General features: G+C 62.0%; 50 protein-coding genes and 2 pseudogenes (1 of these 52 only partly in view). 25 read left to right on the forward strand and 27 right to left on the reverse strand.

Going from position 1 to position 57,249, the window contains the following annotated elements; translation table 11 throughout:
• Positions 1-107: 107 nt before the first annotated feature.
• A complete protein-coding gene (locus BEN47_RS05955) occupies positions 108-428 on the reverse strand; it encodes a hypothetical protein (RefSeq protein WP_070726129.1) in 321 nt (106 codons plus the stop codon).
• Between the two features lie 5 nt (positions 429-433).
• The gene (locus BEN47_RS05960) at positions 434-709 is read right to left on the reverse strand and encodes a VF530 family protein (RefSeq protein WP_070726131.1); all 276 of its coding nucleotides are present in this window, start codon (positions 707-709) and stop codon (positions 434-436) included.
• A 100-nt stretch (positions 710-809) separates the two neighbouring features.
• Between BEN47_RS05960 and BEN47_RS05965 the strand changes: the two genes are divergently transcribed.
• The 3 genes from BEN47_RS05965 (at position 810) to BEN47_RS05975 (ending at position 2,459) form a co-directional block, all read left to right on the forward strand.
• Positions 810-1,667, forward strand: a complete 858-nt coding sequence (locus tag BEN47_RS05965; RefSeq protein WP_070726132.1) for a glycoside hydrolase family 25 protein — start codon at positions 810-812, stop codon at positions 1,665-1,667.
• Positions 1,668-1,783: 116 nt separating this feature from the next.
• A complete protein-coding gene (locus BEN47_RS05970) occupies positions 1,784-2,233 on the forward strand; it encodes a septal ring lytic transglycosylase RlpA family protein (RefSeq protein ID WP_070726134.1) in 450 nt (149 codons plus the stop codon).
• Positions 2,234-2,264: 31 nt separating this feature from the next.
• Entirely contained in the window at positions 2,265-2,459 is a 195-nt protein-coding gene (locus BEN47_RS05975) for a hypothetical protein (RefSeq protein WP_070726136.1), read from the forward strand.
• Between the two features lie 113 nt (positions 2,460-2,572).
• Here the strand turns inward: BEN47_RS05975 and BEN47_RS05980 are convergent, their stop codons facing one another.
• The 5 genes from BEN47_RS05980 to BEN47_RS06000 all read right to left on the reverse strand — a co-directional run bounded on the left by BEN47_RS05980 (position 2,573) and on the right by BEN47_RS06000 (position 9,377).
• A complete protein-coding gene (locus BEN47_RS05980; RefSeq protein WP_070726138.1) occupies positions 2,573-2,947 on the reverse strand; it encodes a hypothetical protein in 375 nt (124 codons plus the stop codon).
• A 27-nt stretch (positions 2,948-2,974) separates the two neighbouring features.
• The gene (locus tag BEN47_RS05985; RefSeq protein ID WP_070726141.1) at positions 2,975-3,637 is read right to left on the reverse strand and encodes an SOS response-associated peptidase; all 663 of its coding nucleotides are present in this window, start codon (positions 3,635-3,637) and stop codon (positions 2,975-2,977) included.
• Between the two features lie 123 nt (positions 3,638-3,760).
• On the reverse strand, positions 3,761-5,407 hold the full coding sequence (gene glgP / locus BEN47_RS05990; protein WP_070726145.1) for an alpha-glucan family phosphorylase: 1,647 nt from the start codon (positions 5,405-5,407) through the stop codon (positions 3,761-3,763).
• 247 nt (positions 5,408-5,654) lie between these two features.
• Positions 5,655-6,107, reverse strand: a complete 453-nt coding sequence (locus BEN47_RS05995; RefSeq protein WP_070726149.1) for a PA2169 family four-helix-bundle protein — start codon at positions 6,105-6,107, stop codon at positions 5,655-5,657.
• A 183-nt stretch (positions 6,108-6,290) separates the two neighbouring features.
• Positions 6,291-9,377 (reverse strand): PAS domain S-box protein, encoded by a 3,087-nt coding sequence (locus BEN47_RS06000; RefSeq protein ID WP_070726152.1) that lies wholly within the window; start codon positions 9,375-9,377, stop codon positions 6,291-6,293.
• A gap of 464 nt (positions 9,378-9,841) precedes the next feature.
• Between BEN47_RS06000 and BEN47_RS06005 the strand changes: the two genes are divergently transcribed.
• The 5 genes from BEN47_RS06005 (at position 9,842) to BEN47_RS06025 (ending at position 16,601) form a co-directional block, all read left to right on the forward strand.
• A complete protein-coding gene (locus tag BEN47_RS06005; protein ID WP_083322164.1) occupies positions 9,842-11,737 on the forward strand; it encodes a glycoside hydrolase family 13 protein in 1,896 nt (631 codons plus the stop codon).
• 62 nt (positions 11,738-11,799) lie between these two features.
• On the forward strand, positions 11,800-12,180 hold the full coding sequence (locus BEN47_RS06010) for a GxxExxY protein (RefSeq protein ID WP_070726156.1): 381 nt from the start codon (positions 11,800-11,802) through the stop codon (positions 12,178-12,180).
• 61 nt (positions 12,181-12,241) lie between these two features.
• Positions 12,242-12,949, forward strand: a complete 708-nt coding sequence (locus tag BEN47_RS06015) for an SDR family oxidoreductase (RefSeq protein ID WP_070726158.1) — start codon at positions 12,242-12,244, stop codon at positions 12,947-12,949.
• Between the two features lie 175 nt (positions 12,950-13,124).
• The gene (locus BEN47_RS06020) at positions 13,125-14,873 is read left to right on the forward strand and encodes an alpha-amylase family glycosyl hydrolase (RefSeq protein WP_438830499.1); all 1,749 of its coding nucleotides are present in this window, start codon (positions 13,125-13,127) and stop codon (positions 14,871-14,873) included.
• Positions 14,874-14,969: 96 nt separating this feature from the next.
• Positions 14,970-16,601, forward strand: coding sequence for an MFS transporter (locus BEN47_RS06025; RefSeq protein ID WP_070726167.1), 1,632 nt, complete (start codon positions 14,970-14,972; stop codon positions 16,599-16,601).
• A gap of 91 nt (positions 16,602-16,692) precedes the next feature.
• Here BEN47_RS06025 and BEN47_RS06030 read toward each other — a convergent pair whose 3' ends face one another.
• From BEN47_RS06030 to BEN47_RS21980, 7 genes are all read right to left on the reverse strand, one after another.
• A complete protein-coding gene (locus BEN47_RS06030; RefSeq protein WP_070726170.1) occupies positions 16,693-17,988 on the reverse strand; it encodes a protoporphyrinogen/coproporphyrinogen oxidase in 1,296 nt (431 codons plus the stop codon).
• A gap of 137 nt (positions 17,989-18,125) precedes the next feature.
• Positions 18,126-18,821: a c-type heme family protein gene (locus BEN47_RS06035; protein ID WP_083322165.1), complete on the reverse strand. Its 696-nt coding sequence runs from the start codon at positions 18,819-18,821 to the stop codon at positions 18,126-18,128.
• A 125-nt stretch (positions 18,822-18,946) separates the two neighbouring features.
• Positions 18,947-20,260, reverse strand: a complete 1,314-nt coding sequence (thrC, locus tag BEN47_RS06040) for a threonine synthase (RefSeq protein ID WP_070726174.1) — start codon at positions 20,258-20,260, stop codon at positions 18,947-18,949.
• 154 nt (positions 20,261-20,414) lie between these two features.
• Positions 20,415-21,347 carry a homoserine kinase gene (locus BEN47_RS06045; protein ID WP_070726176.1) on the reverse strand — a complete coding sequence of 311 codons (933 nt, stop codon included), beginning with the start codon at positions 21,345-21,347 and terminating at the stop codon, positions 20,415-20,417.
• 172 nt (positions 21,348-21,519) lie between these two features.
• Positions 21,520-22,740 (reverse strand): sensor histidine kinase, encoded by a 1,221-nt coding sequence (locus BEN47_RS06050; RefSeq protein ID WP_070726179.1) that lies wholly within the window; start codon positions 22,738-22,740, stop codon positions 21,520-21,522.
• A 77-nt stretch (positions 22,741-22,817) separates the two neighbouring features.
• On the reverse strand, positions 22,818-23,900 hold the full coding sequence (locus BEN47_RS06055) for a hypothetical protein (protein ID WP_070726182.1): 1,083 nt from the start codon (positions 23,898-23,900) through the stop codon (positions 22,818-22,820).
• Positions 23,901-23,902: 2 nt separating this feature from the next.
• On the reverse strand, positions 23,903-26,095 hold the full coding sequence (locus BEN47_RS21980; protein ID WP_239691514.1) for an ATP-binding protein: 2,193 nt from the start codon (positions 26,093-26,095) through the stop codon (positions 23,903-23,905).
• Between the two features lie 295 nt (positions 26,096-26,390).
• On the opposite strand from BEN47_RS21980, the gene prfA reads away from it, so the two are divergent.
• Both prfA and BEN47_RS06070 read left to right on the forward strand, forming a co-directional pair.
• Positions 26,391-27,464, forward strand: coding sequence for a peptide chain release factor 1 (gene prfA, locus BEN47_RS06065; protein WP_070726187.1), 1,074 nt, complete (start codon positions 26,391-26,393; stop codon positions 27,462-27,464).
• A gap of 261 nt (positions 27,465-27,725) precedes the next feature.
• On the forward strand, positions 27,726-29,228 hold the full coding sequence (locus tag BEN47_RS06070; RefSeq protein ID WP_139147350.1) for a hypothetical protein: 1,503 nt from the start codon (positions 27,726-27,728) through the stop codon (positions 29,226-29,228).
• Positions 29,229-29,249: 21 nt separating this feature from the next.
• On the opposite strand, the gene BEN47_RS06075 is transcribed toward BEN47_RS06070, so the two are convergent.
• Entirely contained in the window at positions 29,250-29,837 is a 588-nt protein-coding gene (locus BEN47_RS06075; protein WP_070726191.1) for a hypothetical protein, read from the reverse strand.
• On the reverse strand, positions 29,830-31,380 hold the full coding sequence (gpmI, locus tag BEN47_RS06080; RefSeq protein WP_070726194.1) for a 2,3-bisphosphoglycerate-independent phosphoglycerate mutase: 1,551 nt from the start codon (positions 31,378-31,380) through the stop codon (positions 29,830-29,832). Before gpmI ends, BEN47_RS06075 begins: the two co-directional genes overlap by 8 nt.
• A gap of 210 nt (positions 31,381-31,590) precedes the next feature.
• On the opposite strand from gpmI, the gene BEN47_RS06085 reads away from it, so the two are divergent.
• The 5 genes from BEN47_RS06085 (at position 31,591) to BEN47_RS06105 (ending at position 35,169) form a co-directional block, all read left to right on the forward strand.
• On the forward strand, positions 31,591-31,953 hold the full coding sequence (locus BEN47_RS06085; RefSeq protein ID WP_158010880.1) for a DUF4783 domain-containing protein: 363 nt from the start codon (positions 31,591-31,593) through the stop codon (positions 31,951-31,953).
• A 230-nt stretch (positions 31,954-32,183) separates the two neighbouring features.
• On the forward strand, positions 32,184-33,050 hold the full coding sequence (gene nadC / locus BEN47_RS06090) for a carboxylating nicotinate-nucleotide diphosphorylase (RefSeq protein WP_070726199.1): 867 nt from the start codon (positions 32,184-32,186) through the stop codon (positions 33,048-33,050).
• Positions 33,051-33,183: 133 nt separating this feature from the next.
• Positions 33,184-33,807, forward strand: coding sequence for a hypothetical protein (locus BEN47_RS06095; protein WP_070726206.1), 624 nt, complete (start codon positions 33,184-33,186; stop codon positions 33,805-33,807).
• Between the two features lie 84 nt (positions 33,808-33,891).
• Positions 33,892-34,248 carry a hypothetical protein gene (locus BEN47_RS06100; RefSeq protein WP_070726209.1) on the forward strand — a complete coding sequence of 119 codons (357 nt, stop codon included), beginning with the start codon at positions 33,892-33,894 and terminating at the stop codon, positions 34,246-34,248.
• Between the two features lie 171 nt (positions 34,249-34,419).
• Positions 34,420-35,169, forward strand: a complete 750-nt coding sequence (locus tag BEN47_RS06105; protein ID WP_070726319.1) for a ZIP family metal transporter — start codon at positions 34,420-34,422, stop codon at positions 35,167-35,169.
• A 112-nt stretch (positions 35,170-35,281) separates the two neighbouring features.
• Here BEN47_RS06105 and BEN47_RS06110 read toward each other — a convergent pair whose 3' ends face one another.
• The 3 genes from BEN47_RS06110 to BEN47_RS06120 all read right to left on the reverse strand — a co-directional run bounded on the left by BEN47_RS06110 (position 35,282) and on the right by BEN47_RS06120 (position 37,930).
• Positions 35,282-36,400, reverse strand: a complete 1,119-nt coding sequence (locus BEN47_RS06110) for a DUF5694 domain-containing protein (protein WP_125921536.1) — start codon at positions 36,398-36,400, stop codon at positions 35,282-35,284.
• 255 nt (positions 36,401-36,655) lie between these two features.
• The gene (locus BEN47_RS06115) at positions 36,656-36,979 is read right to left on the reverse strand and encodes a chaperone modulator CbpM (protein WP_070726215.1); all 324 of its coding nucleotides are present in this window, start codon (positions 36,977-36,979) and stop codon (positions 36,656-36,658) included.
• 18 nt (positions 36,980-36,997) lie between these two features.
• The gene (locus tag BEN47_RS06120; protein WP_070726218.1) at positions 36,998-37,930 is read right to left on the reverse strand and encodes a DnaJ C-terminal domain-containing protein; all 933 of its coding nucleotides are present in this window, start codon (positions 37,928-37,930) and stop codon (positions 36,998-37,000) included.
• Between the two features lie 444 nt (positions 37,931-38,374).
• Here BEN47_RS06120 and BEN47_RS06125 point away from each other — a divergent pair, with 444 nt between their 5' ends.
• Both BEN47_RS06125 and BEN47_RS06130 read left to right on the forward strand, forming a co-directional pair.
• Positions 38,375-38,896 carry a DUF6799 domain-containing protein gene (locus BEN47_RS06125; protein ID WP_070726221.1) on the forward strand — a complete coding sequence of 174 codons (522 nt, stop codon included), beginning with the start codon at positions 38,375-38,377 and terminating at the stop codon, positions 38,894-38,896.
• Between the two features lie 137 nt (positions 38,897-39,033).
• Positions 39,034-40,425 (forward strand): lysophospholipid acyltransferase family protein, encoded by a 1,392-nt coding sequence (locus tag BEN47_RS06130; RefSeq protein WP_070726224.1) that lies wholly within the window; start codon positions 39,034-39,036, stop codon positions 40,423-40,425.
• Positions 40,426-40,442: 17 nt separating this feature from the next.
• Here BEN47_RS06130 and BEN47_RS06135 read toward each other — a convergent pair whose 3' ends face one another.
• A complete protein-coding gene (locus BEN47_RS06135) occupies positions 40,443-41,183 on the reverse strand; it encodes a methyltransferase family protein (protein WP_070726227.1) in 741 nt (246 codons plus the stop codon).
• Positions 41,184-41,374: 191 nt separating this feature from the next.
• Between BEN47_RS06135 and BEN47_RS06140 the strand changes: the two genes are divergently transcribed.
• Positions 41,375-41,860 carry a peptide deformylase gene (locus tag BEN47_RS06140; protein WP_070726232.1) on the forward strand — a complete coding sequence of 162 codons (486 nt, stop codon included), beginning with the start codon at positions 41,375-41,377 and terminating at the stop codon, positions 41,858-41,860.
• A gap of 27 nt (positions 41,861-41,887) precedes the next feature.
• Here BEN47_RS06140 and chrA read toward each other — a convergent pair whose 3' ends face one another.
• Positions 41,888-43,177 carry a chromate efflux transporter gene (gene chrA, locus BEN47_RS06145; protein WP_239691515.1) on the reverse strand — a complete coding sequence of 430 codons (1,290 nt, stop codon included), beginning with the start codon at positions 43,175-43,177 and terminating at the stop codon, positions 41,888-41,890.
• A 186-nt stretch (positions 43,178-43,363) separates the two neighbouring features.
• Positions 43,364-44,338, reverse strand: a complete 975-nt coding sequence (locus tag BEN47_RS06150; RefSeq protein WP_070726234.1) for an isopenicillin N synthase family dioxygenase — start codon at positions 44,336-44,338, stop codon at positions 43,364-43,366.
• A 170-nt stretch (positions 44,339-44,508) separates the two neighbouring features.
• Between BEN47_RS06150 and BEN47_RS06155 the strand changes: the two genes are divergently transcribed.
• The 4 genes and pseudogenes from BEN47_RS06155 (at position 44,509) to BEN47_RS06170 (ending at position 47,903) form a co-directional block, all read left to right on the forward strand.
• Positions 44,509-45,354 carry a hypothetical protein gene (locus BEN47_RS06155; RefSeq protein WP_070726237.1) on the forward strand — a complete coding sequence of 282 codons (846 nt, stop codon included), beginning with the start codon at positions 44,509-44,511 and terminating at the stop codon, positions 45,352-45,354.
• A gap of 147 nt (positions 45,355-45,501) precedes the next feature.
• A pseudogene (locus tag BEN47_RS23075) lies at positions 45,502-45,750 on the forward strand (ScoMcrA-related endonuclease); the annotation flags it as partial.
• A 356-nt stretch (positions 45,751-46,106) separates the two neighbouring features.
• On the forward strand, positions 46,107-46,787 hold the full coding sequence (locus BEN47_RS06165; RefSeq protein ID WP_158010882.1) for an AAA family ATPase: 681 nt from the start codon (positions 46,107-46,109) through the stop codon (positions 46,785-46,787).
• A gap of 72 nt (positions 46,788-46,859) precedes the next feature.
• Positions 46,860-47,903: a 5-methylcytosine restriction system specificity protein McrC gene (locus BEN47_RS06170; RefSeq protein WP_070726247.1), complete on the forward strand. Its 1,044-nt coding sequence runs from the start codon at positions 46,860-46,862 to the stop codon at positions 47,901-47,903.
• A 165-nt stretch (positions 47,904-48,068) separates the two neighbouring features.
• Here BEN47_RS06170 and BEN47_RS06175 read toward each other — a convergent pair whose 3' ends face one another.
• Positions 48,069-48,311 (reverse strand): hypothetical protein, encoded by a 243-nt coding sequence (locus tag BEN47_RS06175; protein WP_070726250.1) that lies wholly within the window; start codon positions 48,309-48,311, stop codon positions 48,069-48,071.
• Positions 48,312-48,446: 135 nt separating this feature from the next.
• On the opposite strand from BEN47_RS06175, the gene BEN47_RS06180 reads away from it, so the two are divergent.
• The 3 genes and pseudogenes from BEN47_RS06180 to BEN47_RS22440 form a co-directional block, all read left to right on the forward strand.
• Positions 48,447-49,055 carry an RNA polymerase sigma factor gene (locus BEN47_RS06180; RefSeq protein WP_070726252.1) on the forward strand — a complete coding sequence of 203 codons (609 nt, stop codon included), beginning with the start codon at positions 48,447-48,449 and terminating at the stop codon, positions 49,053-49,055.
• Positions 49,056-49,137: 82 nt separating this feature from the next.
• Positions 49,138-50,313: a S1 family peptidase gene (locus tag BEN47_RS06185; protein ID WP_083322170.1), complete on the forward strand. Its 1,176-nt coding sequence runs from the start codon at positions 49,138-49,140 to the stop codon at positions 50,311-50,313.
• Positions 50,314-50,826: 513 nt separating this feature from the next.
• Positions 50,827-50,928, forward strand: a pseudogene (locus BEN47_RS22440) (YkvA family protein); the annotation flags it as partial.
• A 507-nt stretch (positions 50,929-51,435) separates the two neighbouring features.
• Here the strand turns inward: BEN47_RS22440 and BEN47_RS06195 are convergent.
• The 4 genes from BEN47_RS06195 to BEN47_RS06210 all read right to left on the reverse strand — a co-directional run.
• On the reverse strand, positions 51,436-51,705 hold the full coding sequence (locus tag BEN47_RS06195; RefSeq protein ID WP_070726259.1) for an acyl carrier protein: 270 nt from the start codon (positions 51,703-51,705) through the stop codon (positions 51,436-51,438).
• A gap of 119 nt (positions 51,706-51,824) precedes the next feature.
• Entirely contained in the window at positions 51,825-55,313 is a 3,489-nt protein-coding gene (locus tag BEN47_RS06200) for an efflux RND transporter permease subunit (RefSeq protein WP_070726262.1), read from the reverse strand.
• Between the two features lie 62 nt (positions 55,314-55,375).
• Positions 55,376-56,524 (reverse strand): efflux RND transporter periplasmic adaptor subunit, encoded by a 1,149-nt coding sequence (locus tag BEN47_RS06205; protein WP_070726266.1) that lies wholly within the window; start codon positions 56,522-56,524, stop codon positions 55,376-55,378.
• Positions 56,525-56,596: 72 nt separating this feature from the next.
• Positions 56,597-57,249, reverse strand: partial view of a TolC family protein gene (locus BEN47_RS06210; protein ID WP_125921537.1) — the final stretch only. The gene runs 1,012 nt beyond the window's last position; only the last 653 of its 1,665 coding nucleotides appear in the window; its start codon lies beyond the right edge, outside the window; its stop codon occupies positions 56,597-56,599.

Here is a 57,249-nt window from a genome sequence, read left to right on the forward strand (position 1 = left end):
CCCGGTAAGAGCGGTGAAAGGCGTTGCCAGTGCGCGTCAGTGAGTAATGTGCGGTCTTTTTGCATCTTCAAAGCTACTTTAATTGTTCACGCGTCCTAGTACGGATTCTAGAAGAGCGGGATAATCAGCACGAACGTCATGACCAGCGACAGGTAAAACCACCCCATGAGCTGGCCCCGGTAGCGGCGCGGCATCCGGTTGCTGAGCACCAGCATGGCCGCGATAACCAGCAGCAAGTGCGCCACCACAAACACCATAGTTTTCACCCAGTTGCTGACAATGGTGTTCTCCTCCTGGTACTGGTTGGCCTCGCCCAGCCCCGAGGTGAGGAATTGTAGGCTGAAAAAAGCCACGGTTTCGAAGGCCACAAAAAACAGCAGCCCGGCCACCAAGGCCGATTTCGAAGATTTTTCGCTGATATCTGCCATTTGAGTTAGTGCCGGGGGCGGCCCTGCACCTCCGCCGTGCGCGCCTTGATGTAGAGTTCCTCCACTTTGGTGCGGGCCCAGGGCGTGCGCCGCAAAAAGCTCAGGCTCGACTTGATGCTGGGGTTTTCGGCAAAGCAGTTCATGCGCAGCCGGGCATCGAGCTCGGGCCAGCCGTAAGCGGCCACCAGGTACTCTAGGATTTGGGCGAGCGTCACGCCGTGCAGCTCGCGGATGAGGTGGCCGGATTCGTCGCGGGCGTCGGCAGCACGGAGGAAAGACATAGGAACAGAAGCAGCTAAAAGAAAGGCAAAGTTCGCAAAAACCCGGGCTCGCACGCACGATGCGCCCCGGTCCGGCGTTATTTTTGGGCCACGCCGTCTTATGCCGCCTCCTCCCCGCGCCTCCCGCAAAGCCAAACCCGCCCCCCGCACGCCCCGCCGCCAGTGGCAGCGCGTGCTGCTGGCCGGGCTACTGCTGGGGCTGGTGCTGGGCGCAGCGTACTACCTGCGCCACCGCGTGCAAATAAACCGCTACGCCCGCCGTACCTGGGCTACCTTCACGCAGGGAGGCCTCACGGGCCGCGAAAAAACGCCCTTGCTGACCGGCTACACCGTGCACGGCATCGACGTGTCGGCGTATCAGGGCCGCATCGACTGGCCCGAAGTGGCCCGCCACAACGTGCGCTTTGCCTTCATCAAAGCCAGCGAAGGCGCTACGCTGCGCGATGCCCGCTTTGCCCGCAACTGGCGCGAGGCCCGCAAGGCCGGCGTGCTCTGCGGGGCCTACCACTACTTCCATCCCAAGCGAAGCGGCAAGGCGCAAGCCGACTTGTTTGCCCGCACCGTGCCCCTCAAACCCGGCGATTTGCCGCCCGTGCTCGACGTGGAAGCCTCCAATTTCCACGACGTGGCCGTGATGCGCCGGGAAGTGGCCCGCTGGCTGCGCCTCGTCGAGGCGCATTACGGCGTGCGTCCCATTCTGTATTCCAACCACAGCTTCTACCAGCGCCACCTGGCCGGGCACTTCGACGACTACCCGCTCTGGCTGGCCCACTACGAAGTGGCGCGCCCCGCCATGGCCCCCACCAAGTGGATAATCTGGCAGCACTCCGACGAAGCTTACGTACCAGGCATTCGCGGCGTGGTCGATTTCAACGTTTTCCAGGGCAATTTCAAGGCCTTGCAGGCCCTGCGCGTGCCTGCCGCCGTGGCGCCACCCGCCAAGGCCGCTCGGCGCTAACCCAACTGCCGCTGAGCACGTTGTGGCGAAACTGCATTCTGATTCCTCCCGGCAAGCAGCGGCGGCTGGGAGTTCGAACCCGACTAGGCTGGGAGTTTTCTACTATTTTTGGTAAGATGCAGCACTTCGTGAATACCCGTTTTTTGCAGATGTACCGGTGGGACTTCCGCCTGCTGCCCCTGCTGGTGCTGGGCGTTCTGGCTTCGTGCGGTGGCACCCGTAGCGTTACCAAAAGCCCCACGGCCCTACGCGGTGCCTACACCCAAAAGGGGCTGGGCTCGTACTACGCCAATAAATTTGCCGGCCGGGCCACTGCCAGCGGCTCCATCTACCGGCCCGGCGAAATGACGGCCGCCCACCTCACGCTGCCCTTCGGCACCCTCATTCGCGTTACCAACACCCGCAACGGGCGCTTCGTGGACGTGACCGTAACTGACCGCGGCCCACACACCAAAGGCTACATCGTGGACGTGTCGCGCCGCGCTGCCGTGCAGCTCGACATCATCGAGGCTGGGGTGGTGCCGGTGGTGGTCACGGTGCTCAAACCGGCCGGCAGCTCCCGCTAGGTCCGTTGCTGGCTTTATCAACTTCCCCCTTATGAACATCCGCAAGAAAGTACGCTGGTCGCTCCCGCCCGGCACCAACCGCTACGCCGCCCTCGACCTGTGGGTGGCCGCCGCCGAAGACGAAGGCTGGTCGGAAGCGGAAATTCAGTACGTCCTCGACGAAGTGGTCGAAGCCGAGGACAACGCCAAGGGCCTGGAAGTGCTGGACTGGTACACGTACAAATAGCTTTCGTTCGCTCATCGCAGCTTGTAAAGCACTGCGCTGGTCAGATTGCCTGGGACGGTCCGACCGGGCCCAAGCGACTACCGGTTTACTGGTGCTTGCCTACTTACAAAACGCTAGTTCGGCAGTGCCACCGGGCGCACTGCTTGGCGCAGCCAGGTGCCCGCCAGCGCAGCCACTCCGCCCACCAAACCCGCCAGCACGCCCGTCACCAGCAGCAAGGCCACGGCCGAGCCGCCCAGTGGCAGCAGCTGGGCCACGCGCCCCGCCAGCAGGTTGTCGTTTTGGTGCGAAAGCCAGGCGGCGGGAATCAGCCAACTCAGGCCAGCGCCGCCAAACCCCGCCCCAAAGGCCGCCCAGGCCGACGGTGCCAGGCTGAACCCGATGGCAAACGCCACCACAGCCATGCTCCACCAGGGCAGGTCGAGCTGAACGGCCGAGGAGAGCACGAGTATGAGCAGCAGGAGCAGCCAGGGATTACGCCAATTCATGTGGGCAAAGTAAGGTGAACGGCGCGATTACGCAGCGGCCAGTACGTCGGCGTCGTTGTTAGCCGGCGAATTCACGCGCTTGCTGACGACGTACTCCCGCATGGCAGCCGCATCGTAGGCCACGAGCAGCTGCTGGTGCGCGGCCGGGCCCAGGCCATCGTCGAGCCAAGCTTGCTCGGCGCTGCGGGTGGGCAGAATGACGGGCATGCGGTTGTGAATACTGGTCATCAGCGCGTTGGGTTCGGTAGTGATGATGGTGAAGGTGGGGTGCCGTTCGCCGGTGCCGCGGTCCAGCCACTCGTCCCAGAGGCCGGCGAAGGCAAAGGGCTGTTCGTTACGCAGCAGAATGCGGTGCGGCACCTTGCCCGCGGGCGTGGCCTGCCATTCGTAGAAACTATCGGCCAGCACCAAGCAGCGCCGCCGCCCCAGCAGCTGCCGAAACGAGGGCTTCTCGGCCAGCGTCTCGGCGCGGGCGTTGATGGGCTTGGGGCCGACGGCAGCGTCTTTGCTCCAGCTGGGCACAAGGCCCCAGCTCAGCAGCTGAATCTGGCCGGGCGCAGCGTTGGTGATGACGGGCAGGCGCTGGGAGGGCGCGGCGTTGTAGTTGGTGGGCGCCGGCTCCGCGAAGCGGGCGTCGAAACGCTGCTCCACGGCGAGCGCGGGCGCGATGAAGGTGTAACGACCACACATAAAACTGTCATGCTGAGCGCAGCGAAACATCTTTTCGCGTTCGCTGGCGATGAGAGATAATTGCTACTCCTCAACGATTTCAGACGCAAAAAGATGCTTCGCTGCGCTCAGCATGACAAGCGTTTACCGATACAGCAGCTCGTAGTATTCCTTGGCCATGCGGCCCGACTCAAACTCGGGCTCTACGTCCTTCATGGCGGTTTTCACCACTTTCAGAAACTGCTTGGGCTGGTCGTAGTACATCGGCACCACGGTGTTTTCGAGCACGTCGAGCAGCACGGTGGCCTCCTGGTCATCCTTCACCTGCTCGGGCAAATGCTCGTCGGAATGCGGGATGAGGAAGCCGTTCTCGCCGTCGCGGCAGAACTCGGGAATCCAACCGTCGGCGATGCTCAGGTTGACGCTGGCGTTCATGGCGGCGGTCATGCCGCTGGTGCCGCTGGCTTCGCGCGGGAAGCGAGGCGTGTTCAACCAGATATCGGAGCCCTTTTTCAGGGCAGCCGAGAGGCCCAGCTCGTAGCCGGTGAGCACGGCGCAGTTTTCCAGGTGGGCCGTGCGCTTGATGATTTCATTGAACAGGTCCACCGCGCCAAAGTCCTTGGGATAGGGCTTGCCGGCCCAAATAATTTGGATGGGCCGCTCAGCGTTGGTGGCCAGCGCCACAAAGCGGTCGAAGTGACGCAGGATGAGGTCGGCGCGCTTGTAGCCAGCAAAGCGACGGGCCCACACCACGGTCAGCACTTCGGGGTCGAAGAGGTTGCCAGTCTGGTCGGCTACTATTTTGAACAGGTCCTGCTTCAGCTCGCGCTTGCGGGCCAGCAAGGCCGCATCGTCCTTGGCCTTGTGGGCGGCGGCCAGCTGCGGGTCGCGCCAGTAGGCGCCGTTCTGGCTGTTGGTGATGGGAATGATGGGGCAAATGCCTTCGTAGTGGCCCCACATGTCGAGGCTCACGAGGCCGTGCACCTTGCTCACGGCGTTGGCCTTGCGGGCAAAGCGCAGGGCGGTGAGCGTGTAGTTGAGCGCGTCGTTTTCGATGCGGGCCACGCGGCGCACTTCCTCCTCGGGCACTTCGCCGAAGAAGCTCATGTCGGTGAGCAGTTGCATGGGGCGCTCCTCGTTGCCGGCCAGCTCAGGAGTGTGCGTGGTGAACACCAACCGCTTTTGCACCTCGGCCAGGTCGCGGCCGTGCTTTTCGTAGAGGTAAAACGCCAGCGGCAGGCCGTGGCCTTCGTTGAGGTGGTACACGTCGGTTTTGCGGCCCAGCAGGTCGAGCAGGCGCCCACCGCCCACGCCCAGCAGGATGCTTTGGGCTACGCGGGCGGCGGCGTCCGGGTCGTAGAGGTGGTGCGAGATGGTGCGCGAGAGGTGGTCGTTTTCTGCGATGTCCGTGGTCAGGAAGAACATGGGCACGGTGTCGAACACCTCCGGCGCCAGGTACAAGGCTTTCACGAACACGTCGGCGCCGTGAATAGTAATGGGAAACACCAGGCCGGTGTCTTCCAAAAACGAGTAGTGCTTGTGACGGAACTCAGCCCGCATGGTCTGGTTGGCATTGCGGCCCTGGTCATAGTAGCCGAAGCTCCACAGGATGCTGATGCCGACCAGGTTCTGCTTGAGCTCGTAGGCGGAGCGCATGTGCGAGCCGGCCAGGAAGCCCAGGCCGCCGGAGTACGTTTTCAGGGCTTGGTCGATGCCAAACTCCATGGAGAAGTACGCGGCCGCGGTTTTGTATTTGGCGGCGGGCGCGTAAGGTTTAAAGGTAAAGGCCATGAAAAGTTGTTGAACAGGCAACGGCCTGCGCTGAAGGGAAATTGCTGAGTAAGAACACCCAAGCCGAAGCGTCAGGCCCCAGCCGGTTGGGGCTGCAAGGTCCGCAACATTCCACTGAAAAAGCAATATCCTTCCGCGTTACCAGCACCTGGAGGCTTCACCGCAAAGGTTTGCGGTGAAGCCAACCATCTGACAATCAATAGCTATTTTTTATTTAACTGTTTGCCAGTCGGGCCTGTGCATCTGGCTACACCTCCTCGATGCCTTTGAGTTGCTGCAGCTTGCGCAGCGTTTGCTGCGAGGCCTGGTGCTGGCGCTCCACGGCTTGGCGGGCGGCGCCGGTCAGGCTGGCATCCGCCAGGGCTTCCCCATAGGCTTTGATGGCCCACTCTTCGCCGTAAATGTTGGAGTCGAGGATGCTTTTCTCGTCGCGGCCGGTCACCACGGCTTTAGCGTCCATAAAGCCCCGGTAAAACTTGCCCTTGAGGGTGGTGCTGCTCTCGGCGTCGCCACCGGCGGCGCGGGCAAAGCCGTTGATTTCGTTCGCAAACTGCTCGCTCTGCTGCACCAGCTGCTGGTAGTAAGCCTGGTTTTGCGGGTCTTTGGTTTCGTGAGCGGCGGTTTTATAGCCCTCGATTCGGTCGTTCACGAATAGGGCCAGCTCGTTGAGCGTGTCGGCCAGTTTGGACGTATCAGCCATGGATAACGGATGTGGGTTTAGTGAAATAATGCGCACGCGGCACCAAGCCACCGTAGCCCGGCACGCTCCGCCAAACGGTAACGGAAGCCGGGGAACCCAAGTTGACGTTGAACACCGTTTTGTTGGATAAGTGCTATTGCACCAGACACCTAACTGCTCTCGTGAGCCCGTGTTGCTGTTCACCTACGCCAGGGGAGGCGCCTGTGACAGGGACCGCAGCTTTTCCTCGAGCTCTTGCGCCGCCTGAGCGCAGGCCGTTTCTATCTTCAAAAACAAAGACAAAAGGGCCGCCATGGTTTCCTGGCTGGCACCGTCGCCAACGGAAGTCAGGTTCACCACCATCTCCTGAATGGATTTGGTGGCGTCCTCCAATTCCGGATCCATGCCCATGGTGGCGAAGGTGGGAATGATAGAATGCGTGGCGCGCTTGAGGGCAATCCAGTCTTTTTCGGCAATGGCCTTTTTCATGGTTTGCACCAGCTGCGGAATTTCCTGCAGGTAGAGGCCTATCATCTCGGCCATGCGGGCGTCGCTTTTGGTTATTCGTTTCAGGTAGTCGAAGTTGACGCAGGTTGGGGGCGGGGTTGGCAGCGCGGCCGGGCGCGGCGCAGCGGTCTGGTCGAAGTCGGACTGCTTGAGGTACTTAATTATTTTGCTGTAGAGCAGCTTGTCGTCGATGGGCTTCGAGATGTAGTCGTTCATGCCCACGGCCTTGCATTTCTCCACGTCCACCGTCGTCACGTCGGCCGTCAGGGCAATAATGGGCACGGTGAGGCGCAGCTCGTTGCGGATGTATTCGGTGGCCTCAAACCCGTTCATGACCGGCATCTGCAGGTCCATGAGCACGATGTCGTAGCGGGTGGCGCGCAGCTTTTCGAGGGCTATTTTTCCGTTGCCGGCCACGTCCATCGCAAAGCCGAAGTCTTCGAGCAGCGTCTTCATCAACAGCTGGTTGAGGGCAATATCTTCTACCACCAGAATTTTGACGTCTTTAAAGCCCGTTTCCAGCTCGATGAGGAGGCCCGATTCGGCGTCGGCCTTCTCGGTGGTTTTGCCGAAGCTCAGGATGAAGCTGAACGTGGAGCCCACGCCCACCCGGCTTTTCACGCTGATGGTGCCGCCCTGGGGCTCCACCAGGTTTTTCACGATGGCCAGGCCCAGCCCCGTGCCGCCGTACAGGCGGTTGGTGCCGCTGGTGGCCTGCTGAAAATCGTCGAACACAGTGCCCAGCTTGGCTTCCTCGATGCCGATGCCGGTGTCGGTCACGGCAAATTCCAGGATGACTTTCTCCTTGTCCTGCACCAGCATGCGCACGCCCACCGTGATGGTGCCTTCGCTGGTAAACTTCACAGCGTTGCTCACCAGGTTGAGAATGACCTGGTGCAGGCGCACCGGGTCGCCCACCAGCACTTCCGGGATTTTGGCGTCGTACTCCATCACCAGCTCCAGGTTTTTTTCCTGAATCTTGGTTTCGAACAGGTACACCATGGCCGACACCGAGGCCGAGAGGTTGAAAGGTATTTGCTCGAAGGTCATCTTGCCCGCGTCCACCTTGGCCAGGTCCAGAATGTCGTTGATGAGCACAATCAGGGTGTCGCCGCTGAGCTTGATGGCCGTCAGGTACTCCTTCTGCTTGTCGGTCAGTTCCGTCTTCAGCACCACCTTCGTAAAGCCGATGATGGCGTTCATGGGCGTCCGGATTTCGTGGCTCATGTTGCTGAGAAACTGTTGCTTGGCTTTCACCGCGTTTTCGGCGATGCCGGTGGCGCTTTCTGCTTTGGCCTGGGCTTCCACGGCCAGCACGGTGGCGCGCTCGGCGGCAAATTTGGCCTCAATCAGCTCGGTGGCAATGCGCTTCTGGTCGGTCACGTCGCGGGCCACAATCACCACGCCCAGCACCTTGCCCTCGTCGTTCTTATACACCGACCCGTTGAACAGCACATCCGTCAGCTTGCCGTCTTTGTGGCGCAGGGTGAGGGGCGAATCGGCCACGGTGCCCTTGGCAAACACCTCCTGGTAGACTTCGCGCGCCATCTGCGGGTCGGTGAAGTACACGAAGAAATCGGAGCCAATGAGCTGGTCGCGGTCCATGCCGGTGATGTTCACCGTGGCCTGGTTCATGTCCGTAATTTTTCCCTCCGGGCTGATGGTCACCAGCGGGTCGCGGCTGGCCTCAATCAGCCCGCGGGCGTAGTTGGCCACGCGCAGCTCGGCCGCCCGCTTCACCTTTTCGTCGTTCTGAAACGCCAGCTCCTTGTTGGCAATGACCAGCTCGGCGGCCCGCTTTTCCTTCTCGTCGTTCTGAAACGCCAGCTCGATGTTGGCAATGCTCAGCTCCTGCGCCCGCTTTTCCTTTTCGTCGTTTTGGAAGGCCAGCTCCGCATTAGCAATGATTAGTTCTTGCGCCCGCTTTTCCTTTTCGTCGTTTTGGAAGGCCAGCTCCTTGTTGGCAATGCTAAGCTCGGCCGCACGCTTCTCCTTCTCGTCGTTCTGAAACGCCAGCTCGGTATTGGCCACGCTCAACTCCTGCGCCCGCTTTTCTTTCTCGTTGTTCTGAAACGCCAGCTCCACGTTGGCCACGCTCAATTCCTGTGCTCTTTTCTCCTTCTCGTCGTTCTGAAAGGCCAGCTCTTCGTTGGCAATGCCTAACTCAGCCGCTCTTTTTTCCTTTTCGTTGTTTTGAAAAGCGAGTTCTTCGTTGGCAATGCCTAACTCAGCCGCCCGTTTCTCTTTCTCGTCGTTTTGGAACGCCAGCTCTTCGTTGGCAATGCTGAGCTCCTGCGCTCTTTTCTCCTTCTCGTCGTTTTGGAACGCTAATTCTTCGTTGGCAATGCTCAGCTCCTGGGCCCGTTTCTCTTTCTCGTCATTCTGGAACGCTAATTCTTCGTTGGCAATGCTGAGCTCGGTCGCCCAGTTTTTTTCGGCCACTTCCCGGGCCACGAGCACCGCGCTCTGCGCCGCGCCGCGGTCGTCTTTGTTCACGGAGCCGTCGAGCAGCACCTCGGTTAGGGTACCGCTGGCGTGGCGGAGCGTAAGCGGCACATTGCTGACCGCCCCCTTGGCCGTCACCTCCCGGTAGGCCTCGCGCACCATTTCCGGCGCCGTAAAAAGGGAGAAAAAATCAGCCCCCATCAGGGTGTCGCGGTCCGTGCCCGTGAGCGTTACCGCGGCCTCGTTGGCGTCCAGGATGACGCCTTGCAGGTCAACAGTAATCAATAAATCCTGGCTGGCCTCTATCAGCCGACGGTGTTTCTTTTCGCTTTCCTTCATCGTGGTGGAAGCACCGGACCTACTGGCAGGCGTTGACTTATTTATAATTTAAGACAGGAACCTGCCCACGAATGGATGCCGGATTCCATTTCACTTGTTAAAAACTACCTTAATATTGACTAAGTGCAAAAAGGCCCAAGCGTGTTTTCACCACCTTCCTAGGCGCCACCTAAGGTACCGGTTTTATGCGCCAGAAAACTTTACGGTGGGTACTCGCGCACCCGCAGCAAGGCAGGTTCATGTCACCTCAAACGGCCTCTTAGGGCTCCTTATCCTTGTAAGTCGCGGGTTGCTGCCGGGCATCATCACCATAAGGGCAGCGGCTGGGCGGCTTGGGTACTCGCAGGGGTCGCGTAGGTGGGCTTGGCGGCGGACTCTCTGGTGCCCGCCGGGCGGATGGTTGCCCTCGTACGGCGAACGAATCCGTTACTTTGTCCTTCGAATCCACCCTACTCTTTTTCTGCATGCGTCTTCTTCATTTGGTGCCCGCTGCTGCCCTGTGGCTGCTGGGGGCCGCGGCCCCCGCTCAGGCCCACAAACGCCCCGATGCGCCTGCCGCGCCCACGGCCAAACCTGCCACCGTCACCCGCATCGACCCTACTTTTTGGTGGGTGGGCATGAAAAACCCCAAGCTGCAGCTGCTGGTGCACGGGCCCGGCATCGGGAGCAGCACCCTTACGCTGAACTACGCCGGGGTGACCCTCGACGGCGTGCAGAAGATGGAAAGCCCGAACTACCTGCTGGTGAATCTGACCATCGGCCCAGACGCCAAGCCGGGCAAACTGCCCCTGCAGTTTCAGGGCGCCAAGAAGGTGAAATATGAGTACGAGCTGCGCGCCCGCAACACTGACCCTGGCCGGGTGCAGGGCGTGACTTCGGCCGACTTTGTGTACCTGCTCATGCCCGACCGGTTTGCCAACGGCGACCCAAAGAATGACGTCATCAAGAGCACCAACGTAGGCCGCGTGGCCCGCGACTCGATGTACGCCCGCCACGGCGGTGACCTCAAAGGCATCGAAAACCACTTTGATTATTTAAAAGAGTTGGGCGTGACGGCCATCTGGCCCACGCCGGTGGTGGAAAACAATCAGCCCAAAGCCAGCTACCACGGCTACGCCCTCACCGACTACTACGCCGTGGACCCGCGCTACGGCGCCAATGCCGAGTACGTGGGCTTCGTAAAAAAGGCCCACGCCAAGGGCCTGAAGGTGATTCATGACGTGGTGCTCAACCACATGGGCTCGCAGAACTACCTGTTTCGGGACCAGCCGGCCCGGGACTGGTTCCACCAGTGGCCCAGCTACACGCGCAGCAACTTCCGCGATGCGGCCTTCAACGACCCCTACGCCGCCACGCAGGACCGGAAGCTATTTGGCGAGGGGTGGTTTGACCTGCACATGCCCGACCTGAACCAGAGCAACCCGCTGGTGGCCACGTACCTCATTCAGAACTTCCTGTGGTGGGTGGAGAACACCGGGCTGGACGGCTACCGCATTGATACTTATGCTTATTCGGAGCGCAACTTTCTGATGCAATGGGGCGCGGCCATTCAGGCAGAGTACCCCCAGCTGGGTATGTTTGGTGAGACGTGGGTGCAGGGCACGAGCCAGCAGGCCTACTTCGCGCAGAACATTTTCCCGGAGGTGCAGGGCTTTAAGTCAAACCTGCCCGGTGTCACGGATTTCCAGTTGTACTACGCCATCAACGAGACCCTGACCAAGGACGCGGGCTGGACTGAGGGCATCAACAAGCTTTACTACACCCTGCAGGCCGACTGGATGTACCAGGACCCCATGCGCAACGTGCTGTTCCTCGACAACCACGACCTGAGCCGCTACTATTCGGTGATTAGCGAGGATTTTCAGAAATATAAGATGGGCCTGGCCTGGCTGCTGACGTGCCGTGGCATTCCGCAGCTCTACTACGGCACCGAAGTACTGATGAAGAACTTCAGCGACCCCGACGGCAAGGTGCGCGAGGACTTCCCCGGCGGCTGGCCCGGCGATAAGAAAAACCTCTTTGTGGCCGCCGGCCGCAACGCCCAGGAGCAGGAGGCTTTTCGCTACGTGAGCACCCTGGCCACCTACCGCCGCACCCATCCCGCGCTGCACAGCGGCAAGCTCATGCAGTTTATCCCGGATGCGGGGGTGTACACCTACTTCCGGTACTCCGACGCCGGAACGGTGATGGTGATGATGAACTCCGGCAAAGACGAGAAGACCGTGGACCTAACGCGGTTTGCGGAGCGGCTGAACGGCTTCACATCGGGCGTGGAGGTGACCTCGGGGGCGGCAATTTCAGACCTTCGGGCGCTGAAGATTCCGGGGCGGACGGCTTGGGTGGTGGAGCTGCGGAAGTAGGATTCTTATATTGGGGTTCCCGCAGAGGAACGCAGAGGATACGCGGAGGTTCGCAGATGATTATGCACGAGAACGATATTTCTTTTTTGATTCGGAAGGCGGCATTTGAGGTGCACACTGCCCTGGGACCGGGGCTGTTGGAGTCGGTTTATGAAACGGCTTTGGCTTATGAAATAAGGCAGCTCGGCCTGGAACTCCGCAGTCAGGTGCCTCTGCCCATGCATTATAAATCGGAACGAATGGATGTTGGCTTTCGGCTGGATTTGTTGGTTGAAGAGCGGGTAATCGTTGAAATCAAATCCGTAGACAGCCTGCTCGATGTGCATCACAAGCAGTTGCTGACTTACCTGAAGCTGTCTGGCCTCAAATTGGGCTTGTTGATAAACTTCAACGTGGCGCACGTTAAAGAGGGAATTGTCCGGAAAGTTAACGGCTTGGATTAGCCTCAGCGAACCTCTGCGTACCCTCTGCGTTCCTCTGCGGGAACCCCATAACCACTACTCAATGACCGACCTCACCGGCCACGTAGCCATCGTAACCGGCGCCAGCCGCGGCATTGGCCGGGCCGTGGCGCTGCTCCTCGCCTTGCAAGGTGCCAGGGTAGTAGCCGTGGCCCGCAGCGAAGAAGAATTAACAGAGCTCACCAACAAGACCAAGGGGCTTAGCCTGATAGCGGATGTGGCCCTGGAATCTGACGCGCAGCAGGTGGTGGAGAGCACGCTGCTGCACTACGGACGGCTCGATATTCTAGTGTGCAACGCCGGCGTGGGCTCGTTCAACGAGTTGGAGCACTTCACCGCCTCGGAGTGGGACCGAATATTTGACACCAACGTGAAGGGTACCTTTCTCATGTGTAAGGCGGTGGTGCCCCATTTCAAGGCCCAGAAAAAAGGCCACATCGTGGGCATTGCTTCCGACGTGGCCAAGCGCACGTTTGCCCACGGCACGGCTTACGGCGCCAGCAAATTTGCCCAGGACGCCGTGCTGGCCAGCCTGCGCAAAGAAGTGCGCCCGCACGGGGTGAAGGTGAGCACCATTTACCCGGGCCTGGTCGACACGTATTTCAACGACACCACCCCCGGCAGCCCGGAGGCCGAAAAGACCCACCTGCGCCCTTCCGATGTAGCCCAGGCCGTGCGCTACGTGCTCGAAGCCCCGCCCCACGTGGTGATAGATGAGCTCATGCTGCACCCCCTCACGCAGGAATGGTAGCACTGTCGCAAAGTGAAGCTGCCCTCGAGCAGGGCCTTGCCCAGTCACAATTCCGGGTTAACAGTGCTTTACCCAGGGATAAACCCGTTATCTTACGGCCCTTATGCGTAAACATCTCCTCATTGCTGCCGGAGCCCTCGTTCTGGCGTCTTACCTTTTGCCTGCAACTACTGCCGTGGCTCAGACTGCTACCGACCCCAACACCACCACCGAAGTTCCAAAGGATAACAAGCTGGTTATTTACCAGTTGATGCCCCGCCTATTTGGCAACAAAGTGGCCCTCAACAAGCCCTACGGCTCGATTTCCGAAAACGGCTGCGGCAAGTTCAACGACATTACCGACAAGGCCCTCGACGAAATCAAGAAGATGGGCGTGAGCCACGTCTGGTACACCGGCGTGATTGAGCACGCCACCATGACGGACTACTCCAGCCAGGGCATTCCGGCCGACGATGCCGACGTGGTGAAGGGCCGCGCGGGCTCGCCCTACGCCATCCGGGACTACTACGACGTGGCCCCGGACCTGGCCGTGGTGGTCAAAAACCGCATGCCGGAGTACGAGGCCCTCATCAAGCGCACCCACGACAAGGACCTGAAGGTGCTCATGGACTTCATTCCGAACCACGTGGCCCGCTCCTACCGGTCCGACGCCAAGCCGCTGGGCGTGGTGGACCTGGGCACCCTGGACGATAAAACCAAGGCTTTCGCGCCGAACAATAACTTCTACTACCTGCCCGGCAAGAGCTTTGCGGTGCCCGCCGGCTACAACCCGCTGGGCCCGCTGAAGGGCCCGCGCGAGGACGGCAAGTTCTTTGAAGTGCCCGCCAAAGCCACTGGCAACGACGTGTTTTCGGCCGCGCCCAGCATCGACGACTGGTTTGAAACCGTGAAGCTGAACTACGGCGTAGACTACCAGAACGGCCGCAAAACCGCCTTCGCGCCCGTGCCCGACACCTGGAAGAAGATGCGCGACATCCTGGTGTACTGGGCCGGCAAAAACGTGGACGGCTTCCGCTGCGACATGGCCGAAATGGTGCCGCTTGAGTTCTGGGCCTATGTGATTCCGGAGGTAAAAAAGGTGAACCCCGACATCATTTTCATTGCCGAAGCCTACAACCCCAAGGAGTACAGCGCCTACCTCACCACGGGGAAATTTGACTTTCTCTACGACAAAGTGGGCCTCTACGACAACCTGCGGAAGCTGATGCAGCAGCAGGGTACCACCGAGGACATCACCAAGGTCTGGAAGGAGGAGAGCAACGGCTTTTCCTCAAAAATGCTGCGCTTCCTGGAAAACCACGACGAGCAGCGCATTGCCTCCAAGGACTTTGCCACCGACCCGCGCCGCGCCATTCCGGCCATGACCGTGACGGCCACCCTGGCCAGCGGCCCCGTGATGCTGTATTCGGGCCAGGAAGTGGGCGAGCCCGCTAACGGGGCCGAAGGCTTCAGCGGCGAAGACGGCCGCACCACCATTTTCGACTACTGGGGCGTGCCCGAGCACCAGAAGTGGCTGAACCAGGGCAAGTTCGACGGGGCCAGGCTCAGCCCGGAGCAAAAGGACCTGCGCGACTTCTACGCCCGCCTGCTGAACGTGGCCGGCAGCAGCGAGGCCATTCGCAAGGGCCGCTTCTACGAGCTGCAGGACGCCAACAACCTGGGCAAGGAGTACAACCAGCGTCACCTCTATGCCTTTCTGCGCCACACCGCGGCCCAGCAGGTGCTGGTGGTGGTCAACTTCAGCGCCGACAAAACCTACCGGCCCGTCATCACCATTCCGGCCGCGGCCATGCGGGCCATGGGCCTGAGCGCGTCCAAGGTCTACACCTATACCGACTTGCTGAACGGTGGCGAGCCGCGCAATGCGCTCAACCTGAACCTGGCGCCGAATTCGGCCTATATTTTCGAAATTAAGTCCCGGTAGCGCTACCGGAGTCCGGCCCGGAATTAGTAAGTTTGAAGGCCGTGCCGCCCCCTGATTCCGGGGCCGCGCGGCCTTCACTTTTTCCTTTTTCTCCCAATGGCCGCTTCCACCGCCGTTTCCCCGGCCAGCACCCAGCAGAAACCCCGCCTCAGTTTCTGGCAAATCTGGAACATGAGCTTCGGCTTTCTGGGCATTCAATTCGGCTTTGAGCTGCAGAATAACAACATAAGCCGCATTTTCGAAACCCTGGGGGCCAACAAGGACGACATTCCCATTCTGTGGATTGCCGCCCCACTCACGGGCCTGGTGGTGCAGCCGATAATCGGCTATTTTTCGGACCGCACCTGGCACCCGTACTGGGGGCGGCGGCGGCCATTTTTCCTCATTGGGGCCGTGCTCGCCACCCTGGCCCTCATCATCATGCCCAATTCGTCGGTGCTGTGGATGGCCGGCAGCATGCTCTGGATTCTCGACGCCAGCATCAACATCAGCATGGAGCCCTTCCGGGCGTTTGTGGGCGACAAGCTGCCCAGCGAGCAGCGCACGACTGGTTTTGCCATGCAGAGCTTCTTCATCGGCGTGGGCTCGGTGATTGCGGCGCTGCTGCCGTGGGTGTTCACCAACTGGTTTCACCTGAGCAACACCGCCGCCAGCGGCGAAATCCCGCCTTCGGTGAAATGGTCGTTCTATTTCGGCGCCGGCGCCTTCCTGCTGGCCGTGATGTACACCGTGTTTACCAGCACGGAAACCCCACCCGAAAACATGGAAGAATTTCGGCGGGAAAATGCCGAGGTGAGCATTGGGCAGGGCATCAAGGAATCGTTTATGGGCATTTTTTCCATGCCCACTGCCATGCGCCAGCTGGCGCTGGTGCAGTTTTTCACGTGGTTTGCGCTGTTTGCGATGTGGATTTATTCCACCAACGCCGTCACCAGCAACATCTACAACATGAAGGTCGACACGGCCTTCTTCACCAAAATAAGCGGCTTCATTGACAGCCGCGCCCAGCAGCCGGCCACCGAGAAGGAACAGAAAGAGCTGAAATCGCTGCAACAGGACACCCGGGAAATTAAGCAGTTCCAGTCCGAGAACCCCAACAAAATACTCACCGTCAACCTCGCCAACTACTACGCCACCAACGGCAGCCCCACGCCCGCCGAACAGGCCACGCTGCAGCGCGTGAAGCAGCAGTTCAACGACGGCGCCGACTGGCTCAGCCTCACGTCGTCGGTGCGCAACGGCGTGGCCGCGCTGTTTGCCTTCATCATTCCGCTGATTGCCGCGCGCACCAGCCGGCGCAAAACCCACATGCTCTGCCTGCTCATTGGCGGCCTGGGCCTGCTGTCCCTCCAGCTCATCACCAACCCCGACTTCATCATCGTGTCGATGGCCATGGTGGGCATTGCCTGGGCCAGCATCCTGTCCATGCCCTACGCCATTCTGGCCGGCTCGCTGCCCGCCAACCGGATGGGTTACTACATGGGCGTATTCAACTTCTTTATTGTGATTCCGCAGATAGTGGCGGCCACCATTCTGGGCTACTGCACCATGCACTTTTTCCAGGGCAATACCCTGCATACCATTGCGTTGGGCGGCGCCTCCATGGTGCTGGCCGGGCTGCTCACGCTGCGGGTCAAGGACGCGGACGATGACAACCGCCTGCCCCTGCAGGAACCCGCCGTAACGCTGGGGTACAACACCCTGGGCCAGGCCAATCCCGAAGTATAGGCACGCAGTCTTTCCTGCGTATTTCCGCGCTTTTTCTACTTCAACTCACGTCCGTGTTGAGTCCAGCGGCAGGCACTGCTACCCCGCGTCCCTAGCTGCTTAGCAACGCTTCGGCTACTTCGCGCCCCGTGGCAAGGGCCGCGTTCAGCGAGGGATAAGCGGCCCAGTCGCCGCAGCGGTACAGGCCCTCGGTCAGCTTGAGGGGCTGCCGCGCGGGCTGCCCGGCCAGGTACAGGGGCAGGGCGGCCGGAATCCGGTAGCTGCGCAAGTGCTGCCACTGCCGGGCCGCCGGGCCAAACCACGCCACCAGTTCCTCGTGCACCCCGGCCGTGAGTTCGGCTTCCGAGAGGCTGCGTTCGCCGTGGGTGCTCACCGATATGAGGGCCCGGCCGGCCGGCGCATACGCCCCGCTCACATCGGCCGGGAAGCTCACGTTGTGCGCCAGGGCGCCGGGCATGGCATTCAGGCGCAGGAGCTTGTCGTTGCGGCCGGGCGAGTGGCCGCCCGGGGTGGCAAAATACGTGCAGGTGGTGATGCGGGCCGCCGTGGGAAAGCTCCCGGCCTGGGCCGCGAGGCCCTCGTCGGCGTTGCCGCTGCGGCCGGCCAGCAGGCGCAGGGCAGCCAGGCCGTCGGTGGCCAGCACCACGGCCGCGCCCTCCAGCACCTGCCCGGAAGTGAGGCGCACCCGCGTGCCGTCTATGCCGGCCACGGGGCTGTTGAGGCGCACCGCGCCGGCGGGAAGCCGGGCGGCCAACTGCTCGGGCAGCTGCTGCATGCCTAGCGTCGGAATGGCCGCCTCGCCGGTCACGAACTGCTGGAACACGAACTCGAAGAAATTGCTGGCGGTAGTCAACTCCCGGTCGAGAAAAACGCCCCCAAAAAACGGTTTGAAGAAGTTGTTAATCATCTGCTCGCTCCAGCCGTAGCGCCGCAGAAAAGAGAGCGTGTCGGTGGCGGGGCGGGCCAGCAGCTCCTCGGGCGTGTGCTTGAGCACGTGGCGCACCAAGCTGAGAATGCGGAGCTTGTCGGGCAGCGAACCAATGGCCGACGTGAGAGCCGAAAAAGCGGCCATCGGGCGCTGCAAGGGGTTTTGCAGGGTAGTTTCGCGGCCATCGGCCAGCCGGATGACGGCACCGGAGCGAAACGACTTCAGATGCAAAGCCCCGTAATCGAAAATGCGCCGCGCCTCGGGGTAGTTGGTGAGCAGCACCTGGAAGCCCCGGTCGAGCCGGAAGCCGTCGGCGGTGACGTCGGTGCGCACGCGGCCGCCCACGGCGTCGGCCGCCTCCAGCACAATTACCGGCCGGCCGGCGCGGTGCAGCCACGTGGCGCAGGCCAGGCCCGCCATGCCCGCGCCAATGATGATAATGGGATTTGAAGAACTCATGAAGAAATTACTGGCACCGGAAACCCGGCCCGGGCGGGAATGTTGCTTAAACCGGAAAAACAACGGATATTGCCACCGGCAAAGCACCTGCCACTACCCTACCTTACGCAGGAAAACGGGCAAAAGCTGCGGCAGCGCTAAAACAGCTTGGGCATCTTGCGCTCTTTCCACTTTTTGCGCGTCTTCATCGTCCAGAACTCCGCCACGCCGTCGCGCCGCAGGCTGAGCTGCCACGCGCCCATCGGCTGGCCCAGGCGGTAGCCCGTGGCCTGGTCCTGCGGAAACTGCTTTTTGATAAGGGCATAATCGGCAGCGGCAATGTCGGTGCCCACCTCGCCGTGGCAGCGCAGGCACAGCGCGTTGTTCAGCACAATGGGCCGCTGGTAGAAGAACACCTCCTGCGACTCCCGGGTGACGGTGCGGGTGGTGTCGGTGCGCATGGCGGCGGCGGTGAGCGTGGCCTGCTGGGCGGCGTTGCGGGGCCGCGCACTCACGCGCCGGGCCGTGGCCTTCATCAGGCCGGCCAGCGAATCGACAAGGCGGTAGGTTTCGGGCCGGCAAAAAGCGGCGGCTTGGGCCACGCCACCGGCGGCCAACTCCCGGGCCAGGGTTTGCCGCAGTAGGGTATCAGCCGTGGCCGTGAGGGAGTCGCCGGCCCAGCGCGTGGCCTTAAGCAGGTCCTTGGGCATGATGCGCTTCACTTCCCAATTGGCTGTCTCAATGCCAATGCGCTTCGAGTCTTTGAGGTGTTCGATTTGGTCGGGCCGGCAGGCGGAGGCCACCAGCAGCAGGGCGAACAGGCAAAACCGATTTTTCAAGAGGAGGTGTGACATGCTAGGGCAGAAACCCGGAACACGGCCCGGCGCGTTCCTGTGTAATCGTTCAAAAGCGAATGGTTTGTCAGTTGCTCGTTGTTAGTTGTCAGCCAGTATTTTACCTGGGCGCTAACAACCAACAATTAATAACTAACAACTTCGAGCAGAAGGTGGGTTTTGAGTTGTTCGTAATCAACCGCCAAGGGCACACTTCGTTTGGGCCGGTTTTGCAGATGTTGTACGGCAGCCGGCAGCGGAATGGTCTGGCCAATGAGGGGCTCCACCACCGCGGGAAACTTGACGGGGTGCGCCGTGGCCAAAAGTAACCCGGCCGCGCCCGAATGCGCCGCCTGGTAGCGTCGCAAGGCCGCGTACGCCACGGCGCCGTGGGGGTCCAGCAGGTAGCCGTGCTCCGTCCACGCCTGCCGGATGGCGGCCACAGTATCGGCGTCGCTCACGGTGTCGGCGCTCAGGGCGGCCCGCAGCTTATTCACGTCGTTGCCAAACAGCTCCAGAATACGCACGAAATTGCTGGGGTTGCCCACGTCCATGGCGTTGGAGAAGGTGGGCACCGCCGGCCGGGGCGCGAAAGTGCCGGTGCGCAGATAGGCGGGCACCGGCTCGTTGGCGTTGCAGGCCGCAATAAAATGGCCCAGCGGCAGCCCCGAAGCCTGCACCAGCAGCCCGGCGCACAGGTTGCCGAAGTTGCCACTCGGCACCGCCACCACCGGCGCGGGCGCGCCGGCAGGCCACTGCTGCCAGGCAAAGCAGTAGTAGAGCTGCTGCGGCAGCCACCGGGCTACGTTGATAGAATTGGCCGAGGTGAGGAAGCGCCGCCGCGCCAGTTCGAGGTCCTGAAACGCCTGCTTCACCAGGGCTTGGCAGTCGTCGAAAGTGCCACTCACTTCCAGCGCCGTGATGTTCTGGCCCAGGGTGGTGAGCTGCTGCTCCTGCACGGGGCTCACCTTGCCCGACGGATACAGGATGATTACCTCCACGCCCGGCACGCCCAAAAAACCGCTGGCCACGGCCCCGCCCGTGTCGCCGGACGTGGCCACCAGCACCGTCACGGGCGGCGTGTCGCCGCGCTGCGCGAAGTAGCCCAGTGTCCGGCTCATAAACCGCGCCCCCACGTCCTTAAACGCTAGCGTAGGCCCGTGAAACAGCTCCAGCGCCGACACGCCCTCCTGCACTGGCACCAGCGGAAACTCAAAATCCACGGCTTCGGCGCAGATGCGCTGCAGGTCGCTGTCGGGGATGGTAGTGCCCACATAAGGACGCATCACGTTCACGGCCACCGTGGCTTTGCTCAGGCTGCGCATCTCGCGCAGCAAGCCCGCCGGCAGCTTCGGAATGGTTTCGGGGAAATAAAGCCCGCCATCCGGGGCCTGCCCGGTGATGGTGGCCGTGCGAAAATCAACCGGCGGCGACTGGTGGCGGAGGCTGTAGTATTTCATCTGGCAGTGAGCAGTGAGCAGTGAGCAGTGAGCAAAAGAACGTCATGCTGAGCGCAGCCGAAGCATCTCTACTGCAATGGCAAATCTGATTACTTGCGCGGTAGAGATGCTTCGGCTACGCTCAGCATGACGTTCCACTTATGTTGTCTTTAATCTAATCTGCTGAAACCACCCGTGCCCCCGTGCTGCCCACCGGCCCCACATACACGTTAAAGTCGATGCCCAGCTCTGTGAATACGCTGCCCAACGCCTCCCCCACCGCCTGCGCAACGGCCTCGGTTTCGTTCAGCATAAAAATCGATGGCCCCGAGCCCGAAATGCCCCCGCCAATGGCCCCGGCGGCCAGCGCCCGCTTTCGCGCTTCGGCCAGCCCCGGAATGAGAGCCAGCCGCGCCGGCTCCACGATGTAGTCGTCCAGGCTGCGCCCGATGAGGGCATAATCGGTGGTGAGGAAGCCGGCCACTAGCCCGGCCACGTTGGCCCATTGGCGCACGGCCAACCCCAGGGGCACCTCGGTGGGTAGCACCTTGCGCGAGTCGCTGGTCTTCACTTCAATTTGCGGGTGCACCACCGCTACCCACAGCGGCGGGGCGGGCAGGGCCAGAATGTCCAGGGCCGGCTCCAGGGCCCGCACCACCGTGAAACCGCCGAAAATGGCCGGCGCAATGTTGTCGGCGTGCCGGGCCCCGCACGCCACCACCTCGCCCGCCATGGCAAAATCCACCAGCTGCATGTTGGTAAACCGGTTGCCCAGCAACGCGTTGGCACCCACCACCACGCCCGCCGCGCTGGCGGCACTGCTGCCCACGCCACTACCCGGCTTGATGCCTTTGGTAATTTCAACATCGAACCCAACCGGCTCGGGCACTTCTTTTAGCAGGGCCAGCAGGGCCATCCCGGCCACGTTCCGGGCGGATTCGGTGGGCAGGCGGTAGGAGTCGAAGTGTCGGATGCGCACGCCCGGCGCGGCGGCGCGGGTGACGCGAATGGTGTCGTAGGGCGCGGCCAGAGCCAGCCCCAGCACATCAAAACCACAGCCTAGGTTAGAAAGCGTGGCAGGAGAATGAACGAGTACGGAATCGGGCATTGAAGATTTTAAATGGGCAAAAGAATGGTCATGCAGCACATTGCAAAGCATCGCTGCTGCAATGCTAAACAGCCACAGCAGCCGTAGTTCAGCGAATCTAACGTAGGGACGCAAGATAGTATGTCCCTCCCCCGTTTTGGCCGCTGTGCTCTGGCTTGTAAACTGCTCTCCGCTAAAGCGAGGAGGCGCTGGGCAGCACCAGGGAAAAAGTGGTGCCTTCGCCTGCGCGGCTTTCCAACGTGAGCGTGCCGCCGTGGCCCTGGGTCACGATGTCGTGGCTCAGCGAGAGGCCCAAGCCGGTACCCTGCCCCGGGGGCTTGGTGGTGAAGAAGGGCTGAAATATTTTGGCTTTAATGTCGTCCGGCACGCCCGCGCCATTATCCGTCACCCGAATCTCGACGCGGCTGCCGTCCCACCGGGTTTGCACGCCCACGGCCGGCGCGTAGCCGGGCTCGCCGGCCTGCTGGCGCTGGCGCACGGCATAGAACGCGTTGGTGAACAGGTTGAGCAGCACCCGGCCCACGTCGGTGCCCACCACCGCCACCAGCGGCAGGTCGGCCAGAAAGTTTGTGTTCAGCGTCGCGTTGAAGCTTTTGTCTTTGGCCCGCAGGCCCTGGTAGGCCAGGCGCAGGTATTCGTCGCACAAGCGGTTCAGGTCGGTGGGCTGGCGCTCGCCGGCGCTGGTTTGGCTGTGCTCCAGCATGCCCTTGACGATGCCCGCCGCCCGCCGCCCGTGGTGGCTGATTTTGACCAGGTTCTGGGCCAGGTCGCCGGCCAACGCGGCGGCTTCCGCCGAATCATTGGAGGCGAGGGCTTCCTGCAATTCCTCCACCAACTCGGCGCTGACTTCCGAGAAGTTGTTGACGAAGTTGAGCGGGTTTTGAATTTCGTGGGCAATGCCGGCCGTGAGTTCGCCCAGGCTCGCCATCTTCTCTTTCTGAATGAGTTGGGCCTGCGTGGCGCGCAGCTCGGTGAGCGAATTATCGAGCTGGTCGCGCTGACTTTGCAGGTCGTGCTTCTGGCTCGTGACGGCCTCGTTGAGCTGGCTGAGCTGCTCGTTGGCTTGCTGCTTTTGGCGGTTGGCGCGCCAAAGCACGAAGCCCAGGCCCGCCAACAAAGCCAGTCCGCCCAGGGTGGCAAACAGCAGCAGGCGCTGGCGGCGGGCGCGGGCCGCGTCCTGCACCTGGGTCAGGCGCAGGGCTGCGATGCGCTGCTGCTGGGTCTGCTCGGCACGCTCGGCCTCGTAGCCAGCCACCTGAAACCGGCCCTGCTGGGTGCGGAGCGAGTCGCTCAGGGCCAAGCCGAGGCGGGCGTAGCGGCCGGCGGGCCCGTTCTGTCCGCGCTGGGCGTAGAAGTCGGCCAGCCCGCGCAGGTACGCCAGCCGCTGTGGCACCTGCTTCTCTTCGCAGGCCTTACGGTAGGCCGCAAGCCAGGCGGCTTCGGCGCGGGCGGGCTCGCCACGCGCGCGTACTAGCGGGCCCAGGTGGCGTCCAGCTCAATAATGCCGTGGCCACTGTTGCGGAGGGCCAGCTTGAGCGAGTCGGCGAGTTGCTGGGCACGCGCCAGCAGGGGCTCGGCTTCGGCTACCCGGCGCATATCAAGCAGCACCGCGCTTTTGACCACCAACCCGTAGGCACTGTTAACCGGAACTTGGGCGGCATAATTGCGAGTGGTGTCGGTGGTGTTGCCTAATAGGGCCAGGTTGGCATAGCGCAGGGCGGCGGGGTAGTCGTGCAGCTGGCGGTAGGCCTGGGCCATGCCCCAGAAAGTGTAGGCATTCGCGAAGCCGTAGCGCTGGGGCAGCGTGGCGTTCACGGCCAGCGACTGGCGCAGGTAGTACAGCGCCTTGGCAGGGTTGCCCCACTCGGCATAGTAGGTTCCCGCCACTTTCAACTGGTTCTCTTGCGAATACCGGTTGTGCGCGCTGGCCAAGTCGGCGGATTGCAGGTAGTGGCTGATGCCCCGGTTGTAATCACCCTGGGTCACGAAAGGACTACCAAGCGCAAAATGGCACATGGCCATGTTTTCTTGCGCTCCGCGGGCTTGGTACTGAGCCAGTTTGGCTTCGAAGTAGATTATTTGTGCCTCACGTTGCTTGAGTTTACGGAACGCTCTCCACACCTCTGACAGCGCCTCCGGTATGGGCCGACCTAGGCGGTCAAACGCCTCCACGACGGCCCGCAGACTATCGAGTTCGCGCGCGGGCTCCTTGCCGACTTTATTGAGTTGCAGGGCAGCGTAACTTAGGCGGAAGGCGGCAGCATCGGGACGCCGCAGCCGGCGCGTGAGCTGCGCCAGTTCCCGGTACCTCGCCTCCAGGTCGGCCGGCGACGAATCGCCCAACGCATCATAGAGTTGCAGCAGCGTACGCAGACGGGCCGTGTCGGCGCGCTGGGTGTCGAGAACCCGGCGCAACGAGTCGCCGTCGGCTTCCCAGTAGCGGTGGGCGGGCGTGGTCTGGGCGGCCAGCGGGCCACCAAGCAGCAGGAGTAAAAGGGGCAGCAGCCAGCCCCAGCGGGAACGCGGCGGCAGATTTAGCAGGAAAAATGGCACAGCTAAACAGGTAAGGTGATGGTAAATTCGGTGGACTCGCCCGGGGTGGAGTGCACGCTGAGCGTGCCGCCGTGGCCTTTGGTGACGATGTCGTAACTGAGCGAGAGGCCCAGGCCGGTGCCCTCGCCGCTGGGCTTGGTGGTGAAGAAGGGCTGGAAGATTTTGGCCTGCACCGCCGGCCTCATGCCCGTGCCGTTGTCCGTCACCCGGATGGCCACGTGCCCGTCCACCCGTTCGGTCGAGAGGCTGACGGTGGGCGCGTAGCCTGCCTCGCCCGCTTGCTGGCGCTGGTGCACGGCGTAGAACGCGTTGCCGAACAGGTTGAGCAACACCCGGCCCAGGTCGGCGCCCACGGCCGGCACATCGGGCAGGCCGGGGGCCAAGTTGGTGCGGAGCGCTGCATTGAAGGTTTTGTCTTTGGCCCGCAGGCCCTGGTAGGCCAGGCGCAGGTACTCGTCGGCCAGGGCGTTCAGGTCGGTGGGGGCGCGGTCGCCGGGGCTGGTGCGGCTGTGCTCCAGCATGCCGCGCACAATGGCCGCCGCCCGCCGCCCGTGCTGGGTAATCTTCGCCTGGTTCTGCTCCAGGTCGCGCAGCAAGTCGGTCAGCTCGTCCTTGTCGGCCGCCGGCAGGGCCGCCGTGGCCAGCAGCTCCTGCGCTTCCTGGCACAGCCCGGCGCTGACCTCGGAGAAGTTGTTGACGAAGTTGAGCGGGTTCTGAATTTCGTGGGCGATGCCGGCCGTGAGCTCGCCCAGGCTGGCCATCTTCTCCTTCTGGATGAGTTGGGCCTGCGTGGCGCGCAGCTCGGTGAGGGAGCGTTGCAGCTCGCCGGTGCGCTGTGCCACCTGCGTTTCCAGGGTTTCGTTCTGGGCAGCTAGCAGGGCCTGCTTGTCCTGCTCCTGGGCCAGGGTTTGGGCCGAGAGCTTTTCGACTTCGGTCAGCTTCACTTGCAGCAGCTGGCTGTCGAGGGCAAACTCGCGGGCCAGGTACAGCGAGATGCCCAGCGCCGGGGACAGGTATAGCAGCAGGCTCACGAACGTATTAAATCCACCCGGTGCCTGCTGTAATGGGTTCGGAACCTTTAGCAGCGCACTGACCGCAAAGGCCCCAAGAATCACCACTAAAAACAGGAGGATAACGGCAAACCCGGCCCCGACCATCCAGGCTCCGCGTTGGCGCTGGCGCAGGGCGCGCCCGGTCAGGCGCAGCAGCTCGGCAATGATTAGGAAGATTAAAAGTGCCCCTACATAGCCAGCATATGTTTTAGCGAATAAGGTAAGGGCCACGAACGCAAAAAACCCCAGCCACAACCCCTTATATACCCAACCGGGCCGAAAGCCGAATAAGGCATAAAGCGCCCGCACGGCCCAGAGGTAAGCCAAATAAAATAGGAGACGCCGGACAAACAGCAGGGGTAGCATCGCTTCCAAGGTCGGGGACGACAGCGCCCATTGAATGACTAATGCCAGGCATTGCAACGCCAGCGCTCCGGCGAAGAAGGCGAAATAGAGGTTGGCTCGCTGGGCCGGATAGTAGCGAAAGAAGGCCAGGTGCAGCAGGGTGAGCAACCCGAATATCCCGGCTACCACGCTGCTCCCCATCGCGGCGCGCACTTCCCTGGCCGCCTGCTCCCGCACCTGGGCCTCGCTGCGCAGAAACACGTCCAATAGCTGCGTCTCGGTACCCAGCCGCAGCAGCCGCGACTGCCAGGGCGCAAAACGGATGGCCAGCACCTGCTCGACGGGGCCGCCGGCGGGCACGACGACCGGCGGGAGCTTGTCGGGGTCGGGCACCTGCGTCGGGTTGGCCCGCACGATGCCCGCGCGCTGCACCAGCCGCCCGTTGAGGTAGATTTCCCAGGCCCCGTACCCGTCCGCCTGCAGCAGCACCGCCCGCTGGCGCAGGCTGTCGGCCAGCCGGAAGCGCAGCCGCAGCCAGCTCATGCCGCTGCCCAGGCGCGGGGGCAGCTCCTGCCGGGGCCGGGCGGGGTTGAGCGTGTCCCAGCCGCGCTCGTCGAAGTCGGGCCGGGCCCAGGCCGGGTCGTCGCCAACGTGGTAGCGCCAGCCCTGCTCCAGGAGCAGGCCGTTCCGGGAGCCTTTCGTAGTCAGGCTATCCACGCGCAGCACGGCGGGGTTGGGGGTTTGGGCGACGGCCGGGGCCAGCAGCCACAAACTCATCAGCAGTAGAAAGTAGCGCATAGGCAGCAAGAGGCACCACGCAGCGGGCCGCTTTGTGGGGTGGAATTAATTATAGCAAAAATTGAATTTACCCCAGCAAGCTACTACCAATCAGGGCAGTTTATGGCCTGCTGCTTTAGGGCTGCAACCGGCCATCGGGGCAGCTCGGCCGCAAGGCGGTGGGTAGTGCGCGGTGCGTGCGGCACGTACGGTGGTGGGCTAGGGTCCGCTTCCGGCCCCAACGGAACGTCCGGCCTACATAGCGGTGTTTAGATTCAGTATCTTTGCAGACTATTGACTAAATCCGGAACACCCGATGCTTGATAAACTAGAAGCCATCAGCCAGCGCTACAATAATGTAAACGAAGAGTTGATGCAGCCCGATGTGATGTCGGACTTGAAACGCTACAAGGCCCTCAACAAAGAATACAAGGACCTGGGCAAGATTGTGACTGAGTACCGCAACTACCAGGGCGTGCTCAGCAACATCGAAAACGCCCGCGCGGTGGTTTCGACCGAGAAGGACGAGGATTTCCGCCAGATGGCCAAGGACGAGCTCGACGAGCTGCAGCCCGAGCAGGAACGGCTCGAAACCCTCATCAAAGACCTGCTGCTGCCCAAGGACCCGAACGACTCCAAGGACGTGATTATGGAAATCCGGGCCGGCGCGGGCGGCGACGAAGCGGCCCTGTTTGCCGGTGACCTGCAGCGCATGTACATGCGCTTCGCCGAAAAGCAAAACTGGAAAATGGAGCTCATTGATGCCATGGAAGGCACCGCGGGCGGCTACAAGGAAATCATCGTGGCCGTGCGCGGCGAGGACGTGTACGGCAAGCTCAAGTTTGAAAGCGGCGTGCACCGCGTACAGCGCGTGCCGGCCACCGAAACCCAGGGCCGCATCCACACCAGCGTGGCCTCCATCGTGGTGATTCCGGAAGTGGAGGAGTTCGACATCGAGCTGAACATGGGCGACATCCGCAAGGACTACTTCTGCTCCAGCGGCCCCGGCGGCCAGTCGGTAAATACCACGTATTCGGCCGTGCGCCTCACCCACCTGCCCTCCGGCCTCGTGGCCCAGTGCCAGGACCAGAAGTCGCAGCTCAAGAACTTCGACAAGGCCCTGGCCGTGCTCCGCTCCCGCGTGTACGACATGGAGCTGGCCAAAAAGAACGAAGCCGACGGCCTGGTGCGCAAAAGCATGATAGGCGGCGGCGACCGCAGCGACAAAATCCGCACCTACAACTACCCGCAGGGCCGCGTCACCGACCACCGCATCGGCTACACGGTGTACAACCTGGCCAGTGTGATGGAAGGCAACGTCGACGACTTCGTGGAGCAGCTCCGCATCGCGGAAAGCGCCGAGCGCCTGCAGGAAGGCGTGACTAAGTAAAGCAGAACAGCTAACGCCCCTCCTTTTTTAAGGAGGGGACGCGGCCGCGAATCGGACGCTGGGGTGGTGCAGTCGTTGCACGACGCCCGCGCCAGCTCGCTGCTTCGGGTACTATTTCCGCTCCGTAGTCGTTCAGGAATCGTTCAACGCCTACAACCACCCCAGTTGCCGCTTCACGGCAACGTCCCCTCCTTGGTAAGGAGGGGAGTTGACGTTCTATATATGCGCCACCTTTTTCCGCTGTTACTGCTTGTCAGCTGCTTGCTCACTTTTCTGCCCGGCTGCGAGCCGAAGGTGGACCTGCTGCAAACGTCTGGCCGGCTGGAATTTGACCGGGACACGGTGGTTTTCGACACGGTGTTTACCACGGTGAAAACCGTGACCAAGCGGCTGTGGGTGTACAACCGCAACCGGGGCGCGGTGAAGACGGCCATCAACCTGGCCGGCACGGCCGGCAATACCTACTCCCTGATTATTAACGGCGATGCCACGCCATCGGCGCCCGATGTAACCATCCGGGGCCAGGACAGCGTGCTGGTGCTGGTGCGCGCCGTGCTGGGCGACAACGGCAGCGCCGCCAAGCCCTTTTTGCTGGTCGACCAGCTGCAATTCCGCACCAACGGCAACGAGCAGGACGTGAAGCTGGTGGCCTACGGCCAGAACGCCTACTTCCACCGGGCCGATTTTATCAGCCGCAACACCACCTGGGCCACCGATAAGCCGCACGTCATCATTAACACGGACGTGGTGCAGGGCGGCCGGACTTTTTCGGTGGGCGTGCAGGTGAACGCCAACGTGACGCTCCGCATTCCGAAGGGCGCGCGCATCTACTGCCACGCGGGGGCGGCCCTGGTGGTGGCCGGCACGCTGCTGGTAAATGACACCTACGCGCCCGGCACCGGCGCCACCGATACCGTGAAGGCCAACAACCGCGACATCGTGCGTTTTCAGGGCGACCGGCTGGAACCGTTCTATGCTAATGTGCCGGGCCAGTGGGCTGGCATTGTGTTCACCGAAACCAGCCGGGGCAACGTCATCCGCTACGCTGAAATCAAGAACGCCAATGCCGGGGTTTTTCTCTTTAATCCCGACAACCGCACCCCGCGGCCCGATATCACGCTGGAAAACACGGTTATCAGGAATATTTCCGGCGCTAATCCTTCCTACGTTAACAACCTTGAGCTGCCGGGCGGCATTGTGAGTGTTTCCAGCGATGTGAAGGCCACCAACTGCCTGCTCACCAATTGCGGTGAATACGCCGTGCTGGGCGTGGGCGGCGGCATTTACGACTTCAACTTCTGCACCTTCGCCAACTACACGCCGGGGTTCAACCGCGACACGCAGTCCCTCACTTTCACCAACGAGAAGGCCACTGCCCCCGCCACCAAGCTGCCGCTCACCCTGAGCCTGCGCAACTCCATTGTGTGGGGCTCCAATTTGGGCAGCGAAATGAACGACGAGTTATTTGTAAAGAATTACGCCGAATACACTTCCCTCAATATTCGCAACACGCTGCTGCGCACCAAGGAGTACGCCACCGTAGCCGCCGTGGTGGGCGGCCCCGCCGATAACCTCCTCAACGTAGACCCGCTGTTCAAGCGCAACCCGCTGAACAGCTTAGGCCCGTTGGATTTTACGCTGCAGGCCACCTCACCGGCCATCACCCCCAAGCGCCCCCGGGCCGGGGCTGCGCCCGCCCGCGACATTCTCAACCTGCAGCGCAACACTACCGCGCCCAGCCTGGGAGCCTACGAGTCCAAGTAGCGGCACGCAGCGGCGGGCCGGCTACTCTACCTGCCCTGCCGCCGCGTAGTGCAGGGTGTCGAACAACACCAGTTTTTGGGTTCCCACCACCTCGTAGCGCTGCAGCCGGCCGTTTTGCAGCTGGAAGCGCAGGCGTTTCCGGGCCGCAAACAGGGCGTTATCCTGCTCGATGGTGGCGGTTACTTCCTGGGCTACCGCGCCTTGCTGCACCACCGTGAGCACGGCCACCGGGGCGTTGGGCTGGCCCGGCAGGCGGGTGTAGGTGCGGCGCAGCAAGCCGCCGGGCAAGGCCACGGAATCGACGGCGTAAGCCCCGCGCAAGGCCGATTTGTTGATATCGGCTTGTAGAAATATCTGCAGCTCCTTGGTCCAGTTCGCGGCGGGCACGCGCACGGTTTCAGCGGGGTTGCTGCGCACGCGCACTTGCTTGGTTACGGCCGCTTTGCGCTGGGCCAGCTGCTCTATCTGCTTTGTCACCAAGCCCTTCACATCGAAGTACAGCGGGCGGCGCGGCGCGGGGGCGGCCGGGCCCGCTTCGCCGCAGCCCACTAGCCCCAGCATGCCCAGCACCGCCGGGCCTAGCACAAACCCTGCGCGGCGCTTACGCATTCGGCACCGGGGCTAGGCTGCGGCGCAACAGGCTCTGGCCGGTCATTTCTACGGGCTGGGGCACGCCCATCAGCTCCAGAATGGTGGGAGCCAGGTCGCCCAGCTTGCCATCGGCCAGGGTACCCACGTAGTCGTTGTCGACCAGGATGCAGGGCACCAGATTGGTAGTGTGCGCGGTGTTGGGCGAGCCGTCGGCGTTGCGCATGAACTCGGCATTGCCGTGGTCGGCAATAATGATGCTGGCGTAGCCGGCGGCCAGGGCAGTTTCCACCACGGCGTGGGCGCAGGCATCGGCGGTTTCCACGGCCTTCACCACCGCCGAGAACACGCCGGTATGGCCCACCATGTCGGGGTTGGCAAAGTTCAGGACCACGAAATCGGCCGCTTGGGCTTGCAGCTCGGGCACCAGGGCTGCTACCAGGTCGGCGGCGCTCATTTCGGGCTGCAGGTCGTAGGTAGCCACTTTGGGCGAGGGCCGCATGATGCGCGTTTCGCCCTCAAAAGCGTTTTCGCGCCCGCCCGAAAAGAAGAACGTGACGTGCGGGTACTTCTCGGTTTCGGCAATGCGAATCTGGGTTTTGCCGTGCGCCGCCAGCACCTCGCCCAGGGTGTTGTTGAGGTTGTCGGTTTCGAAAACCGGCGTTACGCCCACAAACGTGTCGTCGTAGTTGGTCAGGGTGAGGTAGTGCAGGTTGAGGCGCTTCATCTGGAAAGCGTGCAGGTCCTGCTGGGTGAGCACCTCCGTAATTTCACGGCCGCGGTCGGTGCGAAAGTTGAAGCACAGCACCACGTCGCCCTCCTTGATGGTAGCCAGCGGCTGGCCGTCGGCCCCGGTTTTCACGATGGGCTTCAGGAATTCATCCGTCACGTCGTCCTTGTACTGTTCCTGAATGGTTTGAATCAGGTTTTGCGACGGGATACCGATGCCGTTTACCAGCACATCGTATGCCACCTTCACCCGCTCCCAGCGGCGGTCGCGGTCCATGGCGTAGTAGCGGCCCACCACCGAGGCAATTTTAGCACCGCTGCGTTCCAGGGACTGCTCCAGCTCGTTCACGTAGCGCACGCCGCTCTTGGGGTCGGTGTCGCGGCCGTCGGTGAAGGCGTGCACAAATACGTGCCGCACGCCGGCTTCGTGGGCAATGGTGCACAGGGCTTTCACGTGGTCGATGTGCGAGTGCACGCCGCCGTCGGAAAGCAGGCCGATGAGGTGCAGGGGCTTGTCGTTGGCAATGGCGTAGTCAAATGCTTTCACCAGGGCGGGCACCTGGCCCAGCTTGCGCTCGCGAATGGCCTTGCCGATACGCACCAGCTCCTGATTCACCACGCGGCCCGCCCCGATGTTCATGTGGCCAACTTCCGAATTGCCCATCTGGCCCTCCGGCAGGCCCACGGCCTCGCCCGAGGCCAGGAGATTGCTGTGCGGAAAACGCTGCAACAGCTCGTGGTAGAACGGCGTATTGGCCGCGTCCACCGCCGAAACCGCCGTATTCTGGGGAATTCCCCACCCATCCAGAATCACCAACAAAACCTGTTTATCCATGCCCCAAAGATACGGCCAGCCCGGGCTCGGGTTGGAATTATCTACCTTTGAATGTTTCTTCGCCGTCCCTTTTTTTGAGCAGCTTCTCCAGCGGCCGCTGGCACGGTCTTACTTCCTGGCACCATTTTAGCTTTCCATTTCGATGCGTATGACGCACTTATTACTGTACTAATGAAACGCTATTTTTTTAGGACCTTATTCTTAAGCTGGATGCTCCTGTTTAGCGGAGTAGCCGCTCACGCCCAGGCCGACAACCTCGGGGCCGTGCGCTCTGCGTTGCGCAACGGTTCCTCCCGCGAATTGTCGCAGTACTTCGCTCCCACCGTTGAGGTGGGTTTCGATGGCGACAAGCAGGGCTACAACGCGACCCAGGCCGAGATTGTCATCAAAGACTTTTTCGCCAAAAACGGCCCCACCAGCTTCGATTTCATCCACCAGGGCGAAAGCAAGGAAGGCATTCGCTACGCCATTGGCCGCTACACGGGCCGCAGCGGCGTGTACCGGGTGTATGTGAAGCTGAAGCCGTCGAAAGGTGCCCCGCAGATTGACACCCTCGACTTCACGAAGGAATAACTTTCCAATTGCTCGTAAGACACGAAGCTTCAGCCCTTCCCGGCTGGGGCTTTTTTGTGTGCCAGTCGTCCCCAGCATTTTGCAATTCGAGCAGAGCCGAAGGACCTTGTTCCGGTTGCTTTAGTAGCTGTTTACTGCAAATCGTTCTGCGGTTATAAGGTCCTTCGCTGGGCTCAGGATGACAGACGGCTTGGCTTTCACTAGCGCCGCAGGGGCCGTACCTTTGCGGTGTGCAAACTCCCACTCCTTCCTATTTAACGCCCGAGGCGTTGACCCGCTTCATCCGCACGGCCCTGGCCGAGGACGTGGGCGACGGCGACCATTCGGCCCTTTCCTCGATTCCAGCCGAGGCCCGCAACCGGGCCCACCTGCTGGTGAAGGGCGAAGGCATGCTGGCCGGCATGGCCCTCGCGCCCCTCATTTTTGCCGAAGTCGACCCCAGCCTGCAGCTCCACGCGCTGCTCGCCGACGGCACCCCCGTGAAGTACGGCGACATCGCCTTCACCATTGAAGGCCCCGCGCGCAGCATCCTCACGGCCGAGCGCCTCGTGCTCAACTGCATGCAGCGCATGAGCGGCATTGCCACCTACACGGCGTACCTCAACACCCTGCTGGTGGGCACCAAGGCCAAGCTGCTCGACACCCGCAAGACCACGCCCAACTTCCGCATCTGCGAGAAATGGGCTGTGCTCATTGGCGGCGGCGTGAACCACCGCTACGGGCTGTTTGACATGATTATCCTGAAGGACAACCACGTGGACTACGCCGGGGGCGTGGCCGAGGCCATTGCCGCCACCCACGTCTACCTGGCCAAAACGGGCCGGCAGCTGCCCATCGAAATCGAAACCCGTTCCCTGGCCGAGGTGCAGCAGGCGCTGGACGCCGGCGGCATCGACCGCATCATGCTCGACAACATGGGCCCCGAGCAGCTGCGCGAAGCCGTGGCCCTCATCGATGGACGTTATCCCACCGAGGCCAGCGGCGGCATCACCGAGCTCACCATTGCCGACGTGGCCCGCTCCGGCGTGGATTACATCTCGGTGGGTGCCCTCACCCACAGCGTAAAAAGCCTGGACTTAAGCCTGAAAGCATATTAAAATACACCACTAGAACGTCATGCTGAGCGCAGCCGAAGCATCTCGCGTGCAGTAGTAATCCAATCGATTGAGTCGCTATTGCACGCGAGATGCTTCGGCTGCGCTCAGCATGACGTTCCTTTAACCACTAACAATGAACCAACCCAACCAACGCGGCGGTGGCGGCGGCTTTCGCCAGGCCCAGCAGGCTTCGCCGCTGGCCATCCGCACCAAAAAAACGCAGTTCGACACCAATACCTACACCCGCCTGGCCATGGCCGAAGTGTGGAAAAAGGACTGGGTGTACGCCCTGATTCCGTTTGCCCTGGGCTTGCTGCCCGCTATTTTTGTGCATTCCTGGTGGTGGCTGGTGCTGGCCGTGGTGCTCACGGTGCTGTTTGTGCTATTCCGCTCGGCCCAGGTGACGGGCGTGACGCAGATGGAGCAGAGCAAGCCCCTGTTTGAGCGCATGAATTTTGAGATGGACCAGAAGCAGCTCTTAATGCGCGTGGGCCCCGAAAAAGCCATGCAACTGACCTGGGACATGATTGGCCGCGCCCGCCGCGACGGCGACGCTTACCTGCTGTACCTCAAGCCCGGCACCCCGCCCGAGGGCCTGGCGCCCTGGCGCCTGTGGCTGGCGCGCACGTTTGATGTGCCGGTGTTTTTACATTTGCCCCAGCGCATCTTCAATTCGCCGAACGACGTGAAGCTGTTTGAGGCATTGCTGCGCCGCAAAAACCTGTTGCCCACCGAAGCCAGCGCCACAACCGTTTAAGGCTGGGTGCCGTTTTTGTAAGCCTGGCGGGGCATTGTTATCCCCGCTACTTTTGACCTTGTTTACCTGCTAATTTTTCTTCTGATGAAATTGACTCACACCCTGTTGCTGGCTTTGGCCACTGCCTCCCTGGCCCTGACCTCGTGCAGCAGCGAACCTTCTGACTGGCGCCCCGACGACAAAGTATCGCTGGACATGGTGGCGCCCGGCACCCGCGTTTCCGACAACTTCGACCAGCACACGGCTGACGCTCCCCACCAAGCCAAGGGCGGCGCCATCGCCGAGCCCATTAGCTCGGGGGTTGACCTGGACAACCGCGCCAAGCCCTCGGCCAAAGGCGCCATGAGCGCCAACGCGGAGGAAGGCATGCGCAAGCGTGGCAAACTCAACGACGCGGGCAAGTCGAGCCAGGAGGCCGACGCCGACGAAGAGAAAAAGTAAGCCGTCGGGGTCGTTGCTATCCCTTATTTGAGTGGCAGCTTTGCCCGCCAGCCGGCGGCAGCAAAGCTGCCGCTTTCTTGGAATGAAGAATGAGGAATGAAGAATGAGGAATTGCCCACCGCGCAGTTCCTCATTCTTCATTCTTCATTCCTCATTCTTCACTATCCTTCCATGGGGTTTGCTATTTTTCTGCTGCTGGTGACGGTGCTGGGCGCGGGCGCGGCGGCAGCATGGGTGCCGGTGGCTCGGGGCAGCCAATGGCTGAAGCCGCTGCTGGCCTTTAGCGGGGCGTACCTGTTCACCCTCACCATCACGCACATATTGCCGGAGGCTTTGCAAATGCTGCCCGAGCAGCCCGCCCGCGTGGGCTATTGGGTGCTGGCTGGCTTTTTTGGGCAGCTGGTGCTGGAAGTTTTTTCGCAGGGCGTGGAGCACGGCCACGTGCACCACGAAGCCGCGCACGGGCCGCACGATACGAGCGGACGCGTGCCGTTTTTACTGCTGGGCGCGCTGGTAATCCACTCCATTCTGGAAGGCAGCATCCTGGTGCACGCACCGGAGGTGGGCCACATGAGCCAGAACTTTTACGCCATTGTGGTGGGGGTGGCGCTACACCACATTCCAGCGGCCTTTGCGCTGGCCACGCTGCTGCGTCTGCGGCTGGGGCGCTTTCGGCGGGTGTGGCCCTGGCTGCTGCTATTTGCGCTGGCCTCGCCGGTGGGCATTGTGGTGAGCAACTACGTGGTGCTTTCCGAACTGCTGAGCGGGGGGCTGTACGCGGCGCTGCTGGGCCTGGTGGCCGGCAATTTCCTGCACGTTTCCACCACCATTCTGTTTGAAACCAGCCCTGAACACCGGCTGAACTGGCCCAAGCTGGGCGCTACCCTGGCCGGCCTGTTGCTGGCGTTGGCCATGGCATAAGCTGACTGATGGACGGGCAGCGTTGGGCAGTTCGCATCCACTTTCGCGGGCGCCATCACCAGCTGATTTATAACAGGTGAAATAATTGTCGATTTTGACGAATTAAGTGCTGCTACTCGGCGCAGCCGACGGGCTTCGCATCCAGCAGGGCCGGCACGGAAACCAGCTCCACATCGGCGAAGGTGCGCAGGTAGGCCTCCACATACGGCTTGTGCGCCGCGCCCACGATTAAAAGCGCCCTGCCTCCGGCAATCGGCGCGGTTGCCTCCCGAATTGCCACGGCCATGCGCAGGTTCTGGGCTTCCCAGGCCGCAACCCATTGGCGACCAATGCTGCCTATCTTGTCACTGCGGAGCATCGACTGGCACTGGGCATCGGCGTCTAACTCACCAAAGCGCGGCGAGTTTTTCCACTTGAACACGGGCATGATTTCGGAGGCAGCGGCCATCTTCAGGGCTTCCTCCGGCACAGCGCGAAACTCGGGCGTATTGTGGTTGAATAGGTCCGTGAGACCGGGCTCAGCGGCGACTGCGGCCTTCATGGCCTCACTGCTTGGCGATGCCACGTCGCTCATGTGGTCACCGGCTCCGTAGAGCCGCTCCAATCCTACGTCGGCCGCCAGGCGGGCCGCCATCGAGGCTATCTCATTCCGCAGGCCGGCGAAGCTATTGAGGTTTTTGACCAGCGCCGGCGAAACGCCGTCTGCCGCTACTCGCTCCGCCGGAGCCAGGCGCATCCACTGAACAGTGGCCGAAAAAGGCTCGGCGGCTGCAACGAATAAGCTGGCCAGCCGGCGCCGCTCTACCGGCGTTAATTCCCCCTTTTGGCACAGCAAATTTGCCTGCACAAAGGCTTGAGGAGCCGTGAGCTTGAGGTCGGTCTGCGCGGCTTTGGCCATGTTCAGGCTCGGTCCGGCGTATCGTCCGGCAGTGCCGTGGTAGGCAGAGTAGGCATCCAGGGCCACTATCTGCTCCCCGGACATGGCCTCCGTCAGAATAACATCCGGCTTGTACGCTCGCAGCCTGCACAAAACGGGCTCCAGCCACGCAACCTGAAAATTACCGGGTGCAGTATCGAGGTGCGTGATGCCCAACACCATTACCTGGGTTGGCGCAAGTGCCAGCTTCGACCGGGCCGCCGCAGGGTCGAAGGGTTGCTGGGCCCCTATTGGGAGCAGGCGGGCAGCCGGTCCAGAGCCGGCCTGATTTACTTTACAAGCAGATAAGGCCAAAAACACCCCTGCTAGCAGCCCCGGCAAGGCAGCCCATTTACCCAACGGGCTACGGCTTAGGCCTGGCTTTTGACCAACGAGTGCTCGAAAGCAGCCCCACAGCGGCGCCGCGCAAGTAGTGGCAAGGGTTGGTATTTTGTAGATAAAGGGCATTGGCGCGGCTTCGGGGTAGAGCAGGCACTAAGGTAGCAACGCAACCCTGAAACCTGCTCCAAAGGCAATTCGCTGCCCTTTATGCCACTGCCTGTGGAGGCGCTACAGTTCCTCCAGCGGGCCGGCACCGCGCAAAAAGTTCTCAAGCTGCCGGGTGCGGGCCCGCTCGTGGGCCAACTGGGCCTGCAGCTCCACCAGCCGCTGGCGCATGGCCATGATAACGTCCAGCGCTTCGGGGGACAGGTCCAGCTCGTAGTGCAGGCGGGCCAGGCGGGGCAGGTCGTCGGGCTCGTCCACGATAACGGTTTCGGAAGCGGGCGCCGCGCGCAGCAAGCCGGCCTGCAGAAACGCGTGCAGCGCCGCCGGCCCCAGCCCGTAGCGGACCGAGCATTCCTGGTAAGTGAGGGTGAGAATGGAAGTTGCCATGGCTGCAGTGCTTCGGGGTTAGGCGTCGGGGCGCAGGGCGGCCAGTTGCCGGATTAATTCGTTTTCCTGGGGGGTAAGGTGCTGGGGCAGCGCCAGGCTGAGGCGCAGGTACAGGTCGCCAAACTCGCCGGGTTTCTTGTACACCGGAAAGCCCTTGCCGCGCAGGCGCAGGCGCGTGCCGTTCTGGGTTTCGGGCTTGATGGTGATTTTGACGGAGCCGCTGAGCGTGTCCACGGTTTGCTCGCCCCCCAGCAGGGCCTTGTACACGTTTACGGGCACGTCGTGGGTGAGGTCGTCGCCGGTGCGGGCGTAGCGGGCATCGGGCCGGATGCGAAAGGTAATGAGCAGCGAGCCGCTGGGGCCGCCGTTGCGGCCCGCCCCGCCCTGGTCGCGCAGCCGGATGGACTGCCCATCGGCCACGCCGGGCGCAATGGTCAGGCGCAGGTTCTTGCCGTTCACGGTGATGGTGCGGGGGCCGCCGTGGTAGGCTTCCTCCAGGCTCAGCTCCAGCTCGGCCTGGTAGTCGGCGCCCGCGGCGGGCCGGCGGCTGCCCGCCCGGTCGCCGCCCATGTTGCCGAACATGGAGCCAAAAAAATCAGAAAAGTCTTCGCCCTCACCGAAGGGGTTTCCCTGGCTCTGGCCGCCCCCGCCCTGGGTGTACTGACTCCAGTCAAAGCCCGCACCGGGCCGGCCGTCGCGCTCCGCACCGCCGGGCTGCTGCTGGTAGCGCTGCCAGTCGGCCCCGAACTGGTCGTATTTCTTCCGTTTCTCCGGGTCAATGAGTACTTCGTGGGCCTCGTTTACTTCCTTGAATTTCTGTTCGGCCACCTTGTTATCGGGGTTCACATCGGGGTGATGCTGGCGGGCCAGTTTGCGGTACGCCTTCTTAATCTGCTCCTTAGTAGCTGATTTTTTCACTCCCAGCACGTTGTAGTAATCTTTATAATCCATGATGGATGAGCGAAATGCGCAAGGTATTGGGCTTCTGAAACCAAAATCTGCAGCGGCCTGCCCGTATAGCGGCGGCGCTTCTTTACCATTTCCTGCCTTCGCCTCAATCGAGAGAAAGCACTAGCGCAGGCAATCTAAGCGGCTCATTCTTATGCAGCACGTACCAGCCGCCGAGAGGCATTGGTGCGCGGCCGCATTTTTTGTGCAGCCACAGGCACCAACTTGGATGATATACGGCGGGCGCCGAAGTTTTGGCATCATATTAGAAAGGACTTGTTTGAACGAATGCTATTCCCGGAGGCTAGCAGCCAAGCTCTCCTGATTCCAGGCTCTTTTTTGCATTCATAGATTATACCAGTACTTCACAATAAGACAAATGCGCCGTATATTGCACGCTTAAAGGCTTTTTATTTTAATTCAACAACTTCTACTTTACACTTTTCCATGAATTCCCGCCTCCTCTTTAGCTTCATTATTGGCATCGCCCTGCTGGCTGGCACCACGGCGCAGGCCCAAACGCGCGTTCCCGCTCGCCGGCCCGGCGCGGTGGCGCCCCGGCCCCGCCCCACCAACATGGGCGCCGGCATGAAAGACGGCCTCACCATGAAGGACGGCCGCATTATTCTCACGGAGCTGGGCATCAGCAACCCCACCACCGCCGACAAAAAGCTGCTGAACGGCGTTGTCATCAGCACCACCGGCCTGGTGACGGCCACCGACGGCACCGCCATCCAAATGACTGAGGGCGACATGGTCTCGCTAACGGGCCGGGTCACTACCCGCCGTTCCATTGTGGTGGCCGACAGCCTCACCAAGGTCCGGTCCTTTGACCTGAAATACCCCGGCAAGCGCAAACAAATGGAAGAAGACGCCGAGCGCAAAGCCAAGGCCAAAGCCAAGCTGGCCGAGGACAAAGCCAAAATCGCCGAGAAACGGGCCAAGGACAAAGAAAAATCCAAGCGCTAGCGCCAGCAACCCGGCCGCGCCAGCCGTAGCAGTCCCCGCCACCCTTTCCGGGTGTGGCGGGGATTTTTTTTCGGAAGCCCTGGCCCGCGTAGCACGGACGGCTGGCCTATCTTAGCGGGACTAACGCCATTTGGTCCATGCTCTTTTATACCGTTATCAAACCGTTTGTGCAGGTGGCGCTGCGGGTGTTTTTCCACCGCATCGAGGTGCGCCACCGCGAGCGGCTGGCGCTGCCGGGGCCACTGCTCTTTGCCGGCAACCACCCCAACACCCTGATGGACCCGCTGCTGGTGGCCATCAACCGCCGCCAGCCGGTGGCGTTTCTGGCCAAAAGCACGTTTTTCAAAAACCCCGTGTCGCGCGCCATTCTGCAGTCGGGCAACTCCATTCCCATCTACCGGCGGCAGGACGCCGCGCCTAGCGCCGAGCCCGCCACGCACGCCCAGCTCGCGGCCCAGAACGAGGCCACCTTCGGCCGCTGCTACGACTACCTGGGCCAGGGCGGCACCCTCATGATTTTTCCTGAGGGCACCAGCGTGAGCGAGCGCCGCCTGCGGCCCCTGAAAACCGGCGCCGCCCGCATTGCCCTGGGCGCCGAGGCCCGGCACCAGTTCCGGCTGGGCCTGAAGGTGGTGCCCATTGCCATCAATTACTTCGACCCCGCCCGTTTTCGGTCCGATGTGCTGCTCAACATTGCCCGCCCCATTGTGGTGGCCGACTACGCCGCCCAGTACGCCCAGGACCCCGAAGCCGCCGCCGACCAGCTCACCGACGACATTCGTCAAGCGTTGGAGCGCCACCTCATCATTGCGCGCAACGCGGACGAGGACGCGTTTGTGCAGCAAATTGAGCGGACTTTTGCCAACCACCTGAACCCGGACGACGACCCCGACACGCTGTACGACAATTTTCAGTTGAGCCAGACCCTGTTGCAGGCTCTGGCTTGGTTTGAGCAGTACGCGCCCGCCCGCCTCGCGGCCATGCGCCTGGAGCTGCAGACGTACCTGGACCATTTGCGCCGGCACGGCCTCACCGACAGCGCCCTGGAAGAGCAGCGGCGGGGTTCCGTGGCCGGCCTGTTCAACCTGGTTTTGGGCTTGCCCGTATGGCTCTACGGCGGGCTCAATAATTACCTGCCCTACATTCTGCCTTCGGTGGTGGCCCGGCGCGCAACCAAGGAAGTAGAATTCGTGGCCCCCATCATGCTGGTGGTGGGCATGATTACCTTTCCCGTGGCCTACGCCCTGCAAGCCCTGGCCGTGAACCACTGGCTCACCCACGACTGGCGCCTGACGACGCTGTACGTGCTGAGCCTGCCCGTTGCGGGGTTCTATGCCTTGGGCTATTGGGAGAGTCTCGCCCCCCGCATCGAGCGGCTCCGCGCCCTGCGCCTGTCGCGCCGCGCTCCCACCGAGGTAGCGGCCTTGCTGCGCCAGCGGGCCGCGCTGGTGAGCCAGCTGCAGGGGGCCCGAATCGAGTTCCTGGCCCGGCCCGTGGGGAGCGAAAGCCCGCTCCCGCCCGGCAGATAAGCGGGGGGTTGCGGCCGTTAGCGGCCTTCGGTGTCGAGTATTTTGGTTTGTTTTTTTAGGGTGCGCAGCACCACAAACACCACCGCATTCACCGCAAACACCACCTGCCAGAATGAATCAATGGCGAAACGCCCGTCGACGAACAGGTGGGCTATGGCATTGAGCAGCACGAACGAGGTGACGGCGGCAAACAAGCCGTTGTACTCCCGCTTCAGCACGTTGCGAGGGCAAAAGCTCAGGCGGGAGGGCACCCAGCCTCCCAGCCGGGGCAGGAACGCCGGTGTGCGGCTGGCCCACGCCTCGTAGCGGGCCGCGTGCGTGTGCCGCAAAAAGGCTTCTTCCGCGTACATAATCCGTTCATAGTACAGCCAGTACGCCAGGGCACCGATGGTGGCAAACCACCAGACCCCCGGAAACATCATGATGCCCATCCACATCAGAAAATTGCCCAGATAGAGCGGGTGCCGCACCACGGAGTAAATGCCGGTTTCGTTGAGCGTTTCCGCAACCTGCTGCCCCGTGTTCCGGCCCGAGGTTCCCTTGGGCGTGAAGCCCACGGTGAGGGCCCGAACCCCCAAGCCCGTCAGACTCACCGCTAGGCTGAGCAGCCCCCAGAAAGGGCTGGTGAGGGGACCGTAGGCAATGGCCGGGTAGAAGTAAATAACTGCTATAACGAATGGATACAGGAACAATGGCAACCAACTTCTTCTCTGGAACAGCCAGTTGCCGTCTCGTTCAAACTCCTCGCGTAAGGGCATAAAGGAAAGCGTAAGCAGGAAGTTTTGAGCCTGCTGAAAATCAAAATATGGCGCTTGAAAAAGAACAATGCGCCTTGGCTTGAAAAACCCTCGAGCCCGCAAAGCTATAATTCCAGCGTAATAATCGCCATTATTACGCCAACTAGCCGAAATTCCCATTTGCTCGCTTTCACAATCTGCCCTTTGCGCCCATGAAAATCCTGGCTGACCTGCTCCTGCTGGGCGACCCGCGCCTCTACGAAACGTGCGCCCCGGTAACCGAGGCCGACCTGCCCCTGGTGGCCGGCTGGGTAGCCGACCTGGATAACGTGATGCGCGAGGTGCGGGCCCGGTACGGGTTTGGGCGCGGCATTGCGGCACCGCAGCTGGGCATTATGAAGCGCCTGGTGTACCTGAACATCGACCGGCCCATTGTGCTGCTGAACCCCGAGCTGACCGAGCCGAGCGACGACCTTTTTGAGCTGTGGGACGACTGCATGAGCTTCCCCAACCTGCTGGTGCGCGTGCGGCGGCACACCGCACTCACGGTGCGCTACCGCGACGAGCACTGGCAGCCCCAGACCTGGCCGGTGCAGGACGGCCTCTCGGAGCTGCTGCAGCACGAATGCGACCACCTCGACGGCGTGCTCTGCACCATGCGGGCGCTGGATGCGCAGTCGTTCAAATGGAAACCCTAGCCCGCCCGGCCGCGAAAGCGACACCGGCTAGCCGATAAGCACCCCTGCCAGCAGCGCCGTGGCTACAATGGCCACGCTCGGCATTTTTTCCCACAGCAGCAGCAGAAACGTGGTGCCTACCAGCAGCGGGTTCACCGGCAGGGTGTCGATGGGGCCCCACTGAAAAGGCAGCGCGAGGTACTTATCGGGCAGCGGGTGGTAGAGCAGGAACGTGGCCGCGCACACCAGCCCGGCGCTCACCGCGTTGATGCCTTCCAGCGAGGCCTGCACCACGCGGTACTGCCGCAGCCGGTCCCAGAAGCGAATGACGAAGAAGATGAGAAAAGTGCCGGGCAAAAAGATGCCCGCCGTGCCCACCAGCGCACCCGCTACCTGCATGCCCGGGCCACCCTCCGGCCGCATGGCCAGCGCCCCAATGTAGGCAGCTATCGAAAAATTGGGCCCCGGCATGGCCTGCACCAGGCCCAGGCCCGACAGGAATTCGGCCCCAGTGAGGTAGCCCTTGAACTCCACAAACTCGGCGTAGAGCAGCGGCGCCAGCACCTGCCCCCCGCCAAACACCAGCGAGCCGTTGCGGTAGAAGTTTTCGAACAGCCGCACGGGCAGCCAGCGCGTGTAGTGCCCCAGCACCGCCGCGCCCACCAAAATCCCCAACCACAGCAGAAAGTTGGCCCACTCCACGCGCAGGGGCTTTTTCTCCTGCACAATGGCGTGCTTGCGGTAGCGCACCGTGGTTACGGCGCCGCCGGCCACCAGCAACAGCGGCAACATCCAGGGCAGCTGGAAAAAATAGGCCATCATGGCCGCCGAGACCATCAGGCCAACGGCCGTTTTGGTGTGAATGACTTTTTGGGCGATGCGGTAGGCCGAAAAGGCCACGAAGCCCACCGCCACGGGCTGCACAAACTGCACCAGGGCCGCCACGCGCACCGGGTCGAGGTGGCTGAGGGTGAGCGCCGCCAGGGTCATCAGGGTCACGGATGGTGTCATCCAGACCAAGAGCGTGAGGTAGGCCAGGTTGGGCCCGCCCAGCCGAAACCCGATAACGGTGATGGTTTGGGTGGACGTGGGCCCCGGCAGCAGCGCGCACAGGGCCTGCAGCTCCAGCAGCTCGGCCGAGGTGATGTAGCGCCTTTTATCCACCAGCAGCCGGAACATCATGGCCAAGTGCGCCTGCGGCCCCCCAAAGGCCGTGAAGGCCAAAGCGGCCACGTCCTTCAAAAAAATAATGCCCCGCACCCGCCGCGTGCGGACGCCGGAACGCCGCGGGGGCGGCGCGAGCGAAACCGTGGAAGCAGCGGAAGGATGGGGTTGCACGAAAAACGACAGTGGCCTACCCCCGAAGGTAAGGCAAACCGCTAAGTAGACGGCTGCCGCGTGCACGCCGCGGTCCGGCAGGAAACCCGGAGGTATTCCCGGCAACCGGCGCCGCAGCTTGATGCACACAAAAAAGCGGCCCATCTACTTAAAGACGGGCCGCTTCGGCAGCGGGAACAACTCCGCTTACTTCTTCTTCAGTCCAAGCTCAATCAGGCGCTCGTTCAGGAATTCGCCGGCCGTGATGTCGGCTTCTTTCTTGGGATTGTCAGGCGTGACGCAGTGCTCCAGCGCCGCCAGGCTCATTTCGGAGCGTGGGTGCATGAAGAACGGAATGCTGTAGCGCGAGGTGTTCATTTTCTCGCGGGCGGGGTTTACCACGCGGTGAATGGTGCTCCGGAGCACGCCGTTGGTAAGGCGCTGGAGCATGTCGCCCACGTTCACCACAATCTGGTCGGGCAGGGCTGTAATGGCAATCCACTTGCCATCGCGGCGCTTCACCTGCAGGCCATCGGCGCTGGCGCCCATGAGCAGGGTAATCAGGTTAATGTCACCGTGTTCGGCGGCGCGCACGGCATCGGCGGGCACGGCGTCGGGGTTTTCGATGGGGAAGTAGTGAATGGGGCGCAGAATGCTGTTGCCGTGCTTCACCTTGTCGTCGAAGTAGTTTTCGGGCAGCTCCAGAAAAATGGCAATGGCGCGCAGCACGTCCTGGCCGGCGCTTTCCAGTGTGCGGTAAGCCAGAAAGGTACTTTTCTGGAAGCCGGGCACCTCTGCGGGCCAGATGTTGTCCGGGTACTCGTTCTTAATGGGGTCTTCCTCCTCCACTTCCTGGCCCACGTGGTAGAACTCCTTCAGGTCGCCGGTGTTGCGGCCCTTGGCGTGCTCTTTGCCCTTGCTGATATAGCCGCGCTGGCCGGCCAGCTCAGGGTTTTCGTAGCGCTGCTTGGCATCGTCGGGCAGCTGGAAGAAAGCCTGCACGTCGGCGTACAGTTGCTTGGTCTGCTCGTCGTTGAGGCCGTGGTTTTTAAGGGCTACGAAGCCAATGTTTTGGTAGGCTTCGCCGAGCTGCTGCACGAAACGAGCCTTGCGCTCAGGGTCACCGGAACGGAAGTCGGCCAGGTCGAGCGAGGGAATTTGGTCAAGAAGTTGGTCTTGCATGGAAAAATTAAGTTTACTTTGAGGCTGGTAAGCCTCACGATGGGCAACGATGCAAGTTAAGCAAAACCTTGTACCGGGTACCTGCCGTAAGCACCTCAACTTATATATATTTGTTGATAAACAGCCGACGCTCTTTTTTGATTCCTTTCTATTTTTGATTCCTTCCTACGATGAAACGTCCTTTTTGGCTGCTCTGCAGCACGACCCTGACCTTGGCGCTGTTGGCAAGCTGCGAAACCAGTAAACCCGCCACCGACGTTAGCGCCTCGGCCGGCGCCAATGCCCCCATTGGCAGCACCAGCACCAACGCCGAGAGCATGGAGTCGAATGGCATCCGGCTGACCCCGTTCACCGACTCGCCCAAGTTTCCGGAAGCGCAAATGAAGCTGCGCAACCCCATAGCCGGCGCTACTTTGCTTAGCGGCGAGGTGCCGTTTGACTACCAGATTACCAACTTTCAGCTCACCAAGATGAGCGGCGGCCCCAACATGGCCCTGATGGCGAACTCCGCCAAAGGCCAGCACATCCACAACATCGTGGACAATGAGCCCTACACCGCGCACTACGAAACCAAGTTCAGCAAGCCACTCGCCGACGGCCAGCACGCCGTGCTGTCGTTTCTTTCGCGCTCCTACCACGAGAGCCTGAAGCACCGCGGCGCCTACGACCTGCGCATCATCAACGTGGGCAATGCCACGCCCAGCGCCACGCCCATCATCGACGTGAATGCTCCGAACCTGTTCTATAGCCGCCCCAAGGACACGTACGCCGGCGCCGATGCCAAGCGCATCATGCTGGACTTCTACCTGGTGAACACCACCCTGGAGCCCGGTGGAAACCGCGTGCGCGCTACCATCAACGGCACCGAATTTATGCTCGACCGCTGGTTGCCGTATCAGATGGAAGGCTTGCCCGCCGGCGAAAACACCGTGAAGCTGGAGCTGGTCAACAGCAGCGGCACCCTCATTCCCGGCACCTTCAACTCGGTTACCCGCACGTTCACGGTCAACCCATAGTTTACTTCCGGACCCGTTCCTTGCGCATTCCCTCTGGTTAAATGCTTTCGGGGCGGCTTCCTTGAATAAAAGAACCAAAAAAGTCCCTTGGCCCCGCCAAGGGGCTTTTTCGCTTACAGCAGTTTATTGTTCCGGCTCTCTCTCGCCATGCCTCCTGTATCCGCCGCTTCTCGTTCGCTGCTCACCCGCGAGCAGGTGTTGCGCGCCCTGCGCCAGATAGCGCGCGAGGGCCGGGCGCTGCCCGCGGGCACCGTGTACGAGCTGGTGTACCGGGGCCGTCGCTACCCGCCCCGCGCCGTGGCCGAACTGGCCTACCGGCTGGCCACCGGCAACCCCGCCGCCCCGTGGCCCCGGCCAGCGGGCGCCCCTACCAACAGCCTGCTCGAAAATCTGGATTTCACCATCAGCACCAAGCGGCCGGTGCTCACCTCCGGCTCGAACCACGACGGCGAGGAAAGCGCACGCCAGCAGGCCGAGGACCTCTACACCGGCCTACCGCGCGAAACCAAGGACCACCCCACTCCCGCCCACGCCGCCGAGCCCGCCACGGCCTACCTGGCGCCCGCTTATACCCGCGCCGAAGCCTTGGCAGAGTTGTTTAGCAACGAAGCCGACCTTGACGCGGCGCTGGCCGGCCTGGCCCGACGGCGCAACCTGCTGCTGCAGGGCCCGCCTGGCACCGGCAAAACCTTCCTGGCGCGCGGCTGGCTTGGCTGCTGCTTGGAGCCAAAGACGAAAGCCGGGTGGAGCTGGTGCAGTTCCACCCCAGCTACGGCTACGAAGACTTTATGCTGGGCTTCCGGCCCGATGCCGCCGGGCGCTTTCACCTGGTGCCCGGTGTGCTGCCGCTCCTGTGCCAGCGCGCCGCCCTCGACCCGGACCGGCCGTATTTCCTGCTGATTGATGAAATCAACCGCGGCAACGTGCCCCGCATCTTCGGCGAACTGCTGCTACTGCTCGAAGCCGACAAGCGCGGCCCCGCCCACGCCCTGCGCCTGCCCTACGCCCCGCCGGATGCGCCGCGCTTCTTCGTGCCCGACAACCTCTACGTCATCGGGACCCTCAACCTCGCCGACCGGTCCCTGAGCCCGCTTGATTATGCCCTGCGCCGCCGCTTTGCCTTCGTGGAGCTGGGGCCGCAATTCGGCGCGCCGCTGCGGCGCTTTCTGGCCGCTCGGCAGGTGCCCGCCGCCCTCGTCGAGCAGCTGTGCACCCGCATGGCCGCGCTCAACCAAGCCATTGCCGACGACCCCGAGCTCGGCTCCGACTTCGTTATCGGCCACAGCTACTTCTGCCAGCTACCCGCTCAGGCAAAAGAAGCTGCGCAATGGCTAAAACTGATAGTAAAGCAGGAAATTGGCCCGCTGTTGTCGGATTATTGGCGCGAGCAGCCCGCCACGGCGGCGGCACAATTGCGCAAGCTGCTGGCGTAAGGTGCGCAAGCTAAAATGCTGGCCTGATGCTACTGCCCGGAGTTCCAGGTTCTTTTGTGTGTTTCAACCCCAGTGATACCGCTTCCCACGCTCTACTTCTTTCTGTGCTACGCTTGGAACCGGCTGCCCGAGCCAGCCGTGCTGCAGGCCAGTGAGGCCGCGCCGTTTCATCGGCCGCTGGGGTTGCTGGCGCAGGTGCTGCTGCACGGCACCCGCCGCTTGCTCCGGGCCGGGTTGCCGCGCACGTTTCAGGCGCAGGAGGCCGAGCTGACCAGCTTGCGGGGACGCATCGAACTCGCGCCCAGCCTGGGCCGCGGGCTGTTGGAGCGGGGCCGGGCCATTTGCACCTACGATGAGCTGAGCACCGATTCGGCGCTTCACCGCCTCCTGGCCCAAACCCTCGGTGTGCTGGCGCGGGCCACGGCCTTGCCGGCGGCCTTGCGCCGCGAGCTTAACCAGGTACGCCAGCGGTTTGCTGCCACGCCGGTTGAGGCCAGGCCCACCGCCGCCACGTTTCGGGAGCTGCGGCGGCAACTGCCGGACAGCCAGGCGGCCTTTCTGCTGCACGTGTGCGAGCTGGTGTGGCAAACCGCCCTGCCTGAGCCCACGGCGCAGGGACGCAGCCGCTTCACCGACTTTCGGCGCGACGAGGTGCTGATGGCGCGTTTGTTTGAGCAGTTCACGCGCAACTTTTACCGCCGCGAACAGCGCCGCTACCGCGTGTATGCCGAAACCATTGCCTGGCAGGCCGAAGGCGAAACCGACGATTTGGCCCTGCTCCCCACCATGCTCACGGACACCACCCTGGAGGCAGCCGACCGCAAAATCATACTTGATACCAAGTACTACGCGGCGGCCTTGCGCCCGCGCTACGACCGGCAGCGCCTCATTGCGCCCCACCTCTACCAGCTCTACGCCTACTTGCAGAACCAGCAGCCCGGCCCGGGCCAAGCACTGGAGGGCATCCTGCTCTATCCTGCCGGGCCCGGCTCGGGTGACGCCCCGGCCGTGGATGTACGCTACACCCTGGGCGGGCACCCCGTGCGGGTGGTCACCCTAAACCTGCACCAGCCGTGGGAAGGCCTCGCGGCCGACCTGCTAGGACTGGTAGCGTAACCATTTTTTTGAACGAGGTAGAGACGCAACATCTTGCGTATTTACACCGACACGCTACCTCAGAAACTGCGTTAAAACCACAAAAGCCCGGATTCTCCAGCAGGAAAATCCGGGCTTTTTTTACTTTAGCTAGTACTATAGAGCTGGCACGGGGCCGGCAATCAACTACTTAGGAACTTCGGTGGTAGTGGTGGTGGTGCTCGAAGCCTCGGTGGTAGCAGCAGGAGCCATTGCGCCATCAGCAGCGGGAGCCGTGGTCATGGTGCTGTCGGTGGTAGTGGTGGTGGTTTCCATACCGGTAGCAGCAGGAGCCTCAACGGTGGTAGTTTCGGTCGTTTTCGACTCACACGACGACAGACCAGCGGTCAGGGCCAGGCCCAGGGCAGCAACTTTGAACAGGTTGTTCATTTTGAGGTAATTTTGAAAGTGGGTTAACTAAAAAGCGCCCTTTATCCTGTCCTAACCAAAAGGTAACCCGCCCGGTAAAATGTTTTTTCATACCGGGTTACTTGCGGCCTTTATCTGTATTAACCCCCAAAGTGAATGAGCAGGGGCAATTCAACTTCCTCTTCTTTAACTCCTACCGACGACGCGCTGATTGCGGCAATTCGCAACGGCGATGAGCGGGCCCTGTCCCACCTCTACCGGTTGCACTGGCCCATGGTGTCGCATTTCGTGCTGCAAAACAGCGGCTCGGAAGACGATGCCCAGGACGTGTACCAGGAAGGCGTGGTGGTGTTTTATGAAAAGGTCCGCGACGGCTCCCTGGAGCTTAGCTGCCAGATTAAAACCTACCTCTACGCCGTGTGCCGGCGCCTGTGGCTGAAACGGTTGACGAGCAAAAGCCGCTTCGGCGTGCGCCTGCTCGACGACGAGGAGCACGGCCCCTACCTGAACACCGGGGCCGAGGAAGACTTGCTGGCTGCCGAGGAGCAGGACCGCCGCTTCAGCACCATGAGCGAGGCCCTGAACCACCTGGGGGAACCCTGTCGTTCGCTTTTAGAAGGATTTTACCTGCTCGACAAATCGATGCAGGACTTGACAATCGAATTCGGCTACACCAACGCCGACAATGCTAAAAATCAAAAGTATAAGTGCCTCGTGCGCTTAAAAAAGCTCTTCTTCGCCCACTATAAGGAAGAGCCCATTTAATGCCCGTTGCCGGCGGGATTTTTTCCCGTCGGAACATCCATTTGTTACCTGCCGTCGCTCCCCGGCGCTGGCAGTCTTGCCCATGATGACCGAAGCCGATTACTACGCCTTATTTGAAGCCTACGCGCACGGCGAGCTGGCCGGGCCTGCCCGTGCCAACTTCGAGGCGCGCCTGGCCGCTGACCCGGCCCTGGCCCTGCGCTTTGCGGACTTCACGGAGATGACCGGTACCCTGCGGGCCTACGGCCAGCGCCAGGCCACCCGCCAGCAGCTGCGCGGCATGCACGCCGCCATGCTGGCCGCCGAAGAGCCGGCCGCCCCCGCCACCACCGAGGAGCCGGCCGGGCTGACCCATACCGTGAACCCGATGCTGCGCATTTCGCGCACCGAGCGGCGGTTGCGCCAGTTTTGGAGTGGCCACCGCGCCACGGTGGGCGTAGCCGCTTCGGTGGCGGTGCTGGCCGTGTTCAGCACCCTGCTGGGCCTCGACCTGTGGCGGACGTTCAACACCAAGCCGTCGCTGTACGGCTACACGGTGCTGCGCCGCGAAGTAGAGCGCATCAAAAAAAGCCAGAAAGACCTGACCATCAGCCTTAACCAGTTTGGCCGTTCCAGCTCGGGCGCGGCTGCGCCTAAGGAAAGCACGATTAGCGGCACGGGCTTCGCCCTGACTTCGGAAGGGTACCTCGTGACCAGCTACCACGTTATCCAAGGAGCTGATTCGCTGCTGATTGAGGGCCGCGACAAGCAGCGCTACCACGCCGAAACCGTGTATTCCGATGTGAAGCACGACTTGGCCATTCTGCGCATCACCGACAAAAAATTCACTGGCTTTGGCCGCCTGCCCTACGCCATCAAGGCGGGTCAGGCCGATCTGGGCGAACGAGTGTTTACCCTGGGCTACCCGCGCGAGGACGTGGTGTACGGCGAAGGCGCGCTGAGTGCCCGCTCGGGTTTTGAGGGCGATACGGCCTTCTACCAGGTGAGCATTCCCGTGAACCCCGGCAATTCGGGCGGCCCGCTGCTCGACGAGCGCGGCAACCTGATTGGGGTGGTGAGCGGCCGTCAGAACGATGCCCAGAGCGCGGCCTTTGCCACCAAGTCGTCGTACCTGGTGCGGCTGGTTGATTCACTGGACGCCGCCAAATCGGGCGTGCCGTACCACTTGCCGCGCTTTGGCCAGCTGGCCGGGGCCGGGCGCCCCAAGCAAGTGGCCAAGCTGCAGGACTACGTTTTTGTGGTGAAGGTTTTTGAATAGCCCTAATGGCTGATAGCCACCCAAGCTCCCGCAACGGCCTGTTTCTTCATCAGAAACAGGCCGTTACCTTTTCAGGGCGAGAGGCATTGGTTTTTTTGCCAACCAGCCGCAGGCACCCAGCCGGACATTCTCTTCGCTGGCAGGGCAAATGCGTGCCACAGCAGCAACCTTGGCTGCCCGAACGTAGTATTTAGGGTTGGAAAGTCGCTTCCGGCTTTTTCTTTTTTTTCGCACTACCTAACCCCCCACTCCGTGGCTCAAAACTCTCAAACCCCGCCCACTGGCGATAACGTGGCTGGCTCGGCCATTTTCAAGAAGTTCCTGGGCACTGCCGAGGGCTATATTCGCCAGCCCACGCGCATGAAAACGCTGCTGACAGATGCCTACAAAAAGGCCAGCGACAAAAACGACGTGGGCACGCTGGCCCACGAGGCCTGGGAAACCCTGCAGACCATGTTCCGGCTCATCAAAGCCTCCATGTCGGGCGAGTACACGGGGGTTCCCAGCACCACCGTGCTGGCGGCCGTGGCCGTGCTCATCTACTTTCTGAGCCCCATTGACCTGATTCCGGACTTCATTCCGGTGCTGGGCCTGCTCGATGACGTGGCCCTGGTGGCGTGGTTCTCGACTACGCTCAAGACCGAGATGGACAAGTTTCAGGACTGGGAAACCAGCAGTGCCCGCGTAGTAGCCGTCACGGGCAGCACGGTTCAGGCGTATGCCCCTACTGATAAAGAAACGCATGCTTCGGCGGCCGACGTAGCCGCTTCGGCCAGCGCCACGGCCAGCAACGAGGTGAAGCACGATGCCGACGCGCTCGACGAGCAAGCGGCAGCATCGGCCGGTAGCCGCAGCGCCAGCACCGGCACCACCGCACTGTCGGAGGGAGCGGTGCTTTCCAAAGAGTCGGCTAAGTCCCATGGCACAGTCGACCTGCCCGGTGCTCCTGCGGTGGGAGGGCAGTCGGCTACCGATGCCGGCTCCCTTGATACGGGCGGCAACGTGCGCTAGAAACAACGCGGCTGTAAACAGAAAAATCCCCGGCAACTTGATTTGCCGGGGATTTTTCTGTTTATGGACTTTCAATAGTTGCTCAAAAGCAACTGACAATGGCCGAACCACCTATGCCGCTACGGCGTGGTCGCGCACGTAACGCACGAAATCGCCCACGGTGGTGAGGGGTACTTCGTCGGGGATGGTGATGCTGAAGTTGCGCTCCAGCTCCAGGATGATGTCAACCACGTCGACAGTGTCGAAGCGAAGGTCGCGGGAGAGGCTGGCAGTTTTGCGCACGCGGCTGGCCCGAATGGCCTTGCGCTTGCTGATAATACGGAATACCTGCTGCTCGATAGTAGGCGTGTGGGCGGCGGAGCTGATGGCGGATACGTACATTATAAGCGGTAAGTAAAGTGGTCAGGCCAAGGCTGGCCTCTACGCTGCTGCGAAGGAGCCCGCCGGTGATTTTCGCTGCAACAAAAACCAGCCAGCGGGCGCCAACAACGCAAAAAATATTAAACTAGTATCGGCGGCGTAGCCGCCTGTAATTCTTCAGAGTCCACCTCTTCGGTAATGGTTGCAAGGCTGTCCGGGTTTTTTCCGGTTATTTTTCCCTTGAGGGTTTCGCTCAGCAGGTACATCACCGGCACTACGACCAAGGTGATGAGCGTGGCGAACACCAGACCAAAGATGATGGTCCAGGCTAGGGGCCCCCAGAACGTGACCGACTCGCCGCCAATGAAGAAGTGCGCGTTGCCGGAGGCGAACAGCTCATAGAAGTCAATATTCAGGCCGATGGCCAGGGGGATGAGGCCCAGCGTGGCGGCCGTGGCCGTGAGCACCACGGGGTTGAGGCGGGTGCGGCCGGCCAGCACGATGGCCTCGCGCAGCGGCATGCCCTGCGCTCGCAGCATATCGGTGAATTCGACCAGCAGAATACCGTTTTTCACCACGATACCGGCCAGGGCGATGATGCCCACGCCCGTCATCACAATGCTGATGCTCATGCCTGTGATGGCCAGGCCCCAAAACACGCCCGCAATGGAAAACAGCACCTCGGACAGGATAATGAGGGGCTTGCTGAACGAGTTGAACTGCGTGACCAGAATCAGGAAGATGAGGCCCAGCGCGCCGATGCCGGCCAGGGGCAGGAAGTCGCTGGTTTCCTTCTGATTTTCCTGGGCGCCGCCCATGTTGATGGTGTAGCCGGGCGGCAGCGGAAAGGACTTGAGGGCCGTCTCGATATTGGCCACCACATCAGGGCCGGTGAAGCCGCCCAGCACGTTGGAGCTGATGGTGATGACGCGCTTGGTGTCTTTGCGCTTGATACCGCCGTAGGTGCTGCCGTAGGTGACGTCGGCCACCGACGAGATGGGCACTTGGCGGATGGCGCCGGTAGCATCACGGAAGGTGAGCGGCGCATTCACGATGGCGTCCACGTCGGAGCGGTAAGGCTCGGCGTAGCGCACCTGAATGGGGTACTCGTCGTCGACGGTTTTGAATTTGCTGGCCTCGGTGCCGTAGATTGCCGTGCGCACTTCCAGGCCAATCTGGCCGGTGCTGATGCCTTCGCGGTTGGCGCGGGTGCGGTTGATGTTCACGGCGATTTCCGGGTTGCGGTCTTCCAGGTTCGAGCGCAGCTGCTCCACGCCGCCAATGTTCAGCGAGTCGAGGTAGCGGGCTACTTTCTTGGAGAGCGCGGCCAGCTTGGGGTAGTCGTCGCCGGCTACTTCAATGGCAATTTCTTTGCCGGTGGGCGGACCGCTGGCCTCTTGGTCCACCGATACTTCGGCGCCGGGAATGCCCTTCGCTACTTCCCGGATTTTGTCCATGTAGGTGCTGGTAGCGGGGCCGGTGCGGTCGCTCATTTCCTTGAAGGCCACGCCAATCTTGCCCAGGTGCGACTGCGACACGCCCGAGGCCGTGGCCTCGCCGGGGTCGCCGGCACCGATGGCCACGTTGCTGATTACCGATTCCACGTCGGCGTTTTTCTTCCCGATGACGCCGTAGATGCGCTGCTCCAGCACGCGCGTCACCGAGTCGGTGACGGAAACGCGGGTACCTACGGGCATTTTCAGGTAGGTGTAGATGAACTTGGGGTCGCCTTTGGGGAAGAACTGCACGGCGGGCTTGCGGATGCCCACGGCCACGAAGGAGCCGATGAAGAGCACGAGCACGCCCACCATCACAATGGCCGGGTGGCCGATGGACCAGCCCACCAGCTTGGCGTAGCCGTTCTGGAACCGGGGCAGGGCGCGGGTCTGGAACCAGGCAATCATCTTCACCAGCAGGTACCGGTCGAGCACGATGAAGGCGGCCAGGGCCAGGAAAAGGTTGCCCAGAAAATGGCCCAGTAGGCCGCTGGTCTTGCCGTCGGGGCCCATTTCGGGTGTTTTGCCAATGGCCAGCACGTTGAACAGGATGCCCAGCGCAACCAGCACGCCCACGGCGATGAGGAAGCCTTTGGTGGCCTTGGGCCGGCGGTGCAAATCCTCCTCAAAATGCTCCTCGCGCTGCATGAAGCTCACGGCAAACACGGGATTCATCACGAAGGCCACCACCAGCGACGCCATGAGCGTGATGATGAGCGTGACGGGCAGGTAGTACATGAACGAGCCCACAATGCCCGGCCAGAACAGCAGCGGGATAAACGGCGCAATGGTGGTGAGCGTGCCGGCCAGCACCGGAATAAATACCTCGCCGGCCGCAAACTTGGCGGCTTTTTCGGTGCTCAGCTCGGGGTGCTCGTGCAGCAGGCGGTGGGTGTTTTCAATTACCACGATGGCATCATCGACCACGATGCCCAGCACGAGCAGGAAGGCGAAGAGCACAATCATGTTCAGCGAGAAGTCGAAGGCCGGCAGGATGAGAAAGGCCAGGAACATGGACAGCGGCACCGACAGGCCCACGAACATGGCGTTGGTGGTGCCCATGAAGAACATTAGGATGAACGTCACCAGCAGGAAGCCGATAATGATGGTGTTGATGAGGTCGTGCAGCGTGACGCGGGTGTCGTTCGAGGTATCGCCGGTCACGGTGATGGTCAGTTCCTTGGGCAGGCTGGCTTTGGAGTCAGCAAGCAGCAGCTTGATTTTGTCGGAAGCATCAATCAGGTTTTCGCCCTGGCGCTTCACCACGTTCAGGGTAATGGCGGGCTTGCCGTCGAGACGGGCGTAGCTTTCGCGGTCCTTAAAGCCGTCGGTGACGGTGGCGATGTCGCCGAGGCGCACGGGCGCGCCGCTCAGGTTCTTAATCTGGATGTTGGCAATTTCCTCGGCCCGCACGTACTGGCCGGCCACGCGCACGGCGCGCTTCTGCCCGCCCACGTCGATGGTGCCGCCCGAGACGGTCACGTTCTCAGCCCCGATGGCGCGCGATATATCGTTGAAGCCCAGACGCGAAGCCCGCAGCTTGTTCAGGTCCACGTCTACGTTCACCTGCTGGTCGAGGGCGCCGATGATGTCCACGCGGGTGATTTCGGGCAGCGCCTCAATCTTGTCCTGGAAGTCGTCGGCGAATTTCTTGAGCTGGGCGGCGGGGAGGTTGCCGGCCAGGTTGACGTACATAATGGGCTGCTCAGAGATGTTCACCTCCTTCACCAGGGGCGCGGAGGGCAGGTCGTTGGGCAGCTCCGTGCTGGCCTTGTCCACGGCATCCTTGATGAGCTGCTTGGCCGCCTGCACGTCCACGCCGGAGGTAAACTCCACGTCCACAATGGCGTAGTCCTGGTTCGAGGTCGAGTTGATGTGCTTCACCCCGTTCACGCTTTTAATCTCCTTTTCGAGCTGACGCGTCACCAAATTCTCGATGTCCGTGGGCGACGTGCCGGGGTACACCGTGGCCACGATGATGCGCGGAATCACGATGTCGGGAAATTTCTCCTTGCCCAGCTTGAGGTAGGCAAAGATGCCCGCGATGCACAGAATCACCGTGATGATGTAAATGCTGGTTTTGTTATTAATGGACCAGCTGGTTGGACCAAATTCCTTCTCTATATCCTGCATGGTTTCCGCTGTTAAAGCTTGGAAATAAGTTGATAAGTGGCAGAGCCGCGAGAGCGGCAACGCTACGCCCCTTGCACGGTCACCGGCTGGCCCTCGTTCAGGTTCTGGTAGCCGGCCGAGATAATCTGGTCGGCGGCGGTGAGGCCGCTGGTTACTTCCACCTTGCCGTTGTAGGTGTTGCCGGTTTTGATGATGCGCTTTTCGGCCATCGTCTTGCCAGCGGCTTTGCCCACCACGTACACGTAGCTGTTCTGCTCGTCGCGCTGCACCAAGTCCACCGGAATCACGGTGGCGTTGGCGGCGGCGTAGTTCTGGATGCGCACCGTGGCCACCATGTTGGGGCGCAGGTCGGTGGTTTTATCCTTCAGGCGCAGCTCCACCGTGAAGGTGCGGCTGGTCGCGTTGATGCTGCGGCTCACCACGCGCACGGTGGCCGGAATCTCCTCGCCGCCCAGGTCCGGAATGGTCACCACGGCGTTGTCGCCGGCCTTGATGCTGTTGCTGTAGGCCTCCGATACTTCGGCCAGAATCTTGCCGCCCGTGCCGCTGGTCAGGCGCACCACCGGCGCACCAGGCGCGGTGATTTCGCCCAGCTTGGGCAGCACCTCGTCCACGGTACCTGAGAACGGAGCCACTACGTTGTAGAGGGCCTTCTGCTGATTGAGGGTGGCCAGGCCGTTTTGGAGGGCGCGGTAGTTGTTGCGGGCCTGCAAAAACTGCACTTCGGTCCCAATCTGCTGGTCCCAGAGGCTCTTTTGCTTCTGGTAGATTACGCGGGCCAGGTCCATGCGGGTGCGTAGCTCGGCCGCGCTGGCGTCCAGAATGCTGGCATCCACGGTGGCCAGCACCTGGCCCTTGCGCACCCGGTCGCCGCGCTGCACGCGCAGGCTGGTGAGGGTGCCGGCGGCCCGGCTGCCCACGGTGGCGTTCTGGTCGAAATCGACGCGGCCCTGCACTTCGAGGTAGCTCTTGAAGCTCTCGGGCTTGGCATTCATCACCGAAACCGGGGTGGCGGGGGCGGTTTCGGACCCGCCATTTTTAGCCTCCAGGGTGGCAATTTTGGCCTGCGTGTCGGCCTGCTCTTTCTTGAGCTCGGCCAGCTCGGCTTTGGGGTCTTTGGCGCCGCCGCAGGAGGCAAGAAGTAAGCTGCAAGCCACAAGCTGCAAGCCATAAGCGAGGGAGCGGGTGAATTTGATTGAGACAGTACGCATATAAAAATGCCGAATGGCGGAGGAAAAACAGTTTATAGTATGGCTTGCAGCTTGTAGCTGACGGCTTGAGGCTTACTTTTTGACTTGGTTGAACAGCTCGCCGGTCGCTTTGTCGCGGTCAACCTTGGCTACCAGCACATCGTATATCGCGCCGTAGTAGTTGGTCTGGGCCGTGCGCAGGTCGGTTTCGGCCGTAATCACCTCCAGGTTGGAGCCCACGCCGGCGTTGAACTTGATGCGCGTGACGCGGGCCACGTCGGTGGCCAGGGTCAGGTTGGCCTGCTGGTTGTCCAGCACGTCCAGCGCGTTGATGAGCGTGGTGCGGCTCTGGGCATCCTGCAAGTCAATGCTTTGCTTCAGCGTTTCGAAACCCTTTTCGATGGTTTGCTGCTGCAGGCGGCTCTGCTGCACCAGGTACTTGCGGCGGAAGCCGTCGAACACCGGCACCTGCAGGCTCAGGCCCACGTTGCCGAAACCGAACCAGTTTTGGTTGGCAAAACCGGCCGAGTTGCGCGATTCCGGCCCGCGGAAAGCGAATAGCTCGCTGGCCGTTTTGGCCGAGCCCGTGAAGCCGTAAGCGCCCGTGAGCACGAGGCGCGGGTAGGCGCCGGCCTGACGGTTGCGCAGGTCGAGGCCCGCCAGCGCCTGCTGGGTTTCCAGGGTCGAGAATTCGATGCGGTTGTTGTAGTTAAGGGCACCACGGGCCGCGATGGGCTGGCCGCCGG

This window comes from Hymenobacter lapidarius (genome assembly GCF_001816145.1).
Taxonomy (GTDB): Bacteria; Bacteroidota; Bacteroidia; order Cytophagales; family Hymenobacteraceae; genus Hymenobacter; species Hymenobacter lapidarius.

Coding starts and splice junctions, on each gene's coding strand:
- BEN47_RS06075 (WP_070726191.1), bottom strand. CDS start 29,837: ATGCGTAAGCGCCGCGCAGGGTTTGTGCTAGGCCCGGCGGTGCTGGGC.
- BEN47_RS06030 (WP_070726170.1), bottom strand. CDS start 17,988: ATGAGTTCTTCAAATCCCATTATCATCATTGGCGCGGGCATGGCGGGC.
- BEN47_RS05975 (WP_070726136.1), top strand. CDS start 2,265: ATGAACATCCGCAAGAAAGTACGCTGGTCGCTCCCGCCCGGCACCAAC.
- BEN47_RS06095 (WP_070726206.1), top strand. CDS start 33,184: ATGAACCAACCCAACCAACGCGGCGGTGGCGGCGGCTTTCGCCAGGCC.
- BEN47_RS05980 (WP_070726138.1), bottom strand. CDS start 2,947: ATGAATTGGCGTAATCCCTGGCTGCTCCTGCTGCTCATACTCGTGCTC.
- prfA (WP_070726187.1), top strand. CDS start 26,391: ATGCTTGATAAACTAGAAGCCATCAGCCAGCGCTACAATAATGTAAAC.
- BEN47_RS06120 (WP_070726218.1), bottom strand. CDS start 37,930: ATGGATTATAAAGATTACTACAACGTGCTGGGAGTGAAAAAATCAGCT.
- BEN47_RS06180 (WP_070726252.1), top strand. CDS start 48,447: ATGAGCAGGGGCAATTCAACTTCCTCTTCTTTAACTCCTACCGACGAC.
- BEN47_RS05985 (WP_070726141.1), bottom strand. CDS start 3,637: ATGTGTGGTCGTTACACCTTCATCGCGCCCGCGCTCGCCGTGGAGCAG.
- BEN47_RS21980 (WP_239691514.1), bottom strand. CDS start 26,095: ATGCGCTACTTTCTACTGCTGATGAGTTTGTGGCTGCTGGCCCCGGCC.
- thrC (WP_070726174.1), bottom strand. CDS start 20,260: ATGAAATACTACAGCCTCCGCCACCAGTCGCCGCCGGTTGATTTTCGC.
- gpmI (WP_070726194.1), bottom strand. CDS start 31,380: ATGGATAAACAGGTTTTGTTGGTGATTCTGGATGGGTGGGGAATTCCC.
- BEN47_RS06115 (WP_070726215.1), bottom strand. CDS start 36,979: ATGGCAACTTCCATTCTCACCCTCACTTACCAGGAATGCTCGGTCCGC.
- BEN47_RS06150 (WP_070726234.1), bottom strand. CDS start 44,338: ATGCAAGACCAACTTCTTGACCAAATTCCCTCGCTCGACCTGGCCGAC.
- glgP (WP_070726145.1), bottom strand. CDS start 5,407: ATGGCCTTTACCTTTAAACCTTACGCGCCCGCCGCCAAATACAAAACC.
- BEN47_RS05965 (WP_070726132.1), top strand. CDS start 810: ATGCCGCCTCCTCCCCGCGCCTCCCGCAAAGCCAAACCCGCCCCCCGC.
- BEN47_RS06100 (WP_070726209.1), top strand. CDS start 33,892: ATGAAATTGACTCACACCCTGTTGCTGGCTTTGGCCACTGCCTCCCTG.
- BEN47_RS05970 (WP_070726134.1), top strand. CDS start 1,784: ATGCAGCACTTCGTGAATACCCGTTTTTTGCAGATGTACCGGTGGGAC.
- BEN47_RS06035 (WP_083322165.1), bottom strand. CDS start 18,821: ATGTCACACCTCCTCTTGAAAAATCGGTTTTGCCTGTTCGCCCTGCTG.
- BEN47_RS06135 (WP_070726227.1), bottom strand. CDS start 41,183: ATGCCCTTACGCGAGGAGTTTGAACGAGACGGCAACTGGCTGTTCCAG.
- BEN47_RS06010 (WP_070726156.1), top strand. CDS start 11,800: ATGCACGAGAACGATATTTCTTTTTTGATTCGGAAGGCGGCATTTGAG.
- BEN47_RS06025 (WP_070726167.1), top strand. CDS start 14,970: ATGGCCGCTTCCACCGCCGTTTCCCCGGCCAGCACCCAGCAGAAACCC.
- BEN47_RS06125 (WP_070726221.1), top strand. CDS start 38,375: ATGAATTCCCGCCTCCTCTTTAGCTTCATTATTGGCATCGCCCTGCTG.
- BEN47_RS06105 (WP_070726319.1), top strand. CDS start 34,420: ATGGGGTTTGCTATTTTTCTGCTGCTGGTGACGGTGCTGGGCGCGGGC.
- BEN47_RS06130 (WP_070726224.1), top strand. CDS start 39,034: ATGCTCTTTTATACCGTTATCAAACCGTTTGTGCAGGTGGCGCTGCGG.
- BEN47_RS06015 (WP_070726158.1), top strand. CDS start 12,242: ATGACCGACCTCACCGGCCACGTAGCCATCGTAACCGGCGCCAGCCGC.
- BEN47_RS06185 (WP_083322170.1), top strand. CDS start 49,138: ATGATGACCGAAGCCGATTACTACGCCTTATTTGAAGCCTACGCGCAC.
- BEN47_RS06205 (WP_070726266.1), bottom strand. CDS start 56,524: ATGCGTACTGTCTCAATCAAATTCACCCGCTCCCTCGCTTATGGCTTG.
- BEN47_RS06085 (WP_158010880.1), top strand. CDS start 31,591: ATGCTCCTGTTTAGCGGAGTAGCCGCTCACGCCCAGGCCGACAACCTC.
- BEN47_RS06155 (WP_070726237.1), top strand. CDS start 44,509: ATGAAACGTCCTTTTTGGCTGCTCTGCAGCACGACCCTGACCTTGGCG.
- BEN47_RS06195 (WP_070726259.1), bottom strand. CDS start 51,705: ATGTACGTATCCGCCATCAGCTCCGCCGCCCACACGCCTACTATCGAG.
- BEN47_RS06045 (WP_070726176.1), bottom strand. CDS start 21,347: ATGCCCGATTCCGTACTCGTTCATTCTCCTGCCACGCTTTCTAACCTA.
- BEN47_RS05960 (WP_070726131.1), bottom strand. CDS start 709: ATGTCTTTCCTCCGTGCTGCCGACGCCCGCGACGAATCCGGCCACCTC.
- BEN47_RS06200 (WP_070726262.1), bottom strand. CDS start 55,313: ATGCAGGATATAGAGAAGGAATTTGGTCCAACCAGCTGGTCCATTAAT.
- BEN47_RS05955 (WP_070726129.1), bottom strand. CDS start 428: ATGGCAGATATCAGCGAAAAATCTTCGAAATCGGCCTTGGTGGCCGGG.
- BEN47_RS06000 (WP_070726152.1), bottom strand. CDS start 9,377: ATGAAGGAAAGCGAAAAGAAACACCGTCGGCTGATAGAGGCCAGCCAG.
- BEN47_RS05995 (WP_070726149.1), bottom strand. CDS start 6,107: ATGGCTGATACGTCCAAACTGGCCGACACGCTCAACGAGCTGGCCCTA.
- BEN47_RS06175 (WP_070726250.1), bottom strand. CDS start 48,311: ATGAACAACCTGTTCAAAGTTGCTGCCCTGGGCCTGGCCCTGACCGCT.
- BEN47_RS06140 (WP_070726232.1), top strand. CDS start 41,375: ATGAAAATCCTGGCTGACCTGCTCCTGCTGGGCGACCCGCGCCTCTAC.
- BEN47_RS06005 (WP_083322164.1), top strand. CDS start 9,842: ATGCGTCTTCTTCATTTGGTGCCCGCTGCTGCCCTGTGGCTGCTGGGG.